The organism is Streptomyces sp. VTCC 41912, from assembly GCF_045799175.1.
Classification (GTDB): domain Bacteria; phylum Actinomycetota; class Actinomycetes; order Streptomycetales; family Streptomycetaceae; genus Streptomyces; species Streptomyces albulus_C.
Genome location: NZ_JBJMAB010000026.1, coordinates 55256 through 112926, shown reverse-complemented (window position 1 = coordinate 112926; position 57671 = coordinate 55256). Strand labels below are relative to the sequence as shown.

General features: G+C 70.0%; 49 protein-coding genes, 1 tRNA gene and 1 pseudogene (1 of these 51 cut by a window edge). 27 read left to right on the top strand and 24 right to left on the bottom strand.

All coding sequences use genetic code 11. The annotated features are described in order from the left end of the window. Positions 1-271: the 5' end (the start) of an energy-coupling factor ABC transporter permease gene (locus ACJ6WD_RS28970; protein ID WP_407616827.1), read on the bottom strand. 872 nt of this gene lie to the left of the window's left edge; 271 of the gene's 1143 nt are visible here — the first part of the coding sequence; the start codon lies at positions 269-271; the stop codon falls past the left edge of the window. A 167-nt stretch (positions 272-438) separates the two neighbouring features. Between ACJ6WD_RS28970 and ACJ6WD_RS28965 the strand changes: the two genes are divergently transcribed. Together ACJ6WD_RS28965 and ACJ6WD_RS28960 are read left to right on the top strand one after the other, a co-directional pair. After that, the gene (locus ACJ6WD_RS28965) at positions 439-1659 is read left to right on the top strand and encodes a cytochrome P450 (protein WP_233661633.1); all 1221 of its coding nucleotides are present in this window, start codon (positions 439-441) and stop codon (positions 1657-1659) included. Between the two features lie 250 nt (positions 1660-1909). Then, the gene (locus ACJ6WD_RS28960) at positions 1910-5290 is read left to right on the top strand and encodes a S41 family peptidase (protein ID WP_407616832.1); all 3381 of its coding nucleotides are present in this window, start codon (positions 1910-1912) and stop codon (positions 5288-5290) included. Positions 5291-5422: 132 nt separating this feature from the next. Here ACJ6WD_RS28960 and ACJ6WD_RS28955 read toward each other — a convergent pair whose 3' ends face one another. The 4 genes from ACJ6WD_RS28955 to ACJ6WD_RS28940 form a co-directional block, all read right to left on the bottom strand. Then, positions 5423-5617 carry a hypothetical protein gene (locus ACJ6WD_RS28955; protein ID WP_016570701.1) on the bottom strand — a complete coding sequence of 65 codons (195 nt, stop codon included), beginning with the start codon at positions 5615-5617 and terminating at the stop codon, positions 5423-5425. A gap of 134 nt (positions 5618-5751) precedes the next feature. Next, positions 5752-6630 (bottom strand): SDR family oxidoreductase, encoded by an 879-nt coding sequence (locus ACJ6WD_RS28950; protein ID WP_233661635.1) that lies wholly within the window; start codon positions 6628-6630, stop codon positions 5752-5754. Then, positions 6627-7592 (bottom strand): alpha/beta hydrolase, encoded by a 966-nt coding sequence (locus ACJ6WD_RS28945; RefSeq protein ID WP_331249932.1) that lies wholly within the window; start codon positions 7590-7592, stop codon positions 6627-6629. The genes ACJ6WD_RS28950 and ACJ6WD_RS28945 overlap by 4 nt, the downstream gene beginning before the upstream one ends. Continuing rightward, positions 7589-9136: an NAD(P)/FAD-dependent oxidoreductase gene (locus tag ACJ6WD_RS28940; RefSeq protein WP_331249931.1), complete on the bottom strand. Its 1548-nt coding sequence runs from the start codon at positions 9134-9136 to the stop codon at positions 7589-7591. Before ACJ6WD_RS28940 ends, ACJ6WD_RS28945 begins: the two co-directional genes overlap by 4 nt. 288 nt (positions 9137-9424) lie before the next feature. Here ACJ6WD_RS28940 and ACJ6WD_RS28935 point away from each other — a divergent pair, with 288 nt between their 5' ends. After that, positions 9425-10174, top strand: a complete 750-nt coding sequence (locus ACJ6WD_RS28935) for a MerR family transcriptional regulator (RefSeq protein ID WP_233661641.1) — start codon at positions 9425-9427, stop codon at positions 10172-10174. A gap of 39 nt (positions 10175-10213) precedes the next feature. Here the strand turns inward: ACJ6WD_RS28935 and ACJ6WD_RS28930 are convergent, their stop codons facing one another. Beyond that, positions 10214-11017 (bottom strand): exodeoxyribonuclease III, encoded by an 804-nt coding sequence (locus tag ACJ6WD_RS28930; RefSeq protein WP_233661638.1) that lies wholly within the window; start codon positions 11015-11017, stop codon positions 10214-10216. An 87-nt stretch (positions 11018-11104) separates the two neighbouring features. Further along, entirely contained in the window at positions 11105-12277 is a 1173-nt protein-coding gene (locus ACJ6WD_RS28925) for a methyltransferase domain-containing protein (protein WP_376442641.1), read from the bottom strand. A gap of 763 nt (positions 12278-13040) precedes the next feature. Here ACJ6WD_RS28925 and ACJ6WD_RS28920 point away from each other — a divergent pair. The 7 genes from ACJ6WD_RS28920 (at position 13041) to ACJ6WD_RS28890 (ending at position 17549) form a co-directional block, all read left to right on the top strand. Continuing rightward, on the top strand, positions 13041-13877 hold the full coding sequence (locus ACJ6WD_RS28920; RefSeq protein ID WP_407616826.1) for a helix-turn-helix domain-containing protein: 837 nt from the start codon (positions 13041-13043) through the stop codon (positions 13875-13877). Further along, positions 13874-14071, top strand: coding sequence for a DUF397 domain-containing protein (locus tag ACJ6WD_RS28915; RefSeq protein ID WP_407616825.1), 198 nt, complete (start codon positions 13874-13876; stop codon positions 14069-14071). Before ACJ6WD_RS28920 ends, ACJ6WD_RS28915 begins: the two co-directional genes overlap by 4 nt. Before the next feature lie 62 nt (positions 14072-14133). Beyond that, positions 14134-14334 (top strand): DUF397 domain-containing protein, encoded by a 201-nt coding sequence (locus tag ACJ6WD_RS28910; RefSeq protein ID WP_016570713.1) that lies wholly within the window; start codon positions 14134-14136, stop codon positions 14332-14334. 165 nt (positions 14335-14499) lie between these two features. Beyond that, positions 14500-14985, top strand: a complete 486-nt coding sequence (locus ACJ6WD_RS28905) for a GNAT family N-acetyltransferase (protein ID WP_016570714.1) — start codon at positions 14500-14502, stop codon at positions 14983-14985. 113 nt (positions 14986-15098) lie between these two features. Then, complete coding sequence (locus tag ACJ6WD_RS28900) at positions 15099-16037, top strand: ABC transporter ATP-binding protein (protein WP_376442647.1); 939 nt, start codon at positions 15099-15101, stop codon at positions 16035-16037. Next, a complete protein-coding gene (locus ACJ6WD_RS28895; protein ID WP_407616824.1) occupies positions 16034-17017 on the top strand; it encodes an ABC transporter permease in 984 nt (327 codons plus the stop codon). Before ACJ6WD_RS28900 ends, ACJ6WD_RS28895 begins: the two co-directional genes overlap by 4 nt. A gap of 136 nt (positions 17018-17153) precedes the next feature. After that, positions 17154-17549, top strand: a complete 396-nt coding sequence (locus tag ACJ6WD_RS28890) for a GntR family transcriptional regulator (RefSeq protein ID WP_016570717.1) — start codon at positions 17154-17156, stop codon at positions 17547-17549. Positions 17550-17623: 74 nt separating this feature from the next. Here the strand turns inward: ACJ6WD_RS28890 and ACJ6WD_RS28885 are convergent, their stop codons facing one another. Both ACJ6WD_RS28885 and ACJ6WD_RS28880 read right to left on the bottom strand, forming a co-directional pair. Next, positions 17624-18976: an ATP-binding protein gene (locus ACJ6WD_RS28885; protein WP_233658688.1), complete on the bottom strand. Its 1353-nt coding sequence runs from the start codon at positions 18974-18976 to the stop codon at positions 17624-17626. A gap of 97 nt (positions 18977-19073) precedes the next feature. Continuing rightward, positions 19074-19565, bottom strand: a complete 492-nt coding sequence (locus tag ACJ6WD_RS28880) for a hypothetical protein (protein ID WP_407616823.1) — start codon at positions 19563-19565, stop codon at positions 19074-19076. A gap of 274 nt (positions 19566-19839) precedes the next feature. Here ACJ6WD_RS28880 and ACJ6WD_RS28875 point away from each other — a divergent pair, with 274 nt between their 5' ends. Next, the gene (locus ACJ6WD_RS28875) at positions 19840-20673 is read left to right on the top strand and encodes a MerR family transcriptional regulator (RefSeq protein WP_407616822.1); all 834 of its coding nucleotides are present in this window, start codon (positions 19840-19842) and stop codon (positions 20671-20673) included. Continuing rightward, positions 20670-21947, top strand: a complete 1278-nt coding sequence (locus ACJ6WD_RS28870; protein ID WP_407616821.1) for a glycosyltransferase — start codon at positions 20670-20672, stop codon at positions 21945-21947. Before ACJ6WD_RS28875 ends, ACJ6WD_RS28870 begins: the two co-directional genes overlap by 4 nt. Positions 21948-22306: 359 nt before the next feature. Here ACJ6WD_RS28870 and ACJ6WD_RS28865 read toward each other — a convergent pair whose 3' ends face one another. After that, positions 22307-22528, bottom strand: a complete 222-nt coding sequence (locus tag ACJ6WD_RS28865) for a hypothetical protein (protein WP_037632354.1) — start codon at positions 22526-22528, stop codon at positions 22307-22309. Positions 22529-23319: 791 nt separating this feature from the next. Here ACJ6WD_RS28865 and ACJ6WD_RS28860 point away from each other — a divergent pair. Further along, positions 23320-23769, top strand: coding sequence for a hypothetical protein (locus ACJ6WD_RS28860; RefSeq protein WP_407616820.1), 450 nt, complete (start codon positions 23320-23322; stop codon positions 23767-23769). Positions 23770-23847: 78 nt separating this feature from the next. Next, positions 23848-24662, top strand: a pseudogene (locus tag ACJ6WD_RS28855) (ATP-binding cassette domain-containing protein); the annotation flags it as partial. A gap of 117 nt (positions 24663-24779) precedes the next feature. Here ACJ6WD_RS28855 and ACJ6WD_RS28850 read toward each other — a convergent pair. The 3 genes from ACJ6WD_RS28850 to ACJ6WD_RS28840 are packed head-to-tail and all read right to left on the bottom strand — an operon-like array spanning position 24780 to position 29175. Next, complete coding sequence (locus ACJ6WD_RS28850; RefSeq protein WP_407616819.1) at positions 24780-25697, bottom strand: phospholipase D family protein; 918 nt, start codon at positions 25695-25697, stop codon at positions 24780-24782. Next, positions 25694-27562, bottom strand: a complete 1869-nt coding sequence (locus ACJ6WD_RS28845) for an ATP-binding protein (RefSeq protein ID WP_407616818.1) — start codon at positions 27560-27562, stop codon at positions 25694-25696. Before ACJ6WD_RS28845 ends, ACJ6WD_RS28850 begins: the two co-directional genes overlap by 4 nt. After that, positions 27562-29175: a DEAD/DEAH box helicase gene (locus ACJ6WD_RS28840; RefSeq protein WP_407616817.1), complete on the bottom strand. Its 1614-nt coding sequence runs from the start codon at positions 29173-29175 to the stop codon at positions 27562-27564. Before ACJ6WD_RS28840 ends, ACJ6WD_RS28845 begins: the two co-directional genes overlap by 1 nt. A 393-nt stretch (positions 29176-29568) precedes the next feature. Between ACJ6WD_RS28840 and ACJ6WD_RS28835 the strand changes: the two genes are divergently transcribed. From ACJ6WD_RS28835 to ACJ6WD_RS28815, 5 genes are all read left to right on the top strand, one after another. Further along, complete coding sequence (locus ACJ6WD_RS28835; protein WP_407616816.1) at positions 29569-30771, top strand: cysteine desulfurase family protein; 1203 nt, start codon at positions 29569-29571, stop codon at positions 30769-30771. A 53-nt stretch (positions 30772-30824) separates the two neighbouring features. Further along, entirely contained in the window at positions 30825-31937 is a 1113-nt protein-coding gene (locus ACJ6WD_RS28830) for a DUF4007 family protein (RefSeq protein ID WP_407616815.1), read from the top strand. Beyond that, positions 31934-35572: an ATP-binding protein gene (locus ACJ6WD_RS28825; protein WP_407616814.1), complete on the top strand. Its 3639-nt coding sequence runs from the start codon at positions 31934-31936 to the stop codon at positions 35570-35572. Before ACJ6WD_RS28830 ends, ACJ6WD_RS28825 begins: the two co-directional genes overlap by 4 nt. Further along, on the top strand, positions 35569-36405 hold the full coding sequence (locus tag ACJ6WD_RS28820) for a phosphoadenosine phosphosulfate reductase family protein (protein WP_407616813.1): 837 nt from the start codon (positions 35569-35571) through the stop codon (positions 36403-36405). Before ACJ6WD_RS28825 ends, ACJ6WD_RS28820 begins: the two co-directional genes overlap by 4 nt. 129 nt (positions 36406-36534) lie before the next feature. Further along, positions 36535-37188, top strand: coding sequence for a class I SAM-dependent methyltransferase (locus ACJ6WD_RS28815; RefSeq protein ID WP_407616812.1), 654 nt, complete (start codon positions 36535-36537; stop codon positions 37186-37188). A 39-nt stretch (positions 37189-37227) separates the two neighbouring features. On the opposite strand, the gene ACJ6WD_RS28810 is transcribed toward ACJ6WD_RS28815, so the two are convergent. Next, the gene (locus ACJ6WD_RS28810) at positions 37228-37356 is read right to left on the bottom strand and encodes a hypothetical protein (protein WP_407616811.1); all 129 of its coding nucleotides are present in this window, start codon (positions 37354-37356) and stop codon (positions 37228-37230) included. A gap of 111 nt (positions 37357-37467) precedes the next feature. Here ACJ6WD_RS28810 and ACJ6WD_RS28805 point away from each other — a divergent pair, with 111 nt between their 5' ends. Further along, positions 37468-37593 carry a hypothetical protein gene (locus ACJ6WD_RS28805; protein WP_407616810.1) on the top strand — a complete coding sequence of 42 codons (126 nt, stop codon included), beginning with the start codon at positions 37468-37470 and terminating at the stop codon, positions 37591-37593. Between the two features lie 834 nt (positions 37594-38427). Here ACJ6WD_RS28805 and ACJ6WD_RS28800 read toward each other — a convergent pair. Then, on the bottom strand, positions 38428-38934 hold the full coding sequence (locus tag ACJ6WD_RS28800; protein WP_407616809.1) for a hypothetical protein: 507 nt from the start codon (positions 38932-38934) through the stop codon (positions 38428-38430). A 1302-nt stretch (positions 38935-40236) separates the two neighbouring features. Next, positions 40237-40590, bottom strand: a complete 354-nt coding sequence (locus ACJ6WD_RS28795) for a helix-turn-helix domain-containing protein (protein ID WP_407616808.1) — start codon at positions 40588-40590, stop codon at positions 40237-40239. 57 nt (positions 40591-40647) lie between these two features. Here ACJ6WD_RS28795 and ACJ6WD_RS28790 point away from each other — a divergent pair, with 57 nt between their 5' ends. Continuing rightward, positions 40648-41559: a hypothetical protein gene (locus ACJ6WD_RS28790; protein WP_407616807.1), complete on the top strand. Its 912-nt coding sequence runs from the start codon at positions 40648-40650 to the stop codon at positions 41557-41559. Between the two features lie 101 nt (positions 41560-41660). Continuing rightward, the gene (locus tag ACJ6WD_RS28785; RefSeq protein ID WP_407616806.1) at positions 41661-43322 is read left to right on the top strand and encodes a hypothetical protein; all 1662 of its coding nucleotides are present in this window, start codon (positions 41661-41663) and stop codon (positions 43320-43322) included. Between the two features lie 256 nt (positions 43323-43578). Here ACJ6WD_RS28785 and ACJ6WD_RS28780 read toward each other — a convergent pair. The 7 genes from ACJ6WD_RS28780 to galU all read right to left on the bottom strand — a co-directional run bounded on the left by ACJ6WD_RS28780 (position 43579) and on the right by galU (position 48869). After that, positions 43579-43651: transfer RNA gene (locus ACJ6WD_RS28780), tRNA-Ala, on the bottom strand. 75 nt (positions 43652-43726) lie between these two features. Beyond that, positions 43727-44764: a hypothetical protein gene (locus ACJ6WD_RS28775; protein ID WP_407616805.1), complete on the bottom strand. Its 1038-nt coding sequence runs from the start codon at positions 44762-44764 to the stop codon at positions 43727-43729. Positions 44765-44916: 152 nt separating this feature from the next. Next, positions 44917-45558 carry a GNAT family N-acetyltransferase gene (locus ACJ6WD_RS28770; RefSeq protein WP_376442694.1) on the bottom strand — a complete coding sequence of 214 codons (642 nt, stop codon included), beginning with the start codon at positions 45556-45558 and terminating at the stop codon, positions 44917-44919. Continuing rightward, on the bottom strand, positions 45555-46055 hold the full coding sequence (locus tag ACJ6WD_RS28765) for a molybdenum cofactor biosynthesis protein B (protein ID WP_233658693.1): 501 nt from the start codon (positions 46053-46055) through the stop codon (positions 45555-45557). The genes ACJ6WD_RS28770 and ACJ6WD_RS28765 overlap by 4 nt, the downstream gene beginning before the upstream one ends. Further along, complete coding sequence (gene moaC, locus ACJ6WD_RS28760) at positions 46052-46534, bottom strand: cyclic pyranopterin monophosphate synthase MoaC (RefSeq protein ID WP_016573203.1); 483 nt, start codon at positions 46532-46534, stop codon at positions 46052-46054. Before moaC ends, ACJ6WD_RS28765 begins: the two co-directional genes overlap by 4 nt. A 105-nt stretch (positions 46535-46639) precedes the next feature. Continuing rightward, complete coding sequence (gene glp, locus ACJ6WD_RS28755; RefSeq protein ID WP_233658695.1) at positions 46640-47962, bottom strand: gephyrin-like molybdotransferase Glp; 1323 nt, start codon at positions 47960-47962, stop codon at positions 46640-46642. A 4-nt stretch (positions 47963-47966) separates the two neighbouring features. Then, positions 47967-48869: a UTP--glucose-1-phosphate uridylyltransferase GalU gene (gene galU / locus ACJ6WD_RS28750; protein WP_233658696.1), complete on the bottom strand. Its 903-nt coding sequence runs from the start codon at positions 48867-48869 to the stop codon at positions 47967-47969. An 80-nt stretch (positions 48870-48949) separates the two neighbouring features. Here galU and ACJ6WD_RS28745 point away from each other — a divergent pair, with 80 nt between their 5' ends. Continuing rightward, the gene (locus ACJ6WD_RS28745; RefSeq protein WP_267952840.1) at positions 48950-49582 is read left to right on the top strand and encodes a 5-formyltetrahydrofolate cyclo-ligase; all 633 of its coding nucleotides are present in this window, start codon (positions 48950-48952) and stop codon (positions 49580-49582) included. Between the two features lie 93 nt (positions 49583-49675). Here the strand turns inward: ACJ6WD_RS28745 and ACJ6WD_RS28740 are convergent, their stop codons facing one another. Further along, positions 49676-52471: a penicillin acylase family protein gene (locus tag ACJ6WD_RS28740; protein WP_407616804.1), complete on the bottom strand. Its 2796-nt coding sequence runs from the start codon at positions 52469-52471 to the stop codon at positions 49676-49678. 187 nt (positions 52472-52658) lie between these two features. On the opposite strand from ACJ6WD_RS28740, the gene ACJ6WD_RS28735 reads away from it, so the two are divergent. From ACJ6WD_RS28735 to ACJ6WD_RS28720, 4 genes are all read left to right on the top strand, one after another. Then, on the top strand, positions 52659-54218 hold the full coding sequence (locus tag ACJ6WD_RS28735) for a potassium/proton antiporter (protein ID WP_233658922.1): 1560 nt from the start codon (positions 52659-52661) through the stop codon (positions 54216-54218). Between the two features lie 343 nt (positions 54219-54561). After that, entirely contained in the window at positions 54562-55848 is a 1287-nt protein-coding gene (locus ACJ6WD_RS28730; RefSeq protein WP_331249999.1) for an MFS transporter, read from the top strand. A gap of 136 nt (positions 55849-55984) precedes the next feature. Next, positions 55985-56335, top strand: coding sequence for an FmdB family zinc ribbon protein (locus ACJ6WD_RS28725; protein WP_331250000.1), 351 nt, complete (start codon positions 55985-55987; stop codon positions 56333-56335). 218 nt (positions 56336-56553) lie between these two features. Further along, on the top strand, positions 56554-57387 hold the full coding sequence (locus ACJ6WD_RS28720; RefSeq protein ID WP_233658701.1) for an S-methyl-5'-thioadenosine phosphorylase: 834 nt from the start codon (positions 56554-56556) through the stop codon (positions 57385-57387). Positions 57388-57671: the final 284 nt, after the last annotated feature.

Below are 57671 nucleotides of genomic sequence, written 5' to 3'. Positions count from 1 at the left end.
ACGGGCCGACGAGGATCGCCGCGAGGGCGCCGCCCAGCAGGTGCCCGCTGGTGCCGGCGGCGACCGGGAAGTTCAGCATCTGCACGGCGAAGATGAACGCCGCGACCAGGCCGGCGAGCGGCGCGGTGCGGTCCGCGCCGGTGCCGCCGCCCGTTCCGCCACCCGCCAGTTCGCGCCGGGCGCCGCGCAGGCTGACCGCCACCGCGGCGGCGGCGACCACACCGGCCGCCGCCGACACCGGCGCGTTGATGAATCCGTCGGGTACGTGCATCTTCAGGCTTCTTTCGCTTCTGGCTCCGCAACCCGACGATGATGTGGGTCCTGCAACTAACTTGCAAGAGCGCCCGCGATGCGGGACGGTCCGGCCGCCGCCGCGCGCCCCCGTCCGCCCCCGCATCGCCATTGACTCTTGTGCCCCGCTCCCGCACCCTCCCGGCCATGGCTGCCCAGGAAGCACCCCAGGCCCCCGTCTCCGGTCCCGCCGCGTTCACGCCCTGCGCCGGAGAGGGCTGGCGGGCCCCGTGGGACATGTACGCGGCCCTGCGGGACCGCGATCCGCTGCACCACGTCGACGACGGCGACTACTGGGTGCTCTCCCGCTACGCGGACGTGCTCGCCGCCGCCCGCGACACCGAGCGGTTCTCCTCGGCCGGCGGCCTGACCTTCACCTACGGCGAGCGGGAGCGGCTCGGCATCACCGACGCCGCCCCGATGGTGATGCTGGACCCGCCCGAACACACCGACTTCCGGCGGCTGATCACCCGCGGCTACACCCCGCGCCGGGTGGCCGCCATCGAGCCGGACGTGCGCGCCTTCGTCCGGGACCGGCTGGACCGGATCGCCGGGCTCGGTGCCGACTGCGACATCGTCGCGGAGCTGTTCAAGCCGCTGCCCAGCTTCGTCGTCGGCCGCTACCTCGGCGTGCCGGAGGCGGACCGGGGCCGCTTCGACGGCTGGACGCACGCCATCGTGGAGGCCAACGCGCTGGGCGACCCGCTGGCCGCGGTCGAGGCGGTGGGCGGGTTGTTCGGCTACTTCACGGAGCTGGTCGCGCGGCGGCGCGCCGAACCGGCCGACGACACCGTCTCCGACCTGGTGCGACTGCTGCCGGACGACGACACCGCGCTGCTGCGGATCCTCGGCTTCGCGTTCACCATGGTCGCCGGCGGCAACGACACCACCACCGGCCTGCTGGGCGGCGCCGCGGAGCTGCTGACCGCCGACCCGGACCGGCGCCGCGCCCTGCTCGACGCCCCCGCCCGGCTGCCGGCGGCCGTCGAGGAGCTGCTCCGGCTGACCTCTCCGGTGCAGTGCCTGGCCCGCACCGTCACCGCCGACACCACCCTGCACGGCCGCACCGTCCCGGCCGGCCGCAAGGTGCTGCTGCTGTACGGCGCCGCCAACCGCGACCCGCGCGCGTTCGGCCCGGACGCCGACCGGCTGGATCTCACCCGCGACGGCCCGCAGCACCTCGCCTTCACGCACGGCCCGCACCACTGCCTGGGTGCCGCCGCGGCCCGGCTGGTGGCGCGGGTCGCGCTGGCGGAACTGCTGGCCCGTTTCCCCGACTTCGCGGTGGACGCGGCCGGCGGCACCTTCGCCGACGGCCACTACGTGCGGCGGTACGCGACGCTGCCGTTCGTCACCGGCCGGGGGTGAGGTTTTCCGTTCCCGGGCACGGGGCGCGGCACGTGCCGCGCGGCCGGGAACGCGCCGGCCGGGCGGGCCGCCCGGACAGGCCGACTTGCCGCCCGCCCGCGGCGCCGAAACCATGGGTGGGGTGAGCGATGCACCCGAGGCCACCGGGCCGCTCCCGGGGCCGGACGACGCGGACCGCGCGGACTCCGTCGCGGTCACCAAGGACCAGGGGACGGCGGAGGGCGCCGGGGCGCGCGGGCGGCTGCGGCGCGTGCCGAGCGGGCCGGACCGGCCGCCCGGCTCGTACCTGCGGTACCCGCACCTCCACGGCGACCTGCTCTGCTTCGCCGCCGAGGACGACCTGTGGCTGGCGCCGCTCGCGCCGGACGGGGCGGAGCCGGGCCGGGCCTGGCGGCTGACCGTGGACCGGACCCGGGTCGGGCACCCGCGGTTCTCGCCCGACGGCACGCAGATCGCCTTCACCACCTGGCGCAGCCTGGACCCGGAGATCCACCTGGTGCCGGTGGCGGGCGGGCCGGCCCGCCGGTTGACGTACTGGGGCAGCACCGACGCCCGGGTGTGCGGCTGGACGCCGCCGGACCACGACGGGCAGGCGCAGATCCTCGCGGTGTCCTCGCACGGCCAGCCGTTCTCGTACTACTCGTGGGCCTACTGCCTGCCCACCGACGGCAGTCCCGGCGGCCAGTTGCCCTGGGGGCCGGTCGCCGACATCGCGCTGGCCGACCTCGCCGGGGAGCGGCGGACCCTGCTGCTCAGCGGCAAGCCGCCGCACGAGCCGGCGTCCTGGAAGCGCTACCGGGGCGGGGCGATGGGCCGGATGTGGCTGCACGGCACCCGGCTGTTGCCGGACCTGCAAGGGCATCTGGACGCGGTGATGTTCACCGCCGGCCGGATCGCCTTCCTCTCCGACCACGAGGGCGTCGGCAACGTCTACTCCTGCCTGCCGGACGGCACCGACCTGCGCCGGCACAGCGACCACCCCGACTTCTACGCCCGGCACGCCTCGACCGACGGTTCCCGGATCGTCTACCAGTGCGCCGGCGACCTGTGGTTGATCGACGACCTGTCGCCGGACGCGGTGCCGCGGAAGCTCGCGGTGCGGCTGGGCGGGCCGCGGGCCGGCCGCCGCAGCTACCAGGTGCCGGCCGCCTCGCACGTCACCGGCCTGGCGGTGGACGCCACCGGGCGGGCCAGCGCGGTCGGGGTCCGCGGCAGCCTGTACTGGCTCACCCACCGCGACGGCCCGGCCCGCACCATCCACGACGTCCCGGGCGTGCGGGTGCGGCTGCCGGTGATGCTGGGCGCCACCGGGCGGATCGCGTACGTGACGGACGCCGAGGGCGAGGACGCCGTCGAGGTCACCAACCTGCCGCGGGCCAGCGGTCCGGGCACCCCGCGCCGGCTGGCGGCCGGGGCACTGGGCCGGGTGCACGAGCTGGTCTCGGCGCCGGACGGCGAGCGGCTGGCGGTGGCGACCCACGACGGGCGGCTGCTGCTGGTGGAGACCGGCGCGCCGGAGGAGGCCGGGCCGGCGGACGGCGGGCCGGTCCAGGAGGTCACCGAGGTGGCCCGGTCCGGCAACGGCCCGGTGCGCGACCTGGCCTTCTCGCCGGATTCGCGGTGGCTCACCTGGTCGCACCCGGGCATCGGCCGCAGCCTGCGGATGATCAAGATGGCGCGGCTGTCGGACCGGCACGTCGTGGACGTCACCAACGGCCGCTTCGAGGACGAGCAGCCGGTGTTCACCCGGGACGGCCGGTACCTCGCCTTCCTGTCCTGGCGCGGATTCGACCCGGTCTACGACGTGCACACCGGCGACCTGTCGTTCCCGTTGGGGTGCCGCCCCCACCTGGTGCCGCTGTCGTCGGCGACGCCGTCCCCGTTCGCGCTGTCCCCGGAGGGGCGGCCGGCGGCCGGCGGGCTGGATCCGGACGAGAGCCCGCCGCCCGGCGAGGGTCCGGTGCTGGTGGAGGTGGAGGGGCTGGCGAACCGCGTCACGCCGTTCCCGGTCTCCGCGTCCAAGTACTCCGCGCTGAAACCGGTCAGCGGCGGCGGCCTGGTGTGGCTGCGCTGGCCGATCTCCGGTGCGCTGGGCGAGACCTTCGCCAACCCGGCCGACACCTCCGGCCGGCCCACCCTGGAGCACTTCGACCTGACCAAGGCGCGGCGCACCGAACTCACCAGCTCCCTGGACGGGTTCGCGCTCAGCGGCGACGGCACCCGGCTGGTCGTCAACGACGAGGGCGAGCTGCGCGCGGTGCCCGCCGCCGAACCGGCGGACAGCGACACCACGGTCTATCTGGACCTGCGGCGCATCCTGCACGACGTGGACCCGGAGGCGGAGTGGCGGCAGGCGTTCGACGAGGCGGGCCGGATCGTCCGGGCGTACTTCTGGGACCCCAAGCTGTGCGGCATCGACTGGGAGGACGTGCTGGCGCAGTACCGGCCGCTGCTGGAACGGGTCGCCAGCCCCGACGAGTTCGCCGACCTGCTGCGCGAGGTGCTGGGCGAACTGGGCACCTCGCACGCCTACGTCAGCGGCGCCCGGCGCAACGAGGGGCCGCCGCACTACCAGCGCCCGATCGGCCTGCTCGGTGCCAACTTCGTGTGCCGGGACGGGCGTTGGGTGGTCAAGCGGATCCTGCCCGGTGAGTCCTCGGACTCCAAGGCCCGTTCACCACTGGCCGGCACGGGTGTCCGCGACGGCAGTGCGCTGACCCATGTCGACGGACGCCCGGTGGACCCGGTGACCGGCCCGTACCCGCTGCTGGCCGCGGCGGGCGGGACGACCGTGGAGCTGACGTTCTCCCCGCCCGCCGCCCATCCCCCGCCGGGTGAGGGTGAAGGCGAGGACCCTGCGGACCCCGGCGCTCCGGAGGCGGTGGGCAACGGCCACGCCCGGCGGGTCGCGGTGGTCCCGCTGATCGACGAGCGGCCGCTGCGCTACCAGGACTGGGTGGCCAAACGGCGGGCCGTGGTGCGGGAGTTGAGCGACGGCCGGTGCGGCTACCTGCACATCCCCGACATGGGCGGTTCGGGCTGGGCGCAGTTCAACCGCGACCTGCGGCGGGAGGTGGCGATGCCCGCGCTGATCGTGGACGTGCGCGGCAACGCCGGCGGCAACATCTCCGAGCTGGTCATCGAGAAGCTGACCCGCACCATCATGGGCTGGGACCTGACCCGGGACGCCGAGCCGGTGTCGTACACCAGCAACGCGCCGCGCGGCCCGGTGGTCGCCCTCGCCGACGAAATGACCTCGTCCGACGGGGACATGATCACCGCGGCGTTCAAGCTCCAGGGCATCGGGCCGGTGGTCGGCACCCGCACGTGGGGCGGGGTGGTCGGCATGACCGGCCGGCACCGGCTCGGCGACGGCACCCAGATCACCGTCCCGATGAACGCGGCCTGGTTCCACCTCTACGGGTGGGGCGTGGAGAACCACGGCGTCGAGGTCGACATCGAGGCGCTGCGCTCGCCGCTGCACTGGGCGGAGGGCCGGCACCCGCAGCTCGGCGTCGCGGTGCGCACCGCGTTGGAGCTCCTGGACCGGCACCCCGCGGCGGACCCGCCGGACCTCTCGGACGTCCCGGACCGCCGGCGCCCCCCGCTGCCCCCGCGCGGCGCCCACTGAGAACCGGCTTTCGGCCTCGGTTTCGGCACGCCGGAGAGGCGCACCCGGGATCACCGGATGCGCCTCTCCACGAGGACGAACGACCCTCGTTCAAGAAGACGTCAGACGTCCGTCACGACGGACGCCCGGGCGTCAGCTCTGGTAGCGGTCCTCGATGTCGTCCAGCGACTGCTGGCCGCGCTCGCGGGCCTGCTGGCCGCGCTCCTGGGACTGCTTGCCACGCTCCTGGCCCTGCTGCTTGCCGCGCTCCTGGCCCTGCTGGGCCCGCCGCTTGGCCTCGTCCTTGAGCTGCTGCGCCTTGTCCTTGAACTGGTCTTCGATGCCCATGCTGTTCACTCCTGTTGGGGTGTTGGGGGATCGGGCTCGACCAGCGTGACACGAACCGGCATTCGTCGCATTTCGATCACAATCGGACACTCTCCGTGGCCGACCGCAGGTCGGAGCGGTCCCGCCCGCCCCCGCTACCCGTTCAGCCGGGCCTTCTCGTCCGCCTCGCCGCCGGCGCCGACCAGCCCGGGCCGGAACCCGTCGAGCCGGTCCCCGAACCGCCGCATCTCGCGCTGCCCCACCGTCCCGATGAGCGACGGCAGATGGCCCCGCACCGACTGCATCCCGCGCAGCCACCACTGCCCGTAGACGTGCGCGGAACGGCGCTCGATGCCGGCCACGAGGCGGTCCACGGCCGGGCCCAGCGGATAGGTCTTGTTGGACGGCCAGGGCAGTCGCGCGCGCAACTCCCGCATCAGGTCCTCCCGGTCGGCGCCGCGCACCATGTCGGTGTCGGTCCAGCTCAGGTACCCGACGCCGACCCGGACGCCCTTGTAGCCGACCTCCGCGCGCAGGCTGTGCGCGAACGCCTCCACGCCCGACTTGGAGGCGCAGTACGCGCTCATCATCGGCGCCGGCGTGAGCGCGGCGAGCGAGGCGATCTGGAGGAAGTAGCCGCGGGACTCCATCAGCAGCGGCAGGAACGCCCGGGCGGTGACCGCGCCGCCGATCAGGTTGACCTCGATGACCCGCCGCCAGGCCACCGGATCGGAGTGCACGAACGGGCCGCCGGTCGCCACCCCGGCGTTGGCGACCACCACATCGACCTTGCCGAAGCGGACCTTGACCTGCTCGGCGACCTCGGCCATCGCCTCGTGGTCGGTGACGTCGGCGTGCCAGTGGTGGGCCGGGCCGTGCAACGAGGCGGCGACCTCGCGCAGTTCGTCCGGCTCCAGACCGACCAGTGCCAGGGTCGCGCCGCGCGCCGACAGCTTGCGCGCCAGCAGTGCCCCGACCCCGCGCGCCGCGCCGGTGACGACCACGACCTGCCCGTCGAGCTTGCTTCCGTTCACGCCGTCTTCTCCTTCTTCTGCCGGGCCGGACGCCCGCCCCGGGGGGCCGGGGCGGTGGCCAGATGGTCGCGGACGAGGTCCCGCAGACACCCGGCGACCGCGTCCGGGTCCTCGATCGGGGTCATGTGCCCGAGGCCGGGCAGTTCGGTCAGCCCCGCGCACCGCGGGAGGACGGAGGCCAGGCGCCGGGCGTGCACGACGGGGGTGAGCCGGTCCGCGGTGCCCACGAGGACCGCGGTCGGCACCTCCAACCGGCTCACGCCGCGGGTGAGTTGCAGCTCGTACAGCATGTGTCCCCAACGGGCGCGGACGCCCGACGGGCAGGCGTGCACGATCCGCGCGCACGCCTCGATCTGCTCGGCGCTCGCCCCGGCGCCCATCGTGGCGTACCGCAGGGCCCACTTGGCGGGCGGCGAGACCGGGCCGAGCGGGGCGCGGGAGCCCAGCAGCAGTCGGTGCGCGTGGCGGCGGCCACCTGGGGTGGGCAGCGGGAACACCCGGGCCTCGGACGCCAGGTCGGCGCTGCCGGTGCTGCACAGCAGGGCCGCCGCGGCGCGGGCGCGCAGCTCCGGCCGTTCGGCGGCCGCCATGATCGTCATGCCGCCCATGGAGTGCCCGCCGATGACGGCCCGCTCCCCGGGTGCGAGGGTCTGCTCCAGGACGGCGACCAGGTCGTCGGCGAGCGCGCGGGTGCTGTGGCCGGCGGGCGGGCCGGCCGGGCTGCGCCCGTGCCCCCGCTGGTCGTAGGCCACCACCTGGTGGGTGTCGGCCAGGTCCCGGACGACCGGCGCCCAGAAGGCGGTCGAGCAGGTCCAGCCGTGCGACAGGACCACCGTCGGGGCGCCCTCGGGCCCGTGGACCTCGGCGTACAGCCGGGACCCGTCGGCGGAGGTGACGTCCAGCGTCCTGCGGGGCACCGGCGGGGCGTAGCGGCCCTGGGTGAGGTGCGCGGGCTGCCTCATGCCGCCACCTCCTCGGTGGCCGCCCGGCCGGTGCCGGTCCGGGCCGGTGCGTCGTCCGGTTCCGTGCGGGGTGGCCGGATCACCTCGTACTCGGCGAGGTCCACCTGCCGGGTCTCGCGGCGGAACTCCGCGGTGGTGCCGGGCCAGGCGGTGGTGTTGCGCCCGTTGGCGTCCAGGTACCAGCTGTCGCAGCCGCCGGTGTTCCAGACCGTGCGGGTCATCCGCTGCTGGACGGTGCGGGTCCATGCGTCCACCGCGGACCGGCGGGCGTCCAGGGCGATCCGGTCGCCGAGCACGTCGAGTTGGCGCATGTAGTCGACGAGGTAGTTCAGCTGCGCCTCGATCATCAGGATCATCGAGCTGTTCCCCAGGCCGGTGTTGGGCCCGATGATGGTGAGGAAGTTGGGGAAGCCGGTCGCGCTGGTGCCGCGCAGGCCCTCCATGCCGTCCTTCCACTCCTCCGCCAGGGTGGTGCCCCGGGCGCCGGTGACCCGCTTCGCGATCGGCATGTCGGTGACGTGGAAGCCGGTCCCGAAGACGATCGCGTCCGCCTCGACCTCGCTGCCGTCCGCCGCGACGAGGACGTTGCCCCGGATCTCGCGCAGCCCGGACGACACCACGTCCACGTTGGGCCGGGTCAGCGCCGGGTACCAGGTGTTGGACAGCAGGATCCGCTTGCAGCCGATGCGGTAGTCGGGGGTCAGCCGGGCCTGGAGCGCCGGGTCCTTGACCGCCCGGCGCATGTGGGCCTTGGCGAGGGTCTCGACCAGCCCCAGCTCGTTGGGCCGCTTGGTGAAGGCGCTGACCTGCAACTCGCGGATGGTCCACAGCAGTTGGCGGCGCATCTGCCGGGTGGCCGGCACCTTGGTGTGCAGCCACCGCTCGACCCCGCTGATCCGCCGGTCGGCCCGCGGGATCACCCACGGCGGGGTCCGCTGGAACACCGTCAGCCGCCCCACCTCGGGCTGGATCGCCGGCACGATCTGGATCGCCGAGGCCCCGGTGCCGATCATCGCGACCCGCTTGCCGCGCAGGTCGTAGTCGTGGTCCCAGCGCGCCGAGTGGAAGACCTTGCCGGGGAAGTCCGCCAGCCCGGGGACGTCGGGGATCTGCGGGTCGGCGAGCGGACCGGCCGCCGACACCACCACGTCGGCGGTGAACGACCCTTGCGCGGTCTCGACCTCCCACCACACCTTCTCGCCGTTCCAGGTCAGTTGGCGCACCTCGGCGTTGAAGCGGAGGTGCGGCCGCAGCCCGAACGTGTCCGCCACCCGCTCCAGGTACGCCCGGATGTGGCGCTGGCCGCTGAAGTTGCGCGGCCACGCCGGGTTGGGTGCGAACGAGAACGAGTACAGGTGCGAGGGCACGTCGCAGGCGCACCCCGGATAGGTGTTGTCCCGCCAGGCGCCGCCCACCGAGTCCGCCCGTTCCAGAACCACGAAGTCGGTGATCCCGGCCCGCCGCAGCCGTACGGCGGCGCCCAGGCCGCCGAACCCCGATCCGATCACCGCCACCCGCACGTGCCGCTGCCCGTCGTCGGCCATGCCGCCACCTCTCGCATCGACGCTCCACCGTCCCCCAATCGCGCCAGCAATCACTGGCACGATTGGCACGGTTGGAGCGTAAGGCAGTCCCGTACTGAGCGGTAGGGGTTCGGCGGCAGGAAGTTACCTCCGGTCACCTCACAGCCCCGGCGGACCCGTCCCGCATAGGCTGACCCCGTGGCAGACCAGGCGGCAGCGCAGACCCCCAGCAACGCGGGCCCCCGCGACGACGCGGCGGACGGCCCGCCCGCGACACCCGAAGACCCCGCGAAGGAACGCGAGTTCCGGATGGCGGACCTCGCCAGGGAAGCCGGCATCACCGTCCGCACCCTGCGCTTCTACCGCGAGCGCAAGCTCATCCCGGCGCCCCGCCGCGAAGGCCGGATCGCCTGGTACAACGAGCACCACCTCGCCCGCCTGCGCACCATCGCCGCCCTCCTGGAGCGCGGCCACACCCTCGGCGGGATCGCCGAACTCCTCACCGCCTTCGAGACCGGCCGCGACGTCGGCGAACTCCTCGGCCTGCCCAGCCCGCTGCTGACCCCCTGGTCCGAGGAGACCCCGGTCCGCCTCACCCCCGAGGAGCTGGCCGACCACTTCAGCGGCGAGGTCACCCCGGAGAACCTCACCGCCTCCCTGGCCCTGGGCTATCTGGCCGTGGACGGCGACGAGTTCGTGCACATCAGCCGGCGCCTGCTGGACGTCTCCACCAGCCTCATCGCCCAGGGCGTCCCGCTGGCCGCGGTGCTGGAGGCCGGCGGCCGGGTCCGCGCGCACGCCGACGCCCTCGCCGACATCTTCACCACCCTCATCCGCACCCACCTGGTCCCCACGCTCCAGGACCTGCCCCGCGCCACCGAGAGCGTCGAGAACCTCCGCCCGCTCGCCAAGGGCGTCGTCGACGCCGAACTCTCCATGGCCATGGACCGCCGCATCCGCACGGAGCTGGAGACCCTGCTGACCGGCGGGACGCCCGCTCCGCGCTCCCCCGGCGCCCAGGAGGCCGCGCACGAACAGCCGGCCCCCCGGGAGGACTGAACCCCCGGAAGGCCGGCTCCGCGAACGGCGCGGGTGGGACTACGCCCCGTACGCCACCGTCACCGGCGCATGGTCGCTCCACCGCTGGTCGTAACTGTCCGCCCGCTCCACGTACGCCTTGACCGCGCGGGCCGCCAGCCCGGGCGTGGACACGTGGTAGTCGATGCGCCACCCCGCGTCGTTGTCGAAGGCACGCCCGCGGTAGGACCACCACGAGTACGGCCCCTCGCCCTCCGGGTGCAGGGCCCGGACGACGTCCACGTAGCCGCCCTGCTCCGCGTCCAGCACGGCGGACAGCCAGGACCGCTCCTCCGGCAGGAAGCCGGACTTCTTCTGGTTGGCCTTCCAGTTCTTCAGGTCGGCCTCCTGGTGGGCGATGTTCCAGTCGCCGCAGACGAGGACCTCGCGGCCGGCCGCCGCCGCCCGCTCCCGCAGCCCGACCAGGTACGGCAGGAACTCCGCCATGAAGCGTTCCTTCTCGTCCTGCCGCTCGGTGCCGACCTCGCCGGAGGGCAGGTACAGGCTGGCCACCGTCACGCCCGGCAGGTCGACCTCCACATACCGGCCGCTGTCGTCGAACTCCGCCGACCCGAAGCCCACCTGCACCCGCTCCGGCTCCCGCCGCGTGTAGAGCGAGACGCCGGCCCGGCCCTTGGCGGCGGCCGGCGCGTGCACCACGTGCCAACCCGCCGGCTCCCGCACCTCCGCCGGCAGCTGGGCCGTCTCGGCCCGCACCTCCTGGAGGCACAGCACATCGGCGTCGGTCCCGGCCAGCCACGGCACGAAGCCCTTCTTGGCCGCGGCCCGCAGCCCGTTCACGTTCACAGAGGTCACGGTCAGCATCCCGGCACCCTACCCGGCGCCGCACCGGCCGCGTCCGACCCGTCCACCGCGACCGACCGCCGGCCGCCACGCCTCCCGGCGGCGACGTCAAAGCCGCCAGGAATCCGCCGGGCGCTCCAGCCACGCCCGCGCGCCGCCGGCCCCGACGGTCAGCCCGAAGCGGTCGTGCGCGGGCCGGCCGCGCGCCGTCCACCACCGGTAGGCGGCCTCCGCCTCGTCCCAGAGCCGACGGTCCCCGTGCTGCCAGACCCGCGCGGCCCGGCCCTCCCGGAACTGCACGCAGGCCCACGACCGGTCCCCCAGCCCGTACAGCCAGACCGGCCGCGCACCGTCCCGCTTCTCCCCGGCGACCTGGAGGCAGCGCGGCACCCGCAGCCCCAGGACGAAGCGCAGGGCGTCGAACGGCCCCACGACGAACGCGTCCTCCGCGACGGACGTGGCGCTCTCGTCACCGTCGGCCACGCTCCCGCGCACGTAGTCCCGGTGGACGACCGGCGGCAGGCGTTGCGCCCGGAGCTTCATGAACTCCACGGGCCCGGTGAACCGACCGGACGCGCTCCGCCCGTCGTCGCTCACGACCAGCCGGGCCACCGCGTCCCCATTGCCGAAGTGGGTGCCCCAGGGGACCACGATGACCCCGCCCGGCCGGCACTGCGCCAGCCACGCGTACGGGACGGCCCGCAGGCCGCAGGTCGCGACGACGCGGTCGTAGGGCGCGCCCGCCGGGTGCCCCTCGAAGCCGTCCCCGTGCACGACCTCGACCGGGCTGCCGAACCGCCCCAGCGCCGCCCGCGCGGCGGTGGCGACCGCCCCGTCGACCTCCACCGTGACCACGTTCTCCGGCCCGACGCGGTGCGCCAGCAGACCCGCGTTCCAGCCGGTGCCGGTCCCGATCTCCAGGACGCGGTGGCCGGGGCGCACATCGAGGTCCCGGAGCATGCGGAACACCACCGACGGCATCGACGCCGAGCTGGTGGAGACCGCTCCGGGCGCGGTGCCGGTGTGGTCGCCGTCGTCCCACTGCGTCACGATCGGGCAGTCGGCGTCCGCGTGGGCGTACCAGGCTTCCGGGTCGTCCGTCCGGGAGACGGGCACGCTCGCGCCGACCCGCATGTCCCACGGCCACATGAGGTCGGGCAGGAACGCGGCGCGGGGCACGGCGGCGTAGGCGGGAGCCCAGTCGGAGGAGAGGGCGCCGGCCGCCATGAGGGCACGCCCCAGCCCGGTCCGGCTGGGGCGCTCCTGGTGTGCGTCGGTCATCTTCAGTCGGCCTTGGGCGGGTTGGGGACGCCGGGGCCGCCGTCGGGCGTCGGCGGCTGGTGGGGGCCGGGGTACGGCTCGCCGGGAAGCTTGTCGCCACCGTCGGCGCTGCGCGTCATGGACACGGGTCCTTCCTTCCGTCGTGCGTCGGGGGTCTTCGGGGGCGGGGAGTGGACGACGAGCGTCACGCCGTGTTCGTCGCACCGGTACACCGCGGGGGCCCAGATCGTCATGTCGTGCCGGCCGGCCGGGCAACGCACCGGCACGTCGTCACCCACCGGGTCCGACCGCGGCGCGGCACCCCGCTGAGCTGCGAGCAGGCGCCCTAGGAGGCGCTGCACGGCCTGCCGCTCCCGTCGGTCCGCCTGCCCGCGTTCGGCCCCAACGCCCGCCTGGTCCGCTCCGCGTTGCGCGCGCTCAGGTCGTCCGGCCGCCCGTCACCCGCCCGCGCCGCCCGCACGATCCGCGCCAACCGGGCGGTCTGACTGGGCGTGAGCAACGGCGGAACCACCCGGGACACCATGACGCCCCCGTCCTCCGTCACGGACACCGTGCTGGGCGGGGCATCGATCCCCACCTCCTTCAACGCGGCATCGAGCCTCGTTCCTTCCTCAGCGCACGCCGAATAGGGCGTACGAACAGGACTGGCCATCAAGCCCTCCTTGCTCTCCGTAGCGGTGTCGCTACTGGGGAGGTTCAGAGTGGACCGCGCCTGGGCAACCTTCAACCTGTTGGAAGGGAACGAAGGGTCGGTGAACTGTTCTTGAATCGTCGTGAGTTGAACCCGGAAGCATCGCCGCAGGCCGCCTACGGAGCGCGCTTACGCAGCCTGCGAGAATCACGCGGCTGGACCCAAGATGACCTGGCCGACCGCACGGAGTATTCCAGCGTGCACATTTCGGCGGTCGAAACTGCCCGGAAGCCTCCGACTCTTCGGTTCTCGCGTAGCGCAGACGTGGCGTTCGGCCTGACCGGCACGGCGGACGCCTTCGAGAGCGAGTACCGCGAGATCAAACACGGCGGCTTACTGGAGGGCTTCCCGGAGTACAAGGCCGCCGAGGCGAAGGCGGCAGAGATCCGCCTGTATGAAGTAGGCGTAATCCCGGGCCTGTTGCAGACGCCCGAGTACGCGTCGACCCTCGCCGCGAGCGCGGTCAAGCGTGGCGCGATCACGTCTGAGCAGGCTGACGAACGCGTGTCGACCGTTGTCGAACGTCAAGCTGCGTTGGATCGGGCACGCCTACCCCTGATCTTCGCCGTCCTGGACGAGAGTTGCATCCGACGCCCCGTCGGCTGCCGTGAGGTCATGCAAGCTCAGTTTGAACGCCTTTTGGAGTTCGCGGAGTTGCCGAACAGCGTGTTTCAGATCGCGCCCTACAGCATGGGAGAGCACCGCCCGTTCGACTTGCCGTTGTACGTACTGACGCTGCCAGACCGTTCGCTCGTGTCCTACGCCGAGTCCGCGCAACGGGGACACCTTGAGCGGGAAAGCCCCTCCGTCCTGCCTCTCTTGGCGGCATACCATCAGCTACAAGCCGAAGCCCTCTCTCAGGCGGCGTCTGTGGCCATGGTTCATGAGTTACGAAAGGGCACCCCGTGACAACCCACTCCCCCCGCTGGATCGCGTCCTCCTACAGCAACAACGGCGGCGCCTGCATCGAATGGGCTCCGGAGCACGCCCGGCACACCGGTGAAATCCTGGTCCGGGACAGCAAGACCCCCACCGGGCCGCACCTGACCCTCTCCGTCGGCGTATGGGCGGAACTGGTCGACTTCGCCAAGTCCCAGGGCTGACCACGACCACTCCCCCAAGCGGCATCCGTGGCCTTGATCGATCAGCTTCGAAAGGGTTCCCCGTGACGACCGAATCCCCCCGCTGGTTCACGTCCTCCTACAGCGGCAACGGCGGCCAGTGCATCGAGGTCGCCACCAACCTCGCCGCCACCCGCGGCACGGTCCCCGTTCGCGACTCCAAGGACCCGGGCGGCCCGCACCTGCACCTCACCCCCCAGGCGTTCGCCGGCCTCGTCGCGCTGGCGAAGCGGACGCACGTCTGAGGGCAGAGAACACGACGACGCCCCCGCCCGGAATCCCCTCTCCCGGCGGGGGCGCCTCACGTTTCCGCAGGTCAGGAGGGGCGCTACCGCGCCTCCTCGGCCGCCCCGCCCACCCGTCCGATCCGCCGCTTCCGCCCCGCCCGTCGCTTCCGTACGCTTCGTGGAATGGAGATACGCCCCGTCCGCTATGACCACCCCGACGCGCTCCGGCTCGACGAAGAGGTCCAGCAGGAGTACGTCCGGCGGTACGGCGGCGACGGGGACGTGACCCCGCTGGCGCCGGAGATGTTCCTGCCGCCGCACGGCCTGTACCTGATCGCCTACGAGGACGGCCGGCCGCTGGCCACCGGCGGCTGGCGGGTCCAGGACGACACCGCCTCCGGGTACGCCACCGGCGACGCGGAGATCAAGCGGATGTTCGTGGTGCCGACGGCCCGCGGCCGCGGTCTGGCCCGGCGGATCCTGGCCGCGCTCGAAGCCGACGCCCGGGCCGCGGGCCGCACCCGGATGGTGCTGGAGACCGGCATCGAGCAGCCCGAGGCGCTCGCCCTGTACGCGTCCAGCGGCTACGCGCTCGTAGAGAAGTTCGGCTACTTCCGGACGTACGAATCGAGCCGCTGCATGGCGAAACCGCTGGTCGGGGACGCTTAGCCGCACCGCCCGGGGCGCCGCCGGCCGCCACCGGGCTCCTTGCGCTTTGACATGCACCCTGCCGTCTCTCCATACTCATTCCACTAATTAACTAGCTAAAGGGGGGATCCACCATGCACGACCCGAGCCCCTGGGCGATCGAGGCCGAGGACCTGGGGAAGCAGTACCGCCGACGGTGGGCGCTGCGGGAGTGCTCCTTCCGGCTCCCGGCCGGGCGCGTCTGCGCCATGGTCGGCCCCAACGGCGCCGGCAAGAGCACCTTCCTGAACATCGCGGCCCGCCTGGTCGAGCCGTCCGCCGGCACCCTGCGGATGTGCGGCGTCCCGGTCAGCAGCCCCGCCGTCCTCAAGCGCGTCGCCTACCTCGCGCAGAACAAGCCGCTCTACCCGCGCTTCACGGTCGCCGAGACGCTGCGCCTCGGCCGCGAGCTGAACCCGCGCTGGGACCAGGCGGTGGCCGAACGCATCGTCCGCTCCGGCAACGTGCCGCTCGACGCCCGGGTGGGCACCCTCTCCGGCGGCCAGCGCACCCGCGTCGCCTTCGCCGTCGCCTTCGGCAAGCGCCCCGAACTGCTGCTCCTCGACGAGCCGATGTCCGACCTGGACCCGCTGGCCCGCGACGAGTTGTCCGGGCTCCTGATGGCCGAGGTCGCCGAGCACGGCACCACCGTCCTGATGTCCTCTCACATGCTGGCCGAGGTCGAGGAGATGTGTGACTACCTCCTCGTGATGGCCGGCGGACGGCTGCGGATGGCCGGCCCGACCGAGGCCCTGGTGCCGGCCCACATGCTGGTGACCGGACGGGCCGTCGACGACCGGGTGCCCGCGGAGCTGACCGAGCGGCACACGATCGTCGAATCCCGTGTCAGCGGACGGCAGTTCAGCGCCCTGATCCGCCCCGAGGGGCCGCTGCCCACCCACTCCGGGGCCCCCGGAGACACGCCTTGGGACGCCATGCCGCCCAGCCTGGAGGAGATCCTGCTGGCCTGCATGCGCTCCCCGGACGCACCCGCCCTGATCATGGACGAGGCCCTGAAGGAGACCGCGGCATGAGCACCGCCACCACCACCCCCGAGGCGGGCACGGTCGCCGGCACCGCCTCCGGCCCGCTGCGCGGCACCGTCTGGCTGGTCTGGCGCCGGCACCGCGCCGCGCTGCTCACCGGCATCCTCGTCACCCTCGCCGCCTGTGCGCTCTTCTCGTACCAGCGGATCGGCCTGATGGAGTACCTCGGCACCAAGACCGCCGGCCTCGGCTCCTCAGGGGACGACTTCCGCATCCGCTTCGGCGGGACGTTCGAGGCCGACATCCAGTTCCTGGAGGCCGTGCCGCTGATCGTCGCCGCCTTCCTCGGTGCCCCGCTGATCTCCTCCGAGTTGGAGCGCGGCACCCTCCAACTGGTCACCACCCAGTCCGTGAGCCGCGGCCGCTGGCTCGCCAGCACGCTCGCCGTGCCCCTGGCGCTCGTGGCGGCCTGCACGCTCCTGCTGTCACTGGTCTTCCGGTGGCTCTGGTTGCCCGGCCACGAGCTGATCGTCAGCGGCGACTGGCTCAACAGCGGCCCGTTCGACGCCACCGGGCCCGTGCTGGTCGCCAAGACCCTGTTCGTCACCGCCTGCGGCATCGCCCTCGGCAAGCTCATCAAGCGGATGATCCCGGCGATGGTGGCCACCGCGTTCACCGTGGTGGTGGTGGACGTGATCTGGAGCGACAAGGTGCGGCCGAAGCTCGGCACGCTGCACAACCTCACCTACCCGATCAACGGCGAGAGCCCCGGCGTGCCCCGCGGCGCGATCCAGATGGACGACTGGGTGGCCACCGCCGACGGCCGGCTCTTCGGCTTCAGCACCTGCGTCGGCGACGCCAAGCCCGAGGCCTGCCGAGCCTCCAAGGGCATCGTCAACCACGTCACCCAGTACTACAACTTCGACCAGATGCCGGGGATGCAGTGGCTCGGCGCGGGCATCCTGCTGGCGCTGACCGCCCTGGTGCTGGCGTTCGTGGTGTGGCGGGCGACCCGGCGGCCCCTCTGAAACGGGACCGGCCGCACCGCGGGGGGCGCTTTGACACCCGCCGCGGACGGCCCGATCATCAAGCGGTCGGCCGGCCCGGTCCCCACGGACCAACCGGCCGCACCCGCCGCACCGAAACGAGCACAGAGGCAGAGAGGTGGTGAGCGCCGTCGAATTCCGGATCGACCGCCGCAGCGGCGTCGCCACCTACCTCCAGATCGTCCAGCAGGTCCAGCAGGCGCTGCGGCTGGGCATCCTGGTCGAGGGCGACCGGCTGCCCACGGCCGCGCAGGTCGCCGCCTCGACCAAGGTCAACCCGAACACCACGCTCAAGGCGTACCGCGAGCTGGAGCGCGAGGGCCTGGTCGAGCCGCGGCCCGGGCTCGGCACGTTCGTCAGCCGCACCCTGGCCCGCCCCGACTCCGCGGCCGACGCCGTGCTGCGCGAGGAACTGCGCGCCTGGATGGAGCGCGCCCGGGCCGAGGGCCTGGACCGCGAGGACGTCCGGGCCCTGCTGAACTCCGTCCTGGAGGACCGCTTCCCGGACGCGTGAGCCGGCGGGCCGGACGGGCCGCGCGCGGGCGGACGGTGCGGGGGGGGCGGGCGTCCGCGGCCGGCCGCCCCGGCTCACCGCCCGCCAGCGGCCCCGCCCGCTCCGGTCTCCCCGGCCCCGTCGTCCCCCTCCGGGCACAGCGCCCCCCGCAGGTCGACGGTGGCCTGCGCACCGCCCGCGGACGGGTTGGCGAAGCGCAGCCCGGCGCCCAGCACCCGGGCCTGACCAGCGGCGATGGTCAGCCCGAGGCCCAGCCCCGGACCGCCCCGGCCGCCGCTCGTGCGGAACCGCTGCGGACCGTGCGCCAACAGCGCCTCCGGGAAGCCCGGCCCGGCGTCCCGCACCCGTATCAGCCCGCCGTCGACCTCGACCGTCACCGGCTCCGCGCCGTGCCGCCGGGCATTGCTGATCAGGTTGACCAGGATCCGCTCGACCCGCCGCGGATCGGTCTCCACCAGCCCGTCGGCCAACACCCGCACCCGGACCGCCCCGTCCACGGCCCCCGGACCGGCCGCCGCCCGGTCCGGCTCCGAAGCGCCCCGCCCCGCCGTGCCACCGCCGGCCCCGGCCCCCTGGCCACCGGCCTGGCCGGACGCCGAGACCGCCCGCCGCACCAGCTCCCCCAGCGGACGCACCTCCCGGTCCGCCTCCTCCGTGCGGGCGTCCAACCGGGCCACCTCCAACACGTCCTCCATCAGCCCGCGCACCCGCGCCGCCCGCTCCTGCACCATCTCGGCGGGCCGCGACGGCGGCAGCAGCCCGGCCGCGGTGACCAGGCCGGCGACCGGGGTCCGCAGTTCATGGGCGATGTTCGCGGTGACGTCGCGCTCCGCCCGCAACCGGCCCGCCAACGCCTCCGCCATGGTGTTCACCGCCGCGGTGAGCTGCGCGATCTCGTCGTTCCCGGTGCGCGGCAACCGGGCGCCCAGATCGCCCTCCGCGATCCGCTGGGCGGTCGCCGCCGAGGCCGTCAGCCGCCGCCCGAGCCGGTGCGCGACCAGCAGCCCGACCACGCAGCCCAGCCCCGTACCGGCCGCCCCGGCCACCCACAGCATCCGGTCCAGCGCCCGGACGGTCTGCTGCTCCCGGTCGTAGGGACGCTTGAGCGCGACGATGTCCGGCCCCAGCTTCGTCGCCGCCCACAGGTACGGCGTACGGCCGCCCAGCTCCAGGTAGACGCCCCGCCGACCGCCCTCCACCAGGGCCCGCAGCGGGCCCGGCAGGTCCTTGGGGTTGATCAGTCCCCGCCCGGTGTCGATGCCGGCGGCCCGGTCCTGGACGGTGGTCTGCAACCGGCTGTCGAGGGTGTGCCCGGACAGGTCGAGCTGGGCGTTGACGGTGCGGTGGTGGACGAGCACCCCGACGAGCACCGCCACCACCGCCGCGGTGGCGGAGATCGCGATACCGATCTTGGCGCGCAGCCCCATCCGTTCCCTTCTCCGTTCCGTTCGTCCCCCGGTCCCGTCCCCGGCGCGAGCACACCGCCCGCCACCCGGCCCCGGGCCCGACGTCGGACCGTCCGAACTATTCGACGTCGGGCAGGTGCAGGCTCACCCGCCCCAGCTCGGCGGCCTTCGCGCCGTGCACCTCGGGTGCGACCACCCCGGCGCTGGCGTAGTACGCGAACCCCAGCTGTCTCTGTAGTCCGCTCAAGGTGACCGTCACCTCGTACGGCGTGCGCACGCACTGCGGCGCGCACCAGTCCCCGACCAGCCCGCCGACGGCCACCGCGGTCGGCCCGCCCCACGACTTCCAGCGCAGCCCGGTCAGCCGCGCGGTGTCGCCCAGCGGGAGCGCGTCCGGCCGCTGCAACGGCTGCCCGGCCTCCCCCGCCGCGTAGACCGGGCCGCTGCGCGCCGGGGCGGACGGCGCCACCGGCGGCCCCTCGTCCCGCAGCAGCGGAGACGGCCCGCCGCACCCCGTGAGCACCGCGCCGAGCAGCCCCGCGAGCAGCGCGGCGAGCAGCACGGCGCCGACGGCCCAGGCGGCTCGGGCGGTGGGGATTGCTGGTCTCACGGAATCCTCGGGCAGCGGCGGACGGGCGGACGGACTGCGCACCACGTGCACGCTGTGCACACAAGCTCGTACAGGATGCGCACACACGAGCGAATAGCTGTTTCCCGACAAATGTAACGGCGGTCCCGCCGATCCGACGCCCCCCTCTCACATACCGACACCGCCCCCGCCCCCTCCCCTTGACCCTCACGTCACGTCAGGCCACACCCTTGACCCACGCCGCGTGCAGCGCCACCCCCGTCGCACCACCCCACCCACCAGCGAAAGGCACCCCATGGGATACCCGGTAGGCCAGGTCTCCGCCTTCGCCGGGGTCACCGTCCGCACCCTGCACCACTACGACCGGACCGGCCTGCTGCGCCCCGGCGACCGCAGCCCCGCCGGCTACCGCCTCTACAGCGACGCCGACCTCGCCCGGCTCCAACAGATCCTCTTCTACCGGGAGCTCGGCTTCCCCCTCGACGAGATCGCCACGATCCTCGCCGACCCCCAGGCCAACGCCCTCACCCAGCTCCGCGCCAGGCACCGCCGGCTCACCGAGGAGATCCACCGGCTGACGCGCCTGGTCGAGGTCGCCGAGCAGGCCATGGAGGTGCAGCAGACCGGCGTCCGACTGACCCCGCAGGAACGCTTCGAGGTCTTCGGCGAGATCGCCTTCGACCTGACCTACGCCACCGACGCCGACCGCAAGTGGCACGACAGCGACGGCTACCGCCGCTCGATGGCCCGGGCCGCCACCCACACCAAGGACGACTGGACGCAGCTCATGGCCGAGGCCACCGCCTGGCGGGCCCGGCTGACCGCCGCCTTCGACGCCGGCGAACCGGCCGACGGCGAACGCGCCATGGACCTCGCCGAGGAACACCGCCGCCACCTCACCCGCTGGTTCACCCCCTGCCCCACCGACATGCACGGCCGGATCGCCGACGACTTCGCCGCCGACCCCCGCGCCTTCGCCCTGCTCGTCCCACCCACCGAACAGCGCCCGGGCCTCGCCCCGTACCTGCGCACCGCCGTCCACGCCAACGCGGTCCGCCAGTCGCCCCCGGCCCCCGACGCCGACCCCACGACCGGCCCCGCCCCCACCCGCCCCGAGGCCGCCCCATGAACATCCTGCTCACCGCCGCCGGCTCGCACGGCGACGTCGCCCCGTACACCGGCCTCGGCACCCGCCTCCAGGCCGCCGGCCACCAGGTCACCCTCGCCACCCACGACAGCCACGCCCCCCTGGTCCGCGCCGCCGGCCTGGGCTTCCGCAGCCTGCCCGGCGACCCCGGCGCCACCCCGGCCCACGGCGCCGACCGCGACGGTCCGGGCACCCCCACCACCCGCCGCGCCCTGATGCGCCGCGCCGCCACCTTCGTCGCACACCTCGGCACCGGCCTGGCCGACGCCGTCACCCCGGACACCGAACTGCTGCTGCTGTCCACCACCACGGCCCCACTCGGCTGGCACGTCGCCGAGGCCCTGGACATCCCGACCGTCGGCGCCTACCTCGTCCCCACCGCGCCGACCCGCGCCTTCTCCCCCGTCCTCAGCGGCGGCCGCCGGCTCGGCGGCTGGGGCAACCGCGCCGCCGGCCGCCTCTCGCTACGCGTCGTGGACCGCCTCCACACCGACGCCGCCCGTGCCCTGCGCACCCGCCTGGGCCTGCCGCCCGCCACCCCCGGCACGGTCCGCCGCCGCACCGAGACCGCCAACTGGCCCGTCCTGCACGGCTTCAGTGAACTCCTCGTCCCCCGCCCCACGGACTGGCGCCCCGGCCTCGACATCACCGGCTACTGGTGGCCCCACCTCGCACCGGACGCCCAGCTCCCGCCCGCCGTCGAGGACTTCCTCGCCGCCGGCCCGCCCCCGGTCTCCATCGGCTTCGGCAGCATGACCGCCACCGACACCGAACGCCTGAGCTGCGTCGCGGTCCGCGCCCTGCGCCGCGCCGGCCTGCGCGGTCTCCTGCTGTCGGGCAACGCGGGCCTGACCGCCGCCGACTCCCCCGCCGACGACGTCCTCACGGTCCCCACCCCGGTCCCGCACGCCCTGCTCTTCCCCCGCGTCGCCGCCGCCGTCCACCACTGCGGCGCCGGCACCTCCGCCGCCGCGCTCCGCGCCGGCATCCCGTCCGTCCCCGTCCCGTTCACCGCCGACCAACCCTTCTGGGCCGCCCGCCTGGCCGCCCTGGGCGCCGCCACCGCCGCCCTCCCCGTCACCGCCCTCACCCGGGCCGCCTCCCCCGACGACGCCGTCACCCGACTCGCCGCCGCCCTCACCGAGGCCACCACCGCCCCGAACCTCCGCACCCGCGCCCGCGCCGCCGCCCACCACCTCACCACCGAGGACGGCCCCACCACCGCCCTCAACGCCCTCACCCGCCTCGCCCCCTGACCCACACCCCGTCACCCACGCCCCACCCCACACGAAAGCCCCCACCGGACATCCCCGGTGGGGGCTTCACTGTGCAGTGCGGTGGACCTGGGGGAATTCGCCCCCTGGCCCCCTCGCGGCGAACCATCGGCACGAGGATCGCCGGGCGCACCCCGCAGGCGTTACGAGGCGGGCCCCTTGCCCTCCTCGAAGAGGAAGGTCTCGTCTTCCCCGAAGTCCGGGGCCTGGAAGGGGTTCGTCGTCGGGGGCGGTGCTGCCGCAGCGGAACAACGAGGTTGGCCTTCCGGGGCTGAGAACAGCGACGTCAACTCGATGAGAGATCTCCCTTGCGCTCCAGGTCCCGAAGAACCTCAGCATTCCTACAACTTGGTCATCTTGGCGTACGGGCTCAAGATCCGCATTTGCGTCGAGCCGAAATCCACGAGGGCCGCAACTCCCTCCTCGACGCCGACCACCCGGCCGAGGCCGTACATGTCGTGTGTGACCTGGTCGCCCGTGGCGAAGTCCTTCGGGGCCGGCGCGACCGGGGCCTTGAAGGGACTGGTGGGCAAATGGCGCTTCGGTGCAGCAGGCTTTGTCATTGCGCACAGTATGCGCCTACCTGAGCCCCGGCGGCTGCGGTTGTCCACGCCCGATGACGGGCACCGCCCCCGACGGCACCACCAGCGCCACCCGCGATTTCAAATGATCATGACCTTGGCCTGCGGGTTCACGGCCCCGACTGGATGTCGATCAGCCCCTCCACCGCCCCACGTGATCCACCCCGTTCACCCTGGAGCCTGGCAAGTCGACCCACCCAGGGGCCCGACGCCGAGCATCGCCCCGCACCTCCCCCGACCCCCCGTACGGGCCGAAGCGAAGACGAGGACTCCCCCGCGGCTCCCCCCTCACCAGACCTCGCCGCACCTCCACGCAAAAGCCCCCACCGGCTTCCCGGTGGGGGCTTCACTGTGCAGTGGGCCGTTCACGGGTGGGGTCCACCTGCACGAACGCGGACGTCCGCAGAGACCTTCCCAACGCCGCACAGCCAATTTCCCAAATCAATGCAGAATGCATCCAAATTCGACCGCACTCAAGATCTTCAGCCACGTATCGAGCACAGGTACGCCGGAGGAGCCGAGAGCGAGGGAGGCGACCATGGCGACCACGAGGGCCGGCTTGGCGAAGATGCTAGGGCCAGTCACACCGAGGACGACGAGCTCGGCAAGACCTGCTGACGAGTGGGTCCGACCCGCAACGATCCGACGCCCTCGACCACTCCCCTTTCCGCGAACTAGAAGATTGCCCCTGGCCTGCCATGCCCTCGCCAATCAGATCACCCTTCCGCCCGAACCGACTGGCTATATAACTAGCCGATTGTGAGGCTTGCGGCGTGCCTCATCTGCCAGCCTCACGGTTCCGCCGTATCGCCAAGGTCATCGCGATCGACGCGACCCATCGGATCGCTTTGCTTCCGCATCTGGCCGACAACCGGGCGTGGCGGTTGCCTCAGCACTCGGCGCGGCTGAACGAGCCCTACGCGGACACCGTGGTCCGGCTCTGCCGTGATCTGCTCTCGCCGTACCCCACGAGGCTAGGCACGGTCACCGGCCGCCGCTGGGCCCCGGCGCCCGAGGGCCCGGCCCGGGAAGCGGAGGTGCGGTTCTACATCGTCCGGGTCGACACGGAGCCGGACGACGAAGGTCCGGGAGGGCGCATCCTCTGGGCGCCCCGAGCCGTCCTGGGGCTCTGGCTGGGATGTCCGGAAGTCGAGAGTGTGAGCGTCCTAGTCGACGGATATCTCAACGGCTGGCTACCGGATGGGCCGATCACACTCCGCTGACCGAGCTCGTCACAGTGGACGCAGCCGGTTGTCGGGGGCCGCCGCGCCCGGATCACTCGGAGCTCACACGAGCCGGGCAATATCCGCTTCGACGACGTCACCTTCACCTACCCCGGTACGCCCGACGGCGAGCCGGCACTCAAGAACGTCAGCGTCACGATCCCCACCGGGAAGATCATCGCGCTCGTGGGCAACAACGGCAGCGGCAAGTCCACCTTGGCGAAGCTCCTCTGCGGCCTCTACCTCCCCGACGCCGGCCAGATCCGCTGGGATGACGTCGACGCCGCGGAGGCTGACCGCGCCGACCTCTTCGCCCGCATCGCAGTCGTCGCCCAGGACTTCTATCGCTGTCCTTCATCGCCCGCATCAACGTCGCCATCGGACGCCCCGACGCCCCGCACGGCGAGGACCTCCTGCATAGGGCGGCCGAGAACGCCGGCGCCGATGAAACCATGGAGTCCCTCCCGCGGGGATGGGACACCCTGCTTGCACGGGGATACAAGGGCGGTCACCAGATCTCCGGCGGACAATGGCAGCGCATCGGAATTGCGCGAGCTCGCCACAGAGACGCGCAGATTCTGGTGGTCGACGAGCCGACCAGCGCGCTCGACGCGGAAGCTGAACAGCGAGTTTGCGACCAGATCCGCAACCTCGCTGCTGAGGGGCAGACGGTCATCCTGATCACACACCGGCTGCATAGCGTTCGGCATGCTGATGAGGTCTATGCGCTGGAAGAGGGGCGCGTCGCCGAGCACAGGACTTTTCATGAGCTTGTGAGGGCGCAGAATGGTGAGGCGGGACTCGTCCGTCGTATGTACCGAGTTCAGTCCGAGCAGTATCGCCTCGATGCCCCCACGCTGCCAACGCAAAATGGCTTCCCCCAGCCGTCGTGAGCCTGGCCCAGGAGCCGCGCTAATGGCCCAGATCGGGGAGTTCCGCTGGCTCGGTCGGTGGAGTGCGGTTCGCACCCCACCGACCGAGTTATGATCACTTGAAGGGCTCGCCCAGGTTTACCCGAGCTCGCGGCCTTGCCTTATCTCCCAAGGGCCGGTGGGTACTACCCGCACTTCACCGAAGTAGCGAAGCCATTCAGCGATGTTCTCTGCTGCGCGTCGCGCTGCTTCCTCTTCGCAGCTGTCAGCCTCAAGGATTGACCGCTGTAGGTCAGCAAGGTTGAGGGCGCCCGTGGTGGCCAGTTCGGCCACCTCGGGGAGCTCGTACAGCCGGGAGCACACAACCTTCGCGAAACCAGTCTCGTCGAGGCCAGGGGGAATATTCAGATAGGCAAGATCACGAACTACCCCGGCAAGGATCTCGCCGGGGTAGTCGTACTTCTGTCCCCTGTACACGGGGAAGAGCCGGACAGGCATGCGCGTCTCGAGACGCCAGCGCCCCGCCGGTGACTCTGTCTCGTCTACGACGACCACCAAGCTCGGACGATCCTCATCTGCAGCCAGGAGGTTGGCCTGTTCGCGAAGTTGCCTTGCCATCGTCGCATCGGCAGGGGTAGCCGTCTGTTGGATCTGGCCGAGTACCGACTGCACTTCCGGATGCTCGACGGAGACCTCGACAAGCAGCTCTAGGTTCTTCGGGATTCGCCGCCCGGTTGCACGACCTGTCAAGTTGGCAGAGCCCACAAGGCAACGCTCGTCAGCGACATACAACTTCGCGTGCAAATCATGGCAGAGCATGATTTGCACGCGATCGTCATGCTCCGCGATCTCGGCGATCTCTGGGTCCGACACACCTGCGGCGATTTCCATGACTGCCCAGCGGGTTACGCACAACAGCTCGACGTCCCGATCACCGAGGGCGGCAATTGCCGCGGCGAACACTTCCTTCTTTATGAAGGGAGCGACCAGAACGACGCGTTCGTGAGCGGATATGAGCAGCTCATGGAGCTGATTCCAGATGTGGTCCTGCCTCACTCGTCGTCCTCTTCGTCGACGGTGAGGAAGTCCTTCGATACTCGCCCCCAGTCCTGACGGTAATCCTTGATCCGCTCCGCCATCTTCGAGCCGGACTCGAACTCGAAACGCGCCCATGAAAAGAGGAGGAGCTTGAAGGCGTTCGATGCTCGTTGCAATCGATCAACGAGCTCGCTCTGACCAGCCTCTTCAACACCCTCATCGAGGACCGCCACGAGGTCTTCGTAGACGGGGTGGTCCATGTTCAGGGCGACTTGGAGCACACCGGGAATGAACTCGACGTTGAAGAACGCGGGGGAGTCGGGGTTGCGGCTCGTCACAAGCTGAACGGTCTTGTGATTGGTGATCCGTTCCTCGATCAGACGCTCTGCATCGGACGGCGAGAACTTGTGGCGCTCAATCAAGCTCTTGCGCTGCTCGTTTGCGCTCTCCTCCGCCGTCGTCTCGCTGTCAGCTGCGTCGGCGGGAGCCGGGCGGTTCGCGCGACGCCGCTGGACTGCCTCGTCGGCCTGCTTCTCGGCCGGCGCGTGGCGACTTCGGCTTTGCCGTGTTCCTCGCCTCTGCTCGGCGAGGTCCTTCCGCAAACGCGTGATGAGCTCGTCGCGGACATAGTGAACGATCTCAAGCAGCGGAACCCGCGGGTCGCCTTCTTCGGCAAGTCTCTCGTTGAACTCAATCCGCGTGGCTCCCTCCGCCTCCTCCTTCCAGTCGAAATGGGACAGTTGGGAGAAGAGCGTTGCCGCCTGCTTGTTATTGGTGACGCCGAACACCTCGTCGAGCTCCGGCGGGAAATCGATCTCGATACCCCACCAGCGTTCCACCGGGTCGTATGTGCTGACCCACCCCTTGTCGAGGTCAAGCTCCCTGTCAGCCCTGATCAGCGAGACGCCAAGATTTCGCGCAGCGTGCTTACCCCAGGGCGTGTGCCCAGGGTCGAGGTTGGGAGAGATTCCCTCCGGCCACGGGGCACCATCGATGTCAGATCGCCGCGCCGCATCTGTGGCGATGGACGCCCGTACGGTGACGGGATAGCTTTCCCCATCGATTCCCTTCACCATGAACCGCTCAACGCCGATCTTGCCGACAGAACCTGCCCCGAAGGGCCGGAACATGGGCTTGTCGTTGAACGGGACAGGGGTAGAGGACCGCTCGGTCAAGTACAGCGGGTCGTTGGGCCGAGCGTCATCGGCACCGTCGAGCTCATCCCATCCCTGGACCGGAACGAGCCGGATGCGGCATTTCCCCTTGGCGATATACCTTCGGTAAATGCGCCCGATGAGCTCCTCGGTGTGGCGGAGTGTCGTGCGGGCACCCAGCCACTGCACACGGTCGAGGTTCGTCCAGACGACGAGGGTGCCCGAGGGGCCGAGACCTTGACTGAGGTTCTGCCATTCCTTGGGGAGGGCAAGGTGCTCGGGCTCGGGAACTTCGGCGTCGTTGCTGTCGATCCGCGAAAGGTCAAGGAACGTGTGCAGGGCGTTCTCCGGTCCGTTCTGCCAAGACCAGACGTCGACACGCTTACACTGCGACATACTGGAGTTGGGCAGTCCAACGCCGAACCGCCCTATCCCCTTGCGGTCCCTCCGGCTGCCCACGCCGAAGCGCAGGGAGCGTCGCAGAGTCTCGCGGTCCATTCCCTCACCGTTGTCCATGACGGCGATCTTTTCGATACGGAAGCGAGACCGAGCAGAGGGGCGCTCTGTACCTTCTACGGCAAAGAGCTCCACGACATCGGCCTCGGCTTCGATTCCGTTGTCGATGAGCTCGGCAATGGCATGAGCGGTGGACTTGTACCCGCTGTCACGCATCGCCTCGATCGTCATGTCAGAGCTGACGATCGGGTATTTCTCGTCGCCGTCGATCACTAGTTGCTCCATACGTCTTCCCAGTTGGTGAATGCCTCTGCCACGTCCCCGAACCCTGGGAGCTCGGGGTCAATCACGGTTACCACTTCGCACGTAGCCGTCCCGCCTGCCTTCGGCCCGCGAATGACCCTCCCCACCATCTGGCTGTACAACACCAGAGACGTCGTGGGGCGCGCGATCACGGCAGCACTGGCGGCCGGCGCGTCAAAACCGGTCGTCAGTACGCCGTAGTTTGAGAGCACCATCGGGCGATCGGAGTTCCCCTTGAAGCGTCCGATCACCTTCTCCCTGTGCCGCTTCGAAGACTCAGCCGTCACCTGATCCGCCTCGACGCCGAGCGCCGAGAGTGTCGCTACGAGCAGCCGGCTGTGCTCGACCGACCCCGCAAAGAGGAGAATCCGCCGGTGTTCCTTGATCAGTTCGAGGACTGTTTGAACGACTTGCAGGTTCCACTGCACGTTCATCGCCAGGCGCTCAAGTAGTTCTTTCGGGATGTCGAAGGCGTCAGCCAGTGCGTGGTGGTCGCTCGCGCTCAACTTCACGCCGGAACTTGCGGCGACTGTGCGGAATGTGGGTTTGGCCAGATATCCCTGCTCGATCAAGGCGCTGACCGGGTTGTCGTGGCCCTCGATCTCCAGCATGACCTTCTGTCGAGAGAAGAACTCCGATAGTTGCTCGTCCTCGCTGATGTTTGACCAAGAGCGCCCCGGCGTCGCGGTAAGTCCCAGCAAGCTCGAGTCACGGCGCAGGGTCAATGCGTCCGTGACTCTGCTGTATGTCGGTGCGATGGCCTGATGCGCTTCATCGAAGACGGTCAGCGTGGTCTTCAGCGCCAAGCGGTCCAAGAACTCCCTGTCCCTCTTCGCTGCCGCCACTGCTTTGTCGAGTCCTAGGATCACGATGCCGTCGGTGATCCCGTCTAGGTCCGTTGCGGAGTCTCCCCACATCCGGACGACGTGCACTTCCCTGCTTCCAAGGGACGCCCATGCCCGTTCGAACTCCGAGGCAGCCTGTTCCAGGAGCTCGTTGCCCCGCGCCAGCCAGACGACGAGAGCCGGCTCTCGTGACCGCAGGTGGTCACAGATCATGTTCATCGCCGTCCGGGTCTTTCCAACGCCGGTCGGTAGGTGAAGCACAACACGGCGCTCATGCCCGTAGAGAAGATCACGGGCGCGCGCGGCGGCACGGCGCTGATGAGAAAAGAGCCCATAATCAGGTTCTGCGATTCGCCGGGCGGCAGCCGGAGCCTTCGGCGCCCGCTCGACGATCAGGCCGAGGAACCCCAGAAGGGCCTGCCTCTGCTCTGCCCCCCACTCGCACTTTGCCATGAAGGCGGAAGGGCGACCGGACCGGTTCCACCCCAGCCTCCCCGCGAGCTCTGTCTTCTTCTCGTCGGGCAGCAGTGCAAGAAAGCGGTCCCGTTGGTCCGAGTCGGCGAGTAGCTCGTCTGGCGAGACCGCAGCCGTCGCAACCGAGCGGAGCATGGCCTCGTCAGTGGATCCTCCGTTCAAGAGGTCAAGCAGCGCGCAAGTGTCTTCCCCGAGTAGCCCCCGCACGTATGCAAGGGGCGCTGTGTCGAGAACGCGTGCGAACGCGATGCCGGGGGCGCTCATCCGGCCTTCACTCCCTCGCACATCTGACGAGACGTCCCCACGCCTCGTACGCTCTCACCACGCACTTCCCGGAGCCCTTCGCTGTGCAATGTTCCCTCGCTGTCGTCGTCCCATGCTGAGAGCACGAGCCATGCGATCAACAGTAGGGCCGACCACTGACAACGAGGGCCGGACGGAAGATTTGGCTCCCGTTCAGTGTGCTATCGCGCCGATCGTGCGCCGTGCGGTCAGGAGTGGACACTCCGCGGAGGGACTCGCTCACGCAAGGTCAGGGAGCGGTACTTCCTGCGGCGCGCCGGTCTCACTAGCCCCCGACGTTCGTTAGGATCTCAGAGCACTCCTGGTGGAACATGAGCTACCGCCTGAGGAACATCACCAGGAGCGGAATAGGGAGTGAAGCCGATCATAAGGGGGCATTTCATGGAGCCGGACCCACGCCGAGCGCAGCCGGTGTACCTCGACTACAACGCCACCGCCCCCTTGCGCCCGGAAGCGCTCAAGGCCACCTATGACGCACTCCATGCCGTGGGTAACGCCTCCAGCATCCACCACCACGGTCGCGACGCCGCGAGCAAGGTTGACCGAGCACGTCGGCAACTTGCTGACCTGCTGAACTGCAGCCCTGGCGAAATCGTCTTCACGTCTGGAGCGACCGAGGCCAACAACCTTGCACTGCAAGCCGCTTATGCAGAGCGGGGCTCGATCATCACCTCGGCTGTCGAGCACCCCGCAGTCCTGGAAACTGCCAGAGCGCTCGTAGGCGACACTCCCGATGCCCTGTTTGTCTTGCCTGTCGATCACGGGGGGCTGACCGATCCTGATGCGCTCAAGGCGACTGTGGAGCGGTATGGGGTGTCCCTTGTCTCCGTCATGCTGGCGAACAACGAGACTGGAGTGATTACCGATCTCACCCCAGCGATCGAGGCCGCGCACGCGGCCGGCGCGTTGGTTCACACGGACGCGACGCAGTACGTTGGTCGGCTCCCTCTCGACCTGGGTGATCTCGACGTCGACATGCTGTCGCTGTCTGCCCACAAGTTCGGCGGCCCGCAAGGCGTCGGTGCGCTGTTCATTCGACGCGGCACTCCACTTCCGCAGCGCCCACTAGTCTTCGGCGGTGGACACGAACGCGGCTGGCGCGCGGGCACGCTCAACGTTCCAGGAATCGCCGGTTTGGGGGCCGCGGCCGAGGCAGCCCGGCGACAGCTTGATCAAGAGGCCCCGCGCATCGCCAAGTTGCGTGATCTCCTTGAAGGCGAGCTCCTCACCCGTATTCCAGACAGCTACATCAATGGCGTAGCCGCCCCACGGCTCCCGGGTGTCACGAGCATCACCTTCCCGGGAACGCCCGCCGACGCGGTCCTCGCCTCGATGCCTGAGGTAGCTGCGTCCGACGGCAGTGCTTGCTCCGCAGGGGCGCCGAGTCCCAGCCATGTTCTGCTCGCCATGGGGCTCAGCCGGGAGGACGCCGACTCCACCGTTCGCTTTTCATTGGGCTACGCCACGACGGAGCAGGAAATTCACCGAGCCGTCGATGTCGCCGTCGGGGCTGTTACCCACGTACGGGCCGTCATGGGATCCACCGACAGTCCCTGAGCGGTGCCCTTAAGACTTCGTACTTATTACTTGAACTGAAGGGTTCGACCGTAATGCCAGAAGGCCGCCTCTCCACCGACGTCGTCGGATTGAAATTCAACAGGCACGAGAGCTTTCCTCCGCGCTTCGGCTGGCTTCACAAGGCGTACCTGCAGGTCAAGAAGGACGAGATGCTCTTCCATGCTCCAGATGCGCTGGTGCGCCTGGGCGTGGGTAAGAACATGGTCTACTCCATGCGTTACTGGTCGCAGGCATTCAAGCTCACCCACGAGTACCGCAACGCGGATACGCAATCACGTTCTCTCGCGGCAGCTCCGACTTGGCGTGCTCGGTGGCTGTTGGATGAGGATGGGGCCGACCCCTACCTCGAGGACACTGGCAGCTTGTGGCTGCTGCACTGGTGGCTAGTCTCCGGAGACAAGGAAGCCAAGTGCCTCGCCCCGAGCTGGTACGTCATGTTCCACCTCGCGCCACTGGCTCGCGTCACGGTCGAGGAGATGACCACTTTCATTACACGCGAGGTGCACAACAGCTTCGACCGCGAGAAGTGGCCGGCGCCTGAGTCGATCAACCGCGACGTCGAGTGCTTCATCAAGATGTACGCGCCGGACCCCGATGCGAACCCTCTCTCTCCGGGCAGCTTCGAGGACTCCCTCCTCTGCCCCTTCCGTGAGCTCGGGCTGCTGGAGTTCCAGGGTGGCCGCGGCAAGGAGCGTACGTACCGATTCACCAGTGGCATCCGCCCTAGTCTGCCGCCGCGTGTCCTCGTTCACACTTGCCTCGACTACGCGGCCCGTTTCAGCCGCAAGCCAGACTCCATCTCGCTGGCCCGCCTCGCCAGCGAACCCGGCGCCCCCGGGCGCGCGTTCCACATGCGTGAACCGGAGCTTGCCAGGTCGATTGAAGCCTTCGTCGAGAATCACCCCCAGTTGGAGATCGTCGAGTCGCTCGGGCAGCGGAGCCTGCGCTTTGCAGACAACCCGGAGACACTGGCCTGGGACATCCTCGACGATCAGTACGGCCGTGTTCGTGACCGCGATAGTTTCCCGACTCCGGAGGAGTGGGCGCGGCAGAATCCCGGCCTGAAGAAGACAACGGACGACGACGCTGAGGCCGCGCAGGGCCAGATCCCCCAGCAGCCCGACATGATCGAGGAGCTCGCGTGACCACGGCAACCAAGCCATCTTCCCGCACCAAGCGGAAGGGCGCGGATCTCCAGATCCCCTCCGGGATCGGCTTTGTCGGTACGGAGTTTCGTTCCACCAGCCTGGAACGCGATGTCCGGGCCCAGGACATCCATTCCCCGTACGTTGGTGTACGCGCTCTCGACGTTCTCGACCGTGTTGGTAACGCCCTAGGCGATCTGAAGCGCACGCGTGCCTGGTCTTTCACCGGCCCTTACGGCTCCGGTAAGTCGACCCTCTCTAACCTGATCGACGCCCTCCTTGGCCACGACTCCGAGCGCAGGACACGCGCTTACGAGGCGGTCGCTGAGACCAACGCTGCTCTGGCCCAGGAGATCGCCGAGAATCGTCAGGTACTCGCAGTAGATGGCTTCCTGGGAGCTGTCACCACTGCGCGCCGAGAGCCGCTATCAGCGACCATCCACCGTGCCCTGCAGACCGCGGTGGAGCGCAAGTGGAAGAAGCGCGTCCCGAAGGACGTCTCCACCGTCATGGCGGCCTGCGCCGAGACAGACGTCCCGACGACAGACGCCCTGCTGAACGCGGTCTCCACGCTTTGCGGCAAGGCACCACTCCTGCTGATCATCGACGAGTTCGGCAAGACACTGGAGTACCTGGTATCCAGCGGGGAGGGCGGCCACGCCGAGAGCGACGTCTTCTTGCTCCAGCTGCTTGCGGAGAAGGGTGCCGGCGCCAAGGGGCTGCCGCTCTTCATGTTCACTCTGCAGCACCTGGCTTTCACGGACTACGCCTCGCGATCCAGTTCCGTCCAAACCCAGGAATGGGCCAAGATCCAAGGGCGCTTTGAGGACGTCACTTTTGCGCCAAACCTAGGTGACGCGGTCTACCTGCTTCAGAGGAAGCTAGCGCACTCCGAAGTGTCCGAGCAGGGGCGCAAGTTGGTCGAGGCTCAGGCGCAGGCTGCATCCGGTATCTGGCGTGAGCAGTCGCTGCACTCGGTCGTTGACATCTCAGCAGAGTCGTTTGCCAACCTATACCCCGTGCACCCTCTCACCGCCGTGGCAGCTCCCCTCATGGCGGCACAGATCGGCCAGAACGACCGGAGTCTCAGCGGGTTCCTCGTCAACGACGAGCCGTTCACCGTGCGGCGCACTCTCGACACTTGTGCGGACGAGGCACCGAAGCGTGCCTCGACGATCCGGATCCCGCAGCTGTACGACTTCTTTTTCTCTGCAGGCCGTACGACGATCCTTGCCTCCTCTAAGTCGAGTCGGTGGCTGGAGATCAACGCCCGCCTTGAGGAAGCCCACGGGCTCCCCGAAGCCGATCAGGAGCTGCTCAAGGCGATCGGTGTCCTCAACCTCATCGACGCTGACGGACTGCTACGCGCAACGCCGGCGATGATCCAGTTCGCGCTGAACGACCCAACTGATGCCACCGACGCTAAGCGGTTCGATCAACTGAAGAAGCGGCTCGACAAGCTGGTGGAGGATGGGCTTGTCGTACACCGGTCATACAGCGACGAGTACCGGATCTGGCAGGGCACCGATGTCGACATCGACGCCCGAGTACGTGAGATCGCTACACAGCTGCAGCCCGATGACGTAGTGCGCTACTTCAACAAGCACCTCGGGACGAACGTCCTCCCGAACGCGGTTGCAGCGGGCGCGCACAGTCAGCTCACCGGTATGCAGCGGCACTTCGTGACCGCCGTCAGCCACCAGACCGAGAAGCTGCGGGGCCCCAAGGTCGTGCAGGACGCGGCCGACGGGATGCTGGTCTTCCACTTCGGAGACTTGAAAAGTACCCCCCGGGTCGACTCACCTCTCCCGGTCGTCGTCGGCGTGACCAAGAATCCCCAGGCCGTGCTGGATGTCGGCAACACTCTCGTGGCGCTCCAGGACCTCATGAGTGACGAGGAACTGGACCATGTCGCTCGGCGGGAGATCGGGGAGCGGGCCGGTGAGTTCTCCCAGCGCATCACTGCCATGCTTGCCGAGGCATTCCGGCCGGGCAGCAATGAGTCGAGCTGGTTCCTGTGGAAGACCGGCGAGGACACCGACGGCGACCCCGCCCAGCAGCTCAAGGCCCGCAGCTATGCGGGGCTCGTATCCGAAGCGTGCAATGTGGTCTACCACCAGACCCCGCATGTGAGGAACGAGATGGTGGGCCGCCACCAGCTCACCAGTAACGCGGCGCGTACGCGCCGCGAAGTCCTCACGTCGATGATCGAGAAGACCGGGCTGCCACTGCTCGGGTGGCCCCATGACAAGTTCCCTGCGGAACGTGCCCTGTACGACGGTGTCGTTGAACACCTCGGACTGCACCGCGCTGCTGGCGAGGTTACTGGCGGCCAGAACTCTGAAGGCAGTATCCACACACACGGGATGTCGCGCCCGGACGCTGCCACGAACTCGAGCGTCATGCCTGTGTGGGAGGCGCTTGAGGGGGCGTTGAGTGAGGCCACGGAGTCAACCAACCTCGTAGAGATCTACGAGCGGCTCATGGCTCCTCCGTTCGGCGTCAAGGCTGGCGTCGTCCCGATCTTGGTGGTCGCGGCGCTCGTCATGCGGGGCAACGACGTGGCCCTCTTCGAGGAAGGCAACTACTGCCCGCGCCTCACCGCCCCCATCATTGAGCGCCTAAACGTCAATCCAGAGCGTTTCACGGTGAAGGCGACTCCGGCTGGCCGAGGCCAGCGCAGTCTTGTTCTCGACAAGCTGGTGAAGTCGCTCGGCGTCGATATCCCTCGGAGTAAAGCAAACCGGAATCCTGCACTACTCGCAGTCACTCGCGGATTGCTGGAACCCATGTGGGAGCTGGACGAGTATTCGAAGAAGACTCGTCGGCTCAGCGATGACGCAACCGTGGTTCGTGAGGTGCTGTCTGAAGCGACTGACCCCGACGAGCTTGTCTTCGAGCAGCTTCCCGAGGCCCTCGGTTTCGAGGAGATCGCTCCTCGCGCTAAGAAGGACTCTGATTCGGCGGAGGCGTACGTCGTACGCCTCACCGCCGCGCTCGATGAGATTGCCGGCGCCAGTGAGGGCTTGTCCCGGCATGTGGTGGAGACGCTGACTCAGGAGTTCCGGCTTCCTGCATCGGACATCGGCGAGTTGCGTACTGGGCTGGCTGAGCGCATGCGGGGCTTCGCTGACGCCTCGCTCGAAAGCACTCTTCATGGCTTCGTGGCGTGTGTGCTCAACGAGATGCTCCCCGATGACGACTGGCTCGGGACTGTTGTGGTTCAACTCGTCAACCAGGCCCTGGGCGACTGGACGGACCGAGATGTGGATGTCTTCCCCCGTCTCGTGCGGGACAGAGCGCGTGCGCTGGACCGCGTTAGCCATCTGTACAGCGCTGCAGAGGAGTTGCGGGTCGACGAGGTCGTCAAGGAAGTTGGCAAGCGCAGCAAGCCGAAGCAGCGCCAGATCGACACCCATCTGCTGACCCTCACTACCCCCCAGGGAACGGAAGAGCGCACGCTCATCCACGTCCCGAAGAAGTCGCGGAATGCCGCGGACAAGCTCGTTGTCAGTGTCATCAGGCAAGCTGAAGAGGCACTGGGCCCCGACGGAGCACGAATCCTGCTCGCCGCCCTGGCCAAGCACCTGTCCGGGCAAAACAGCGACGCATCCGAGAAGGAGGAGCAGCTGTGACTGACGCCAACGGCTCCAACGGCAAGAAGCGCCATGTACTCGGGATCTCGGGAGGCAAGGACTCCTCGTCCCTCGCGATCTACATGCGAGACCGCGTGCCGGAGATGGAGTATTTCTTCTGCGACACTGGCGCTGAGCTGCCGGAGACGTACGAGTACCTCAACCGCCTCGAAGGCGCTCTAGGCAAGCCCATCGCGCGCCTCAACGCCTCTCGAGACTTTGACCACTGGCTTGAGGTCTACCAGGGCACGCTGCCCAGCCCTCAAATGCGCTGGTGCACGAAGAACTTGAAGATCAAGCCACTTGAGGAATGGATCGGTGACGATGAAGCCATCTCGTACGTAGCCATCAGGGCGGATGAGAACCGGCTCGGCTACGTCAGCACTAAGCCGAACATCACCGCAGTCTTCCCTTTCCGTGAGGACGGGATCGATCGCGCGGGCGTGGACCGCATCCTCGACGAGGCCGGCATCGGCCTCCCGGGCTACTACGAGTGGCGCACCCGATCCGGTTGCTACTTCTGCTTCTTCCAGCGCAAGCACGAGTGGGTTGGCCTCAAGGACCGGCACCCGGAGCTGTTCCAGAAGGCCATAGCCTACGAGAACAAGGTCAAGCACCAAGACACTGCTATGCAGGGCCGCAAGTACACCTGGTCGCAGGGGGAATCCCTCGACGAGTTGATAGAGCGGCGCGAGGAGATCGAAGCCAAGCATCAGGCGGCACTCGAACGTGCGGCTAAGCGGCAAAAGCCGAACCGTCCGTTGCTGGAGATCCTGTCTAACGCTCTAGACGATGACGACGACGATGCCGCCTGCGCGGTTTGCCACCTCTGATCTGTACTGCCAGTACAGCTGGGGCAATTGATCCCGGCGCCAGGTGAGGGCCGCAGCCCAACGGCTGCGGCCCTCACCTTTCACGCGACGCTGGAGATATGTAGGACGTGAGCCGGTAGCCTGCGTGTCATGGGTGCTCACCTGCCTCCTGCTAAGAACAGTTACAGCCAGATCAGGGGAACCGCAGGGTATGCCGAGATGGCGGATGCTCTGGCTGTTCAGTACGAGAAGGTCACCTTCGAGGAGATCCACCGCAACGTGCTGCAGCTGGTTCCTACCGAGCCCGCCCGCATCCTGGATGTGGGCGCAGGCACCGGACGCGACGCCGCCGCGCTGGTGGCTCGTGGGCACAGCGTCGTGGCTGTCGAACCGACCGCAGCGCTTCGGGCGCATGGACAGCGCCTTCATGCGGGCAGCAAGATCGACTGGGTCGACGATGCTCTCCCGGACCTGGCTCTAAGCCGGCACGCGGGACGGTTCGAGGCCGTCTTCGCAACCGCAGTGTGGATGCATCTGAACACCGAGGAACGTCATCGCGCGATGGCTAGGATCACTGAGTTGCTGGTGGCTGGCGGCCACTTCTTCGTGAATCTGCGTCATGGCCCTGTGCCGGATGGCCGACACATGTTCAGCGTGTCCGCTTCTGAGACAGCTGAGTTGGGCCAGGCGAATGGGCTGCGAACGGTCTATCGCGGCGAACGTTCTGATCTTCAAGGCCGTGATGGGGTCCGTTGGAGCTGTCTGGTCCTGCGAGCGAACAGCTCCGACAACTCGCCGGACTGACCACTGAGCACGAACTCCTGGTGCCGACGCTCTTTGCGTTCAGCGGGTCCATCGCCGCTGCAGGAGCACCGGGATGGTCAACTCGGCGGCGCCAGTCTCGGCAGCACCCAGCTCGGCAATCTGCCGCTCCAGAGCCCGGACATTCTCTGCGTTGTTGACGGTGGCCACCCCCTGCACCGTGACGGTCAGAGGTCGGCGACGAGGGATGCTCGCCGCTCGCGGAGTACCTCCAGGGCAACGTCTCGAACATCATGGAGCCGCGCATACGCACCCCGCGCCATGGCGATCTGGCGCAACCTCGCCATTGGCGCCCTCCGCCTCGCCAGGAATAGCAACATCGCCGGCGCCCTCCGGCGCAACGCCCGCAACGCCCGCAGACCACTCGCCCTCCTCGGACTCGCATGATCACGAAACGGACGTCACGCAACTACGCCGAAGCCCTGACTGGCTCGACCCCAGTGTGGCCACCAGCAGAAATGCTGGAGCATTAGCTACTTGCTCATGCCCGTGTCCACACGAGTAGCGCAACGGATTACACGTTTTACCTCTTCGGGTGGCCACTTGAGTAGACACTCACCACGATGAGGTCGTGCTCGTTCCGGCTCCTCGCTTCCAGCGCATCGCCGCCCTCATCGTCATCGACGCCGACCATCGGGTCGCGCTGTTGCGCACCACCGATCCAAGTACACCCATATGGAGGCTGCCGCAGCGCCGAGTCGGGCTCACGGAGACATACCGCGGAACAGCCACCCGCCTAGCTGATCAGCTCATGGCCGGACGTTCGGTTCGCTGGGGTGACGTCACCGGACACCTCTGGGCTCCAGTGCCAGGGAGCACGGCACGCACCGAGGTGCGCTACTTCACCGCACGGGCCAACCCTACCGCGCACACCGGCTTTCCTGGCGACTCCCCCGTCTGGGTCCCGCGAGCTTCCCTTGGCGCCTTTTTGGACCCTCGTCGACTTGAGACCACGGCCATCCTGGTCGACGGCTATCTCGACGGCTGGCTGCCCGACGGGCCCATCACCCTCGACTGAACCTGCCCGACAGGCGCCCGCCATCTGTACACGAGCGGAACCTGTAGTCATACACGTCAGCCTGCGCTGCGACGAGAGGGCGCAGCTCCGCTGCTCTAGAACGTGCTCTTCGGCACCTCGACGACCGGGCCTTGCCTTGCGTGGCGCAGTCCCGTCCACTCCTGGCCTGAAGGTGGTCCGGAGCTCTCGGCAGCGCCTCTTGGCTAATCCTCGGAGTCACCCTCAGCGGTGACGTCGGCAGGCGCAATGGAGAACCATCCTGTCGGGCCCTCGACCACCAGTCCCTCAACTGCCAGCCGCTTGAGCCTTGCTCGGGTCGTTTCTGTCCGGGAACGGACCTCACCGATCGACATCGTGATGTCCCTGACTTTCATAGGCCGCCCGGAACGCGCCAGCAGCGCAAGTGCCTGTTCCCGGGCCTCTTCCAGCCTGAGTGGCTCTGACGTCGGCTTCTCCACCGCTTCGCCTGCGTCGGCCGCCTCGGCAGGCGGGTCGCCCTCCTCCCTGCCCGAGTCAAGCAGGGGGGAGTCATCTACAACACGGTCTTGCGGCTTCGGGAGGTCGTAGGCTGACAGCGACCGTAGAGTGTCGCGGGTGATCGTCAGTCGGATCAGGCGCTCCTCGATAACAGCGACCTTTTCCCGCAGCGCGTCCAACTCGCCGCGAATGACGACCTCTTCCCTGTCCAGCCGATCAAATAGTGACGTCATCGCCCACCCTGATTCTCAACCGTGAGTGTGAGCGCCGACAGGCAAGAACGCCGCCAGAGCTCGGGTCCTACGGTAAGGGATCCACCGGAAGGCCGCAGGTGTACGGCGCAGCTCACCCGCCTCTCGGCAGGCTACGCGCACAGTGGCGGCACCCCTCTCCCGTGCCGCGAACCACCCGTGAGCGTCCGGGCAGAGCTGAAGGCGGCATCCTCTCCCTCGCAACTCTGGGCGGCTGCACGCGGAGTCGCCCCACACGCAACCCCAGAGGCCCACTCCATGCCATGAGTCAACCTCAGCGGGTAGGCCAAGGTCGCCATAATGCTAGGTCAAGCCAACTCTCTGACCTCCTGAAGGTGTTGTGGTAGCAGCCTTGCAGTCTCCGAGATCGAGAAGTTCTGGCCTTCAAGGCCACCAAGGCACCAGATCTCTTGGGGCATCCCTATTTTCATGACGATCTCCAGGATTCACTTCGAGCGCCCCTTGAGATCCTCTACAGTGAGCACGCATCGTGCACGCGGGCCAGGAGATCACTGACGCCAGGCCCACCAAACCTGCCTAGAAGTACTGCAGTTGATGGAGCGTCATTGGTACCTGACACGGTCATCCAGCGCTTGGAGAGCGAGGAAGGCGCCGCGCGGGCAGAGTTGACTGTTCTCCAGGAGAGGCTCATAGCCTTGGAAGAGCGCCTCACCGCACTCTCCATCACGCGGCGCACGCTCACAGAACTCCTACCTGCATCCCCCGTCGATGAGACCTCCTCTGAAGAGGAACCCCCTGGTAGCGGGCGGGGCAGGCCGTCTGGCGAGAAACCCTCGGATCCGAATAGGGTGCGGCAGACTGCTTCGCGCAATGCGCAGGGATGCCTCAAAGGACCCAAGGGTCAGAAGATCGTCACGCTCGTAGCGAGTGCCGACCGTCCCTTGCGTGCACGTGAGGTGACGATCGCTCTGGGCCAAGCCGCCTCGCGCTCGCAAGTGGAGGTGATCCGCCGCGCCTGCCTCAAACTTGCGAGGGCGGGTCATTTGCGGGTGCTCAGCACCGGGGAATTCACCGGCCCTGAGGGAGCTGCCTAACGCGGAACGACAGAGCGCGGTGAACACCGCTCGATGCCGGAAGGATCAGCCGGCGCGAGCGAGGAGAAATGGTGGTGCCGCCGAGGGATCAGTCCCGGCGGCACCGGCACACGTCAGTCCACCTAACGGCTTCGGCATGCCCACCTGAGCGTAGCCCAGCCCGGGCTACGCATGGGCGCGCTGAGCCGAATTTGTCCTGCCTGCGCATACCGCGCGGGCCTTCGGAGGTTCAGCAATGCCCCGATCCGGGCCCTTTGCCCCCCGGGTAGAGACCCACCCCGAGCCCGTCCTCCAGTCGGCTCAGCGTGGCCACGTCCGGCCAACTGCCGCCAGCAAGGAGGTTGGCTACCGCCTGCCGGTTGACGCCAGTGAGGGACGCAACGCGCCGCAGCCCCAGCCCCTGCCGGGACATATGCCTGGTCAGGGCATGTGCGATGGCCTGCACCACCCGGGCTTCGGGGTGGCCGACGATAGCCGCCTCGGGCCAGTTCTCCGGATCCCGGGCCAATTCCCTCGGCGGCAAGCTGCGGCCTCGTCCTCCGGTCATCGGAATGCGCTCCTGACAGTCGAAGTGCACACTCACGACACAGGTGGCTCTTTGTGTAGCCATTTCTCGTGGTGTGTCCCTTTGGAGACGGAGATGAGCGGCGCGATCCTCGATTACCAGCCGTCGGAAGAGCCGGCGGAGTGGCCTATGGTCGCCGACGGCGTCCGCATGGTGGCCGCCGCGACCTGCGATTCCGTCCCGTACCCGGTGCAGAGGCTGATGCCTGTGCTGTCCGGGCTGGCTGTGTATGCCGAGCGCGTCGGCATCGCCCGCGACCCGCTGGTCTGGCTGGCGCCCGAGACGATGACCAGATTCCTGCTCGCTCTGACGGGCCTGGAGGGCAACTCGGTCCAGACGTACCGGAGCATCCTGCTGCGCATCCACGAGGCACTGCTGTGGCTGGAGTACGGGCAGCAGCCCACCCCCCGGATGAGCGCCAAACGACAGCGCGCCACCCCTTATACGCCGCCGGAACTTGCCCGCTACCTGATGTGGGCCAGAGCCCTGCCACCGACATCCGCCATCGGCGGAAGTGCGGTGGCCCTGCTGGCGCTCGGCGCGGGGTGCGGCCTCACGCGCCGCGAGGTGCTGGCCACGCGTGGCACCGACGTCACCGTACTGCCGTCCGAGGCGGTCGTCGTCGCGGCACCGGGCAGTGACCGTCTGGTCGTCTGCCGGGCAATGTGGGAGGAAGACCTCGCCGCACGGGCCCGCGCGGCCGGCGACGGCTTCCTGTTCCTGCCCCAGCGCCAGACCGCCGCCCCGAAGAACGGCATCTCCAACTGGGTCAAACGAAACCTCAGGGGTTCTTCCGGCCTGCCCGCGCTGAAACTGGCACGGTTGCGCAGTACCTGGATCGTGGAACTGCTGCGACAGCGCGTCCCTGAGGATGTGATCGCCAGCGCGGCTGGCATGAAGTCGACCGCCGCACTGGCCCCTTACCGGGCGTCGGTCCCACCGCTGACCACTGCGGCCACCACCCGCATGCTGCGGGGGTCCGCATGAGAACTCCTGCCGACGATCCTCGCTACCAGCCCGGCAACGGACGCCCCCGGCGCCCATACCCACACTCATACGAACCGTCCGAGCTGGCTTCCAGCAAGGTCATGAAGCTCCGCCGGATCCTCCACCAAAGCGGCATCGTGGACCTGCTCGAAGCACAGTTCGCCGAGCTGCCGGGCCCGCCCGGCTACCCCATCCGACTGGTCCTCCTCGGCCTGCTCTGCGCCAACTACGAGAGGGCCAGCAGCAATCTCGATGATGCCTTCGAGATCATCACCTTCGGCACCAATGAGCGTCTGCGAGCCGAACTCTCCATCCCCACCTGCGACATCGAGGACCAAGACGCGGTCAACGCGCTGTACAACCGCTTCCACCGCGCCTGGACCCGCATGAACAGGCTGCTGGACCCGGCGCCGCACCAGCGCCGCAGCCGGCTCCCCAGAGCCGCAGGCCGCAAGATCGCCGCACAGTGGAACGGCAAGAGCGGAGAACGGGCCCTGCGCCACCTGGAAGAGCTCGCCAACCGGCTGGTCACCGCCCCTGTCCGTACCGCCTTCGCCAAGGGCCTGATGCGCCACTGGCGCGGCGATACGGCGATCGACACCACTGCCGTACCGACCTGGGCCCGCCGCCACACACGCAAGCGCTCCGCGCTGGAGGTCAGCGCCAATTGGCATTACAAGGGCGGTGGGGACCGGGAGTTCGGCTACAGCGCCACCCTCGCCATCGCGGCCCATGCCGACCCGGACCGAGCCGGCCGCTACCCACAGCTCATCCTCGGTATGGTGCTGCACACGCCTGAGAAGGACATGGGACGTCATGCGCAGTACGTCAGCTCCGTCTTGGCCCAGCTCACCGAACTCCGTGGTTTCGTAGCGGCCGACCGTGCGTACACGAAGCTTCTGCCCGAGAACTTCCACCGGCCCATGCGCGCCCTCGGCTACTTTCCGGTGCTGGACTTCACCAAGCCTCAGGTCGCCGATGAGGCGGAGCGCCACCACCAGGGCGCCATCACCAAGGTGGGCCGTCTGTTCTGTCCCCTTACCCCGCGCCGGCTGCTCGACATCTACCAGCAGATCCGCAGTGCCAAGAACGAGCGTGAGCGCATCCCATTGCGTGAGCAGCTGCAGGAGATCGAGTCGTACGCGCTTACTCGCAAGGACACCCTCGACGACCGCGGCACCGAGCGGTTCTCCTGCCCTGCCACCAAGCTCAACTGCCCCTGGGCACAGGAACGTGAGGGCCTCGGCACACCGAAGAAGAAGCGGCCCGTGCCGGTCGTCATCAACCTCGACTCCCACAGGGCACGCGCCGCGCACCCCGCCGCCCGGCCCACCGTTGCGCCACCTGAACTTCCCATCGACGACCGCCCCAAGTGCTGCCGTCAGTCCTCCGTCACGGTGCAGGCACACGTCATGCCCCGGATGCGGCAGGAGCTGCCCTGGCAGACGCCTTCCTGGGCCCTGGCCTACCAGACACTGCGTGCACACATCGAGGGAGGAAACGGACGCCTGAAGTCTGTCGACACTGCCTTGCACGCACGCGAAAGGCGTCAGCCTCGGGGCCGTGTGGCCCAGACCCTCCTGTCCGCCATCACCGTCATGGTGCACAACATCAAGGAGCTTGAGCAGTACCTGGCCGCCAGCAAGAAGAGCGCCGTCACGGGCCTCGACCTCGGGGCGAGCGATGTCCTTCCGCCCTACCCGACGGCCGGCGAAACAGCCGCGCCCCGTTCCCGTTCCGTGGGGATAAGCCGCAGCCCTTGAGTGGGCCCACATCCCGTAATTGAAGATCGACACGTCACGAGACCGCAGGAGTCTGGCTCCACGCCTGCGGTCCCCGCGGCATGTCCGCATCCCAACCCCCGGTCCGATCCGACGCGAACCGCCGCGCTTCCCAGCGGCCCAGCAGGCTGACATTCACACAACTAGAGGCTCAAACGCCGAGATCCCGGTCAGACGGTGACCGTCTGACCGGGATCTCGTGAACAGTTCGTGGGCTAACCCGCGAACGGCCCTGCAGTGGACCTGAGGGGACTCGAACCCCTGACCCCCTCGTTGCGAACGAGGTGCGCTACCAGCTGCGCCACAGGCCCTTGCGACGAGTGAAACTCTAGCATCTCGTTCGCCGTGCTCGGAAATCGCTTCCGGCGCTGGTCAGTGGGGGGACCTCACTCGTTCGCCGCGCGCGGCCGGTCCTCGTCCTCGTACTGGTCGAAGAGGGGGGTGCGACCGCGGGCGCGGCGGCCCGGGTGGGTGGGACGGTCCTGCGAGGCGTCGGGGCGCGGGCGCTCGGGGACGGAGCTGGAACGGGCGGAACTCCAGGCGTCGTCGGCGTCCAGGTCGACGTGGCTGGTGGCGCGCGGGGCGACCGGGGCGGTCACGTAGGTGGGCAGTGGGACCGGGACGGGCTCCCAGCTGCCGGCGGCCGGCCGGGGGCGCTCGCGCTGCTGGTCGACCCACTCGGCGTGGTCGGTCTCCTCGACGAGGGCGCGGGCACCGGTGGCGTGCGGGTGCGGCGCCGGGCGGGACGGCTCGGGGGCGGCCTCGGCGGCGTCAGCGCGGACGGCGGGCTGGTGGTCGGCGGCGGGCGGCTGGTCGGCCGCCTGGTGAGGGCGGGGGCGCCCCTCCCGCAGTCGTTGTGCTGCCGCCTCCGCCTTGCGCTGGTCCATGGTGAAGGTGAAGCGGCGGCGCTCCTGGGCGCGCAGGTACACGATGTAGGCGGTCAGCAGCACGGCGGGGAGGGCGGGGGCCCAGAAGAAGGGCAGCCCGCCGACGGCCGCGGCGACGGCACCGGCGGTGAAGGCGAAGAACAGGACGGTGATGGTGCGCCGGCGGCGGGCCAGCACCTTCGCGCGCTTGGTGCGCTCGGCCAGGGAGGGGCGCAGGGGCGCGGCGTGGGCGCGGGTGGGCATGTCGTCCGGGGGCGCCGGGGCCGGTGCGGGGTCGCCGAAGGACCGGGCGCCGGCCGGGTCGTCCGTGGCGTCCGGTTCCTGCTCCTCGGCCGCATCGTCGGCGGGGCACGCCCCGTGCGCCTTGTCGTAGCGGCGCTGCATGGCTGCGCGCCCCGACAGGAGCCGGATGGCCGTGCTGAAGCGCTCGGTGGGACGGGCCTCGTTGAGCTCGTCCTGCCTACGGAGCCACATCGGCACCAAATAGGCGGCCCAGGCCCCGACGATGACTGCGTAGATGAGGCCGCTGCTTCTCACAACTCACACGGTAGAGGGGTTTCCGTGGGGCCATCCGCCAATTGAGCCGGTGTGTCGCACGATCTGGCTGATATCTCGAACTTTTTTTGTGATTGTTGCGATGAAGTTGTGGTGAATGCGGTGTCGGCCACCGATTAATTCGAACAGGTTTTTCATTTGTGGGATGCGTCGGGGCGGCCGGATGTGCCGGGTCGCTGGCTCCGCCAGCGGGCGAGGAGCCCTTCCGGCACTTCCTCCGCGGTCAGCGCGAAGACCGCGTGGTCACGCCAGGCACCGTCGATGTGGAGGTAGCGCGGGCGGAGACCCTCCTCGCGGAAGCCGAGTTTCTCCACCACACGTCGGCTGGGGATGTTTTCCGGCCGAATGCAGACTTCGATGCGGTGCAGTCCGACGCTGCGGAAACAGTGGTCGACGGCGAGCGCCACGGCGGTCGGCATGACCCCGCGGCCGGCGACTTCCTGGTCGACCCAGTAACCGATATGGCCCGAGCACATCGAGCCCCAGGTGATGCCGGCGACGGTGAGTTGTCCGACGAGGCGACCGCGGTATTCGACGACGAACGGCAGCATCCGACCGGCGTGCGCCTCGGCCCTGAGGTGACGGATCATCTGCCGGAAGGTGGGGCGGTGCGGCACCGGGACGCCCGGCGGGGGCGGCGGGACCGTCGCCTCCCAGGGGCGCAGCCAGTCGCGGTTGCGGCGGTTGACCTCGCGCCAGGGGCGTTGGTCGCGCAGCTTTATGGGGCGGAGGGAAACGTCTCCGTCCGTCAGGACCACCGGCCAGGGCGTGTTCAGCTGGGGCTCCCGGAAGGTCTGGGGTGGTCGCCGCCGCGGATCTGGTCGGCGGCGTGCGGGAGGATCTCGGCGAGCACGGCCAGGCCGTCGCGCACGCCGCCGGTCGAGCCGGGGAGGTTGACGATCAGGGTGCGGCCGGCGACGCCCGCCAGGCCGCGGGAGAGTGCCGCGGTGGGGACCTTGGCGCGGCCGGCGGCGCGGATCGCCTCCGGGATGCCGGGGACGTCGTAGTCGAGGACCCGGCGGGTGGCCTCGGGGGTGCGGTCGGTGGGCGAGATGCCGGTGCCGCCGGTGGTGAGGACGACGTCGTAGCCGGCGGCGACGGCGGCGCGCAGGGCGGCCTCCACCGGGTCGCCGTCGGGCACCACCTGGGGGCCGTCGACGGCGAAGCCCATGGCGGTCAGGCCCTCGGCGAGCAGCGGGCCGCCCTTGTCCGCGTAGACGCCGGCGGCGGCGCGGTTGGAGGCGGTGACGACCAGGGCGCGGGCGGGGTTCACGGCCGCCGCCAGTCGCCGGACTTGCCGCCGGTCTTCTCCTCGACGCGGATGTCGGAGATGACCGCGGCCTTGTCGACCGCCTTGACCATGTCGACGACGGTGAGCGCGGCGACCGAGACCGCGGTCAGCGCCTCCATCTCGACGCCGGTGCGGTCGGTGGTCTTGACCGTCGCGGTGATCTCGACGGCGTCGTCGGCGACCACGAGGTCCACGGTGACGCCGGAGACCGCCAGCGGGTGGCACAGCGGGATCAGGTCCGGGGTGCGCTTGGCGCCCAGGATGCCGGCGATGCGGGCGGTGGCGAGGGCGTCGCCCTTCGGGACGCCCTCGCCGCGCAACAGCTCGACGACGCGCGGCGCGACCAGCACGCGGCCGCGGGCCCGGGCGGTGCGGGCGGTGACGTCCTTCTCGGAGACGTCGACCATGCGGGCCGCGCCGGCCGCGTCGATGTGGGTGAGGTGTTGCTGGCCGCTGCTCATCGTTCTCCCGGTCCATACTGCCGCTTGTGGGACGACACCGTACCGCTGGGCCCCGAAGGGCATTCGCTACGGGCCGCCCGCTTCCGCCCGCCCGGGGCGGGCGGGTCAGCAGGGACCGAGCGGGAGGACGTCCACGACGGCGTCGGCGGGCACTTCGGTGGTGTCCTCGGGGATGACGATCAGGGCGTCGGCGTGCGCCATGGCCTTGATGAGGTGGGAGCCGGTGCCGCCGACGGGGGTGACCGTGCCGGCCACCGGGTCGTGGGCGCCGCGCAGGAACTGCCGCTTGCCGCGGGGCGAGGAGCCGAGCGACGCGGTGACGCGGGCGGGGACGGGGCGGCGGTGCACCTCGGGGTGGCCCATGAGCGTGCGGATGACCGGGCGGACGAACAGTTCGAAGGAGACGTAGGAGCTGACCGGGTTGCCGGGCAGGGCGAGCAGCGGGATGCGGTCGGGCCCGATCAGGCCGAAGCCCTGCGGCTTGCCGGGCTGCATGGCGAGCTTGCGGAACTCGACCCGGCCCTCGTCGGTGCCGAGGCCGGCCAGGGTCTCCTTGACCACGTCGTAGGCGCCGACGCTGACGCCGCCGCTGGTGACCAGGACGTCGGCGCGGGCGTACTGGTCCTCCAGTGTGGCGCGCAGCGTCTCCGCGTCGTCGGCGACGGCGCCGACGCGGTAGGCGAGCGCGCCGGCCGCGCGGGCGGCGGCGGTGAGCTGGAAGCTGTTGGAGTCGTGGATCTGGCCGGGGCCCAACGGCTCGCCGGGCTGGACCAGTTCGCTGCCGGTGGAGAGCACCACGACCCGGGGGCGGCGGTGGACCGTGACGGTGTCCAGGCCGAGGGCGGCGAGCAGGCCGAGCTGGGTGGGGCCGAGGACAGTGCCGGCGGACAGGGCCGGCTCGCCGGTCCGGGCGTCGCTGCCGGCCCGGCGGACGTGGGCGCCGGCGTCGGCCGGGCGGTGCACCCGGACCTCGCCGCCGGCGTCCTGCGGAGCGTGGCTGTGGGCGCGCATGGTGGCAGCCGGCCCCTGGCCGGTGCCGCCGTCGGTCCACTCGACGGGGACCACCGCGTCGGCGCCGGGCGGCACCGGGGCGCCGGTCATGATGCGGGCGGCGTGGCCGGGCTCGACGGTGGGGAGTTCCCCGCTGCCGGCGGCGACGTCGCCGATGACGGTGAGGGTGACCGGGGAGCCTTCGGTGGCGGCCGCGACGTCGGCGGCGCGGACCGCGTAGCCGTCCATGGAGCTGTTGTCGAACGGCGGCAGCGGCAGCGGCACGGTGAGGTCCTCGGCGAGGACGCAGCCCTGGGCGTCGAGGAGTTGCCGGCTGACCGGGGCCGGCAGTTGGAGCTTGGCCAGGATGTCGTCGAGGTGGTCGGCCACCGACCAGACGCGGTCAGAGTGGTGGGCCTGATCGGTGGTGCCGTTCAACGTCCTACATCTCCTCGGTGACGTAACTGCGCAGCCAGGCCCGGAAGTCGGGGCCCAGGTCCTCACGTTCGCATGCCAGTCTGACAATGGCACGCAGGTAGTCACCGCGGTCGCCGGTGTCATAGCGGCGGCCCTTGAAGACCACGCCGTGCACCGGGCCGCCCAGTTCGGGGTGGGCGGCCAGGACCTGGAGGGCGTCGGTGAGCTGGATCTCGCCGCCGCGGCCGGGGTCGGTCTTGCGCAGCACCTCGAAGACGGCCGGGTCGAGGATGTAGCGGCCGATGATCGCGAGGTTGCTGGGCGCCTCGGCCGGCTCGGGCTTCTCGATCAGGTCGGAGACGGTGACCACGTCGTCGTCTCCGGTGGGAGCGGCGGCCGCGCAGCCGTAGAGGTGGATGTTGGCCGGATCCACCTCCATCAAGGCGATAACCGATCCCCCGTGCTCCTCGCGGACCTCGATCATCCGGCGCAGCAGGGGGTCGCGGGGGTCGATGAGGTCGTCGCCGAGGAGGACCGCGAAGGGCTGGTCGCCGACGTGCGGCGCGGCGCAGAGCACGGCATGGCCGAGGCCCTTGGGGTTGCCCTGGCGGACGTAGTGGATGGTGGCCAGGTCGCTGGACTCCTGGACCTTCGCGAGCCGGGACCCGTCGCCCTTGCGGTGCAGGGCCTCTTCCAGCTCGTAGTTGCGGTCGAAGTGGTCTTCCAGCGGGCGTTTGTTCCGACCGGTCACCATGAGGACGTCGGTGAGTCCGGCCCCGGCCGCTTCCTCCACCACGTACTGGATGGCGGGCTTGTCGACGACCGGCAGCATTTCCTTGGGCGTGGCCTTGGTCGCCGGCAGGAACCGGGTGCCGAGCCCTGCTGCCGGGATGACAGCCTTGCTGATCCGTGCGTGCGATGGGGTCATGCGCGCCACCCTAACCGGCCCGCACGGACCGATGATGAGCGTCCGGTTAAGAGATCATGAGAGCCCGAGCGAGGCCCACGATGAGCGTTGAGCACGAGGAAAAGCGCAGGTTGCGGCGGGATCTCCAGGAGGTGAGGAGAGCGTTGCCGACCGATGTCGTCGCGGCTCGGGGCGCCGCGCTGGCCCGCCGGGTGCGGGAGCTGGACGAGTTGCGGGCGGCGGCTCCGGCGGCGGATGCCGAGAGCCCCGCACCGGCCGCGCCGACCGTTGCCGCGTACGTGTCGATCGGCGGGGAGCCGGACACCCGGGCCCTGCTCGACGCGCTGCGGACGGCCGGGGTGCGGGTGCTGCTCCCGGTGCTGCTGCCGGACAACGATCTGGACTGGGCCGTATACGAGGGCCCCGAGCATCTGGTGCCCGCCGCCTGGGGGCTGCGGGAGCCGGACGGACCGCGGCTGACTCCGGAGGCGGTGACGGGGGCGGACGTGGTGCTGCTGCCGGGGCTGGCGGTGGACCGGACCGGGCTGCGACTGGGCCGGGGCGGCGGCTCCTACGACCGGGTGCTGGCCCGGCTGGAGCGGTCCGACCGGCGGACGGCGCTGGTGGTGCTGCTCTACGACGACGAGGTGGTGGACGCGGTCCCCGCCGAGCCGCACGACCGCCGGGTGCACGCCGCGGTGACCCCGTCGGGGGTGCACCGCTTCCGGCACTGACCGGAGCCCCGCGGGACGGTGTTTCACGTGAAACGCCGTCGGGCGGGCCGGAGGTGTCCGGCCCGCCCGATGCGGTGGTGCTTCTGCCGTCCGTTACGGCGACAGGGTCAGGGTGTCCTTCCCGGCCTTCTTCACCGCGTCCTCGCTGAACGCCCAGGGCAGCAGCTCGCCCTTGGCCCACTTGTCGGTCTGGTCGTAGTAGTGGGCTTCGTAGGCGTGCCCGGAGGCGCCGGTGAGGTTGATCCAGCGGGACTTGTCGAGGTCGGCGAGGTTGACCACCATCCGCATGGACGGGACCCAGGTGACCTTGTAGCCGCCGGCGGCGTTCCAACCGGTGGCGTCGACCGCGGCCTCACCGCCGCCGAGGTTCCACGGCCCGCGGTTGAGCAGGCTCTGGAGGAAGCCCGGGCCCTCCTTGCCGAGGGTCTGGTTGGTGAGGTCCATCTGGTGCAGGCGGCCCCAGGCCCAGTTGTCGATGTTCTTGCCCAGCTTGGACGTCAGCTCGTAGCGGGCGTCCTTCATGGCCTGGGCGAGGAGCTGGTCGCGGTTCTTCAGGCCGGGGTGGCCGGGCCGGTCCTCGGTGTGCCACCAGGCGTTGTTCGGGTCGTCGAGGATGTTCCGGACGACCTCGTACCAACGGTCGCCGCCGTCGGGCTGGGCGGTGTCACCGGACCGCTCGCCGCACTCGCGGACCAGCTTGTCCTGGGCGTCGGCCGGGCCGGTGTCGCTGGCCGGGCGGACGTAGAGGCACTGGCCCTGGACCCGCAGCTCCTTGGGCATCTTGTTGCCGAAGGCGAGCTTGAGGGTGTTGCGCCAGACCGCGTTGAAGTAGGCGGCCGCGGCGGAGTCCGGCTCCTGGGTGAAGTCCCAGCCGTTGAGCAGCTGCTGGGCGTCGCGGACGTACTTGTCCTTGATGTCGATCTTCGTCAGGTAGGGCGTCAGCAGCCGGGCGATCTCGCTGCTGTTGTCGCTCTGGAACGACTGCATGTCGTCGGTGGAGACCTTGCCGCCGTCCTTGATCTTGGACTCGATCAGGTCGGTGATCCGCTGGCTGCGGGCGCCGTAGCCCCAGTCCTTGGTGATCAGGAACGGGTACTTGGCGTTGGTGACGGCCTGGTTGGCGGTGACGATGAAACCGCGCTTGGGGTTGTACTCGTACGGCAGGGCGCTCTGCGGGATGGTGCCCTTCCACTGGTAGGCCGGGTCCCAGCCGGGCGCCGGGTAGGTGCCGTCGCCCTTCCCGCGGATCGGGATGGTGCCGGGGGCCTGGTAGCCGATGTTGCCCTTGGTGTCGGCGTAGATGAGGTTCTGCGAGGGGACCTCGAAGTCGGCCGCGGCCTTGCGGAAGCTGGTCCAGTCCTTGGCGCGGTTGAGCTCGAAGACGGCGTCCATGGACTTGCCGGGGGTCAGCGCGGTCCAGCGCAGGGAGACGGCGTAGCCGTCGCCGCGGTCGGGGGCGCCGTTGGTGACCGGGGCGTCCTTGCCGACGCCGGCCAGCTCGTCGTCGCGGTCGGAGACGATCGGACCGTTGTTGGTGGACCGGACGGTGATCTTGCGGCTCTCGCCGCCGGCGACCTTGATGGTCTCCTGGCGGGTGAGGAACGGCTTCTGCTTGCCGTCGTAGAGGTAGCCGTCGGCGTTGATCTTCTCCAGGTAGAGGTCGGTGACGTCGGCGCCCAGGTTGGTCATGCCCCAGGAGATGTCCTGGTTGTGGCCGATTATGACGCCGGGCATCCCGGAGAAGGTGAAGCCGGCCACGTTGTAGTTGCACTTGGGGCCGATGGTGCGGCAGTGCAGGCCCATCTGGTACCAGAGCGAGGGCATCTGCGGAGCCAGGTGCGGGTCGTTGGCGAGCAGCGGCTTGCCGGTGGTGGTGTGCTCCCCGGAGACGACCCAGGAATTGGAGCCGATGCCGTTGCCGTTGGGGCCGAGCAGCGCCGGGACCTGTCCGAGGGTCTTGGAGAGCGAGGAGAGCTGCGCCTGGACGCCGGCGGTGGCGTTGCGCGTGGTCCCGGTGCCCGTACCGGTTCCCGTGCCCGTACCGGTGCCGGTCCCCGTGCCGGTGCCGGTTCCCGTACCCGTGCCCACACCGGTACCCGTGCCGGTGTTGCCGTCGCCCTTGGGGTCGAACTCCTTGGTGGCCGGGTCGACGCTGCCGCCGTCGACGATCGGCCGGTTCCGCTGGTACGGGTACTCCGGGTACAGCTGGGCGATCTGCTGCGGGGTGAACCGACTGGTCATCAGGGACCGGTCGATCTCTTCCTGCATGTTGCCGCGCAGGTCCCAGGCCATCGCCTTGAGCCAGGCCACCGAGTCGACCGGGGTCCAGGGCGCGGGCTTGTAGTCGTTGGTGAAACCGAGCGCGGCGTACTCCAGGGAGAGCGCCGAACCCTGGTGGTCCTTGAGGTAGGCGTTGACACCGGCGGAGTACGCCTGGAGGTATTTCTTCGTGCTGGCCGAGAGCTTGGTGTCGTATTCCTTCTGCGCCACCTCGTGCCACCCGAGGGTGCGCAGGAACTCGTCCGTCTTGACCTGGCTCTTGCCGAACATCTCGGAGAGCCGGCCGGCCGTCATGTGGCGGCGGACGTCCATCTCCCAGAAGCGGTCCTGCGCCTGCACGTAGCCCTGGGCCCGGAAGAGGTCCTCGTCGGTGTCGGCGTAGATCTGCGGAATGCCGTTGGCGTCACGGACGACGTCCACCGGGTCGGTCAGGCCCGGAAGTTTGAGCGATCCCGTGGTTTCCGGGAAGGAGGCGCGCACGGTGCTGACGCCCCAGTACGCGCCGAAGCCGATGCCCGCCACGAGCAGCAGCACGACCGTGAGGGCGACGAGGCGGCCTCGCCGCCCTCTCTTCTTTTTGGGGGCTGGACCGGTCTTGTTGGCGGGCATCTCTGTCCTTCGAGGGGCAGGGTGGGAGTGCTGGAGCAACCATAGGCGCACCGGTTTGCCGACCCCTACGCGGAGTCACCACCGAGCACATTAAACTTTCAAGCAATGGTAAATTGTTAGGGTCAGTAACTAGATACGGTAAGGACAACCAGCCCATCCCGACCAAGGCGCGTGGAAGGATCAGCTCCTGACTGTCGAACACCTCAACGAACTCCTGCTGATCTGCTCACTCGTACTGCTCATCGCGGTGGCCGCAGTACGACTCTCCTCGCGCAGCGGGCTCCCCAGCCTGCTCATCTACTTGGGGATAGGCATCGCGATAGGGCAGGACGGCGTCGGCGGCGTCATCTTCGACAACGCCGAACTGACCCAACTCCTCGGCTACGCCGCACTGGTGGTGATCCTCGCCGAAGGCGGCCTGGGCACCAAGTGGAAGGAGATCAAACCGGCCCTCCCACGGGCCGCGGTGCTGTCCACGTTCGGCGTCGCGGTGAGCGTGGGAGTCACCGCGGCCGGCGCGCACTACCTCGCCGGCCTCGAATGGCGCCAAGCTCTGCTGATCGGCGCGGTGGTGTCGTCCACGGACGCCGCGGCGGTCTTCTCGGTGCTGCGCAGCGTGCCGCTGCCGGCCCGGCTGACCGGCATCCTGGAAGCCGAATCCGGCTTCAACGACGCCCCGGTGGTCATCCTCGTCGTGGCCTTCTCCACCGCCGGCCCGGCCGAACACTGGTACGTACTGCTCGGCGAGATAGCGCTGGAACTGGCGATCGGCGCCGCCGTCGGCCTGGCCATCGGCTGGCTGGGCGCGTACGGGATGCGGCACGTGGCGCTGCCCGCCTCCGGCCTCTACCCGATCGCGGTGATGGCCATCGCGGTCTCCGCGTACGCGGCCGGCGCGCTGGCGCACGGCTCCGGCTTCCTCGCCGTCTACCTGGCCGCGGTCATCCTCGGCAACGCCAAACTCCCGCACGCCCCGGCCACCCGCGGCTTCGCCGAGGGGCTCGGCTGGATCGGGCAGATCGGCATGTTCGTCCTGCTCGGCCTGCTGGTCACCCCGCACAACCTGCTCGACGACATCGTGCCGGCGCTGCTCATCGGCATGATCCTCACGCTGGTCGCCCGCCCGCTGTCGGTCTTCACCTCGCTGCTGCCCTTCCGGGTGCCGTGGCAGGAGAAGGCCCTGCTGTCCTGGGCCGGGCTGCGCGGCGCGGTGCCGATCGTGCTGGCCACCATCCCGATGGTGAGCGACGTCCCCGGCAGCGAGACGGTCTTCAACATCGTCTTCGTGCTGGTCGTGGTCTACACCCTCATCCAGGGCCCGACGCTGCCGTGGCTGGCCCGCCGGCTCCAGTTGGGCGAGGGCGAGGAGGCCGCCGACCTGGGCATCGAGTCGGCGCCGCTGGAACGGCTGCGCGGGCACCTGCTGTCCACGTTGATAGGCCCCACCTCCCGGATGCACGGCGTGGAGGTCGGCGAGCTGCGGATGCCGGCGGGCGCCGCGGTCACCCTCGTCGTGCGGGACGGCACCAGCTTCGTGCCGTCCCCCACCACGGTGCTGCGCCACGGCGACGAACTGCTGGTGGTCGCCACCGACCCGGTGCGGGACGCGGCCGAGCGGCGGCTCCAGGCGGTGTCCCAGGGCGGCAAGCTGGCCGGCTGGCTGGGAACCGGTGCGGAACGGACCGGTGCGCAACGGCGCCCCCAGGAAGGGGCGGCGGAGCGCGGACGGCGACGCGGGGTCGGTTGACCCGACGGGCGGCGGGCCCGCCCCGCTTGCCCGGCCGAGCGTCGTATGTGCGCTATCTCTCCACCGATAGCAAGGAAATCCGCGGGAAGCCCTGGTTAATCCCAGGGCTTCTTTGCCTTTTGCCTGTACAATCGAGAAAGAAATTTGTACGGATCACGAACCAACTCTGCCTGACGCAGAGCTGGCGCGACCGCTCGGCGGCCGCGGTCCCCTGCCACACGCAGCCACCCCTTTCGGTGCGGACCACGCGGTATCACTCGGTCCTGCGCGAGAGGACAGCTCTCGGCGCTCAACCGGGACGACCTCTCGGCGCAGCGCTACCAGGCAGTAGAAAGGCCCGGCCGTGGCATCCGCGGTCAAGGACCCCCGTCCCGGTTACGGACAACTGTTGCGCACGCCCAGCGCGTGGACCTTCCTGTTGCCCGGCTTCCTGGCCCGACAGCCGTTCGCCATGCTGACCATCGGCATCGTCCTGCTCGTCCAGTCCACCACCGGCTCCTACGGCACCGCCGGCGCGGTCTCCGCCGCCACCGGCGTCTCGATGGCGCTCTTCGCCCCGCAGGGCGGCAAGCTCGCCGACCGCTTCGGCCAGCGCGCCGTGCTCATCCCCGGCGTCCTGGTCCACGTCGCCGGCGTCTCGGCACTGATCGTCCTGGCCCTCGCGCACGCCCCCCTGTGGGCGCTGCTCGCCGTGGCCGTCCCCACCGGCGCCTCGACGCCGCAGGTCGGCCCGATGGTGCGGGCCCGCTGGGCGGCCAAGCTGGGCGGCACCCCGCTGATGCCCACCGCCGCCGCCTTCGAGTCGGTGACCGACGAGTTCACCTTCGTCGTCGGCCCGGTCCTGGCCACCGCGCTGTGCACCGGCATCCACCCGGCCGCCGGCCTGATCGCCGAGGCCGTGCTGTCGCTGGCCGGCGGTCTGCTGTTCGCCTCCCAGCGACGCACCCAGCCGCCCGTCCACCGGGGCGGGTCCGACGCCCACCCCCGCGTCTCGGCCCTGTCCATCCCCGGCGTGCGCGTCCTGATCGTGGCGTTCCTCGGCATCGGTTCGGTCTTCGGCGGCATGCAGGTCTCGCTGACCGCGCTGACCGAGAGCATCGGCCAGCCCGGCCTCAACGGCGTGCTCTACGGGGTCTTCGCGGGCGGCAACATGCTCGCCGGCATCGCCTGCGGCGCCATCGCCTGGAAGATCGGCCCCCGCCGCCGCCTGCTCGTCGCCTACGGGCTGCTGGCCCTGGCCACCACCCCGCTGTGGGCGGTGACCGCGCTGCCGCTGCTGGGCGCCGTCGGCCTGGTCGTCGGCCTGTGCATCGCCCCCGCGCTGATCACCGGCTACACCCTCGTCGAGTCGCTGGTCCCGGCCGCCGCCCGGACCGAGGCGTTCACCTGGCTGACCGGTGCGGTCGCCCTCGGCCAGGCCGCCGCGGCCACCTCCGCCGGCCAACTGGCGGACCGCTTCGGCCCGAGCTCCGGCTTCCTAGTGCCGCTGGCCGGCACCGCGCTGGCCCTGGTGGTCCTGCTGAGCCTGCGGGCCCATCTGATGCCCCGCACGTCCACGGTCGTCACCGGGTCGGCGGAGGCCGCCGGCACCCCCGCCGACGAGCGCGAACGCGAGCTGAGCCACGCCTGAACGGGCGCCCTGGCGGGTCCGCGCACCGGCGTGGAGTCGGTCACCGTGCGACGTTCACGGTGGACTGGCGCGCGGGAATACTGCAAGATGGAGCGTCGTTAGCACTCAATGAGTGAGAGTGCCAGGAGGAAGTCAAGTGCCGACCTACCAGTACCAGTGCACCGCGTGCGGCGAGGGCCTTGAGGCCGTGCAGAAGTTCACCGACGACGCGCTCACCGAGTGCCCCAGCTGCAACGGACGCCTCAAGAAGGTGTTCTCGGCGGTCGGCATCGTCTTCAAGGGCTCCGGCTTCTACCGCAACGACAGCCGCGGCTCGTCGTCCAGCAGCAGCCCCGCCAGCAACTCCTCGACGCCGTCGAACGGCTCGTCGTCGAGCAGCTCCACCCCCTCGACGTCGACGCCCTCCACTTCGTCCTCGTCTTCGTCCTCGTCCTCCGACGGCGCTTCGAAGTCGTCGACCCCGGCGAGCTCCGGCTCGGCCGCCTGACCCGCGGCAGCAGCCCGGCGCGCGACGCCACCGGCAACGGGACTCCAGGCCCCGCCTCCCCACCAGGGACGGCGGGGCCCGTCGCATCCCGGCCGGGGCGTGCGGACCGAGCCCTCCGGCCCGGAGCCGAGCAGCGCGCCACGTGCCCGGCCCCGCGGGCTCCGACGGTTCCGGTGACCCGGCAGCGGACCGCCGCCACGCCCCGATAGTGTGACCGCATGGCTGAGGCGGAGATTGGCGTTATCGGCGGGTCGGGCTTCTACTCCTTCCTGGACGACGTGACCGAGGTCACTGTGGACACGCCCTACGGGCCTCCCAGCGACTCCCTGTTCCTCGGCAAGATCGCCGGCCGCTCGGTCGCGTTCCTGCCCCGGCACGGCCGCGGCCACCACCTCGCGCCGCACCGCATCAACTACCGCGCCAACCTCTGGGCCCTGCGCTCCCTCGGCGTGCGGCAGGTCCTCGGCCCGAGCGCGGTCGGCGGGCTGCGCCCCGAGTACGGCCCGGGCACGCTGCTGGTCCCCGATCAACTCGTGGACCGCACCAAGTCCCGCGTCCAGACCTACTTCGACGGCGAACCGCTTCCGGACGGCAGCGTGCCCAACGTCGTCCACCTCACCTTCGCGGACCCGTACTGCGCCACCGGCCGCGTCGCCGCCCTGGGCGCCGCCCGCGGCCGGGACTGGGAGCCGGTCGACGGCGGCACCCTCGTGGTGATCGAGGGCCCGCGCTTCTCCACCCGCGCCGAGTCGCGCTGGCACGCCGCGCAGGGCTGGTCGGTGGTCGGCATGACCGGCCACCCCGAAGCCGTCCTGGCCCGCGAACTGAGCCTCTGCTACACCTCGTTGACGCTGGTCACCGACCTGGACGCGGGCACCGAGACCGGCGAGGGCGTCTCCCACGAGGAGGTCCTGAAGGTCTTCGGCGAGAACATCAGCCGGCTCCGCGAGGTCCTCTTCGACACCGTCGCCGCACTGCCCGCCAACGAGGACCGCGCCTGCCGGTGCACCGACGCGCACCAGGGCTGGGACCTGGGCATCGAGCTGCCGTAGGCGCGGGAGCAGCGCCGGGGCGGGGACGGCTCGAACGCCCCTGTCGGGTGACGGAGTTGTCCACAACCGCAGGTTCGTCCACAGGCCGGAGCGGGCCGCCGCGTCATGCGGCACGGTGGTGAGCGCGGGGCCGAACGCCGGTCCCGCTTCGCACCACAGGCGGTGACGACCATGCCCCACTCCTCCGCGCCCTTCCCTCCGAAGCCCGGGACGCCCGTTTCCCCGCCGGCCTCGCCGACCCCGCCGACCCCGCTGGCTCCTCTGACTCCTCTGACTCCTCTGAC

Excerpts from the sequence above, each read along its gene's own strand:
- ACJ6WD_RS28965 (WP_233661633.1), top strand. The coding sequence starts at position 439 with ATGGCTGCCCAGGAAGCACCCCAGGCCCCCGTCTCCGGTCCCGCCGCG.
- ACJ6WD_RS28955 (WP_016570701.1), bottom strand. The coding sequence starts at position 5,617 with ATGGGCATCGAAGACCAGTTCAAGGACAAGGCGCAGCAGCTCAAGGAC.
- ACJ6WD_RS28945 (WP_331249932.1), bottom strand. The coding sequence starts at position 7,592 with ATGAGGCAGCCCGCGCACCTCACCCAGGGCCGCTACGCCCCGCCGGTG.
- ACJ6WD_RS28940 (WP_331249931.1), bottom strand. The coding sequence starts at position 9,136 with ATGGCCGACGACGGGCAGCGGCACGTGCGGGTGGCGGTGATCGGATCG.
- ACJ6WD_RS28935 (WP_233661641.1), top strand. The coding sequence starts at position 9,425 with ATGGCGGACCTCGCCAGGGAAGCCGGCATCACCGTCCGCACCCTGCGC.
- ACJ6WD_RS28930 (WP_233661638.1), bottom strand. The coding sequence starts at position 11,017 with ATGCTGACCGTGACCTCTGTGAACGTGAACGGGCTGCGGGCCGCGGCC.
- ACJ6WD_RS28925 (WP_376442641.1), bottom strand. The coding sequence starts at position 12,277 with ATGACCGACGCACACCAGGAGCGCCCCAGCCGGACCGGGCTGGGGCGT.
- ACJ6WD_RS28905 (WP_016570714.1), top strand. The coding sequence starts at position 14,500 with ATGGAGATACGCCCCGTCCGCTATGACCACCCCGACGCGCTCCGGCTC.
- ACJ6WD_RS28900 (WP_376442647.1), top strand. The coding sequence starts at position 15,099 with ATGCACGACCCGAGCCCCTGGGCGATCGAGGCCGAGGACCTGGGGAAG.
- ACJ6WD_RS28895 (WP_407616824.1), top strand. The coding sequence starts at position 16,034 with ATGAGCACCGCCACCACCACCCCCGAGGCGGGCACGGTCGCCGGCACC.
- ACJ6WD_RS28885 (WP_233658688.1), bottom strand. The coding sequence starts at position 18,976 with ATGGGGCTGCGCGCCAAGATCGGTATCGCGATCTCCGCCACCGCGGCG.
- ACJ6WD_RS28875 (WP_407616822.1), top strand. The coding sequence starts at position 19,840 with ATGGGATACCCGGTAGGCCAGGTCTCCGCCTTCGCCGGGGTCACCGTC.
- ACJ6WD_RS28870 (WP_407616821.1), top strand. The coding sequence starts at position 20,670 with ATGAACATCCTGCTCACCGCCGCCGGCTCGCACGGCGACGTCGCCCCG.
- ACJ6WD_RS28865 (WP_037632354.1), bottom strand. The coding sequence starts at position 22,528 with ATGACAAAGCCTGCTGCACCGAAGCGCCATTTGCCCACCAGTCCCTTC.
- ACJ6WD_RS28840 (WP_407616817.1), bottom strand. The coding sequence starts at position 29,175 with ATGAGCGCCCCCGGCATCGCGTTCGCACGCGTTCTCGACACAGCGCCC.
- ACJ6WD_RS28830 (WP_407616815.1), top strand. The coding sequence starts at position 30,825 with ATGCCAGAAGGCCGCCTCTCCACCGACGTCGTCGGATTGAAATTCAAC.
- ACJ6WD_RS28815 (WP_407616812.1), top strand. The coding sequence starts at position 36,535 with ATGGGTGCTCACCTGCCTCCTGCTAAGAACAGTTACAGCCAGATCAGG.
- ACJ6WD_RS28805 (WP_407616810.1), top strand. The coding sequence starts at position 37,468 with ATGGCGATCTGGCGCAACCTCGCCATTGGCGCCCTCCGCCTCGCCAGG.
- ACJ6WD_RS28800 (WP_407616809.1), bottom strand. The coding sequence starts at position 38,934 with ATGACGTCACTATTTGATCGGCTGGACAGGGAAGAGGTCGTCATTCGC.
- ACJ6WD_RS28790 (WP_407616807.1), top strand. The coding sequence starts at position 40,648 with ATGAGCGGCGCGATCCTCGATTACCAGCCGTCGGAAGAGCCGGCGGAG.
- ACJ6WD_RS28785 (WP_407616806.1), top strand. The coding sequence starts at position 41,661 with ATGAAGCTCCGCCGGATCCTCCACCAAAGCGGCATCGTGGACCTGCTC.
- moaC (WP_016573203.1), bottom strand. The coding sequence starts at position 46,534 with ATGAGCAGCGGCCAGCAACACCTCACCCACATCGACGCGGCCGGCGCG.
- galU (WP_233658696.1), bottom strand. The coding sequence starts at position 48,869 with ATGACCCCATCGCACGCACGGATCAGCAAGGCTGTCATCCCGGCAGCA.
- ACJ6WD_RS28745 (WP_267952840.1), top strand. The coding sequence starts at position 48,950 with ATGAGCGTTGAGCACGAGGAAAAGCGCAGGTTGCGGCGGGATCTCCAG.
- ACJ6WD_RS28740 (WP_407616804.1), bottom strand. The coding sequence starts at position 52,471 with ATGCCCGCCAACAAGACCGGTCCAGCCCCCAAAAAGAAGAGAGGGCGG.
- ACJ6WD_RS28720 (WP_233658701.1), top strand. The coding sequence starts at position 56,554 with ATGGCTGAGGCGGAGATTGGCGTTATCGGCGGGTCGGGCTTCTACTCC.